At 43.5% G+C, this 45,816-nt stretch carries 33 protein-coding genes and 1 other RNA gene; 7 read left to right on the forward strand and 27 right to left on the reverse strand.

Going from position 1 to position 45,816, the window contains the following annotated elements; translation table 11 throughout:
* Window positions 1-242: 242 nt before the first annotated feature.
* From IH598_05400 to IH598_05505, 22 genes are all read right to left on the reverse strand, one after another.
* Window positions 243-1,496 carry a UDP-N-acetyl glucosamine 2-epimerase gene (locus IH598_05400; protein ID MBE0637934.1) on the reverse strand — a complete coding sequence of 418 codons (1,254 nt, stop codon included), beginning with the start codon at window positions 1,494-1,496 and terminating at the stop codon, window positions 243-245.
* Between the two features lie 96 nt (window positions 1,497-1,592).
* On the reverse strand, window positions 1,593-1,940 hold the full coding sequence (locus tag IH598_05405; protein MBE0637935.1) for a four helix bundle protein: 348 nt from the start codon (window positions 1,938-1,940) through the stop codon (window positions 1,593-1,595).
* A gap of 214 nt (window positions 1,941-2,154) precedes the next feature.
* Entirely contained in the window at window positions 2,155-3,291 is a 1,137-nt protein-coding gene (locus IH598_05410) for an NAD-dependent epimerase/dehydratase family protein (protein MBE0637936.1), read from the reverse strand.
* Between the two features lie 56 nt (window positions 3,292-3,347).
* The gene (locus IH598_05415) at window positions 3,348-4,388 is read right to left on the reverse strand and encodes a polysaccharide biosynthesis protein (protein ID MBE0637937.1); all 1,041 of its coding nucleotides are present in this window, start codon (window positions 4,386-4,388) and stop codon (window positions 3,348-3,350) included.
* A gap of 231 nt (window positions 4,389-4,619) precedes the next feature.
* Window positions 4,620-5,303, reverse strand: coding sequence for a winged helix-turn-helix transcriptional regulator (locus IH598_05420; protein ID MBE0637938.1), 684 nt, complete (start codon window positions 5,301-5,303; stop codon window positions 4,620-4,622).
* Window positions 5,304-5,330: 27 nt separating this feature from the next.
* On the reverse strand, window positions 5,331-5,921 hold the full coding sequence (locus IH598_05425) for a putative DNA binding domain-containing protein (protein ID MBE0637939.1): 591 nt from the start codon (window positions 5,919-5,921) through the stop codon (window positions 5,331-5,333).
* Window positions 5,922-6,182: 261 nt separating this feature from the next.
* A complete protein-coding gene (locus IH598_05430; GenBank protein MBE0637940.1) occupies window positions 6,183-6,557 on the reverse strand; it encodes a GxxExxY protein in 375 nt (124 codons plus the stop codon).
* A 422-nt stretch (window positions 6,558-6,979) separates the two neighbouring features.
* Window positions 6,980-8,332: a putative DNA binding domain-containing protein gene (locus IH598_05435; GenBank protein MBE0637941.1), complete on the reverse strand. Its 1,353-nt coding sequence runs from the start codon at window positions 8,330-8,332 to the stop codon at window positions 6,980-6,982.
* Between the two features lie 120 nt (window positions 8,333-8,452).
* Complete coding sequence (locus tag IH598_05440) at window positions 8,453-8,650, reverse strand: four helix bundle protein (GenBank protein MBE0637942.1); 198 nt, start codon at window positions 8,648-8,650, stop codon at window positions 8,453-8,455.
* A 90-nt stretch (window positions 8,651-8,740) separates the two neighbouring features.
* On the reverse strand, window positions 8,741-9,004 hold the full coding sequence (locus tag IH598_05445; GenBank protein MBE0637943.1) for a GIY-YIG nuclease family protein: 264 nt from the start codon (window positions 9,002-9,004) through the stop codon (window positions 8,741-8,743).
* Between the two features lie 23 nt (window positions 9,005-9,027).
* Window positions 9,028-9,186 (reverse strand): four helix bundle protein, encoded by a 159-nt coding sequence (locus IH598_05450; GenBank protein MBE0637944.1) that lies wholly within the window; start codon window positions 9,184-9,186, stop codon window positions 9,028-9,030.
* A gap of 245 nt (window positions 9,187-9,431) precedes the next feature.
* The gene (locus tag IH598_05455) at window positions 9,432-10,109 is read right to left on the reverse strand and encodes a nucleotidyl transferase AbiEii/AbiGii toxin family protein (GenBank protein MBE0637945.1); all 678 of its coding nucleotides are present in this window, start codon (window positions 10,107-10,109) and stop codon (window positions 9,432-9,434) included.
* Entirely contained in the window at window positions 10,063-10,389 is a 327-nt protein-coding gene (locus IH598_05460) for a hypothetical protein (protein ID MBE0637946.1), read from the reverse strand. The genes IH598_05455 and IH598_05460 overlap by 47 nt, the downstream gene beginning before the upstream one ends.
* 490 nt (window positions 10,390-10,879) lie before the next feature.
* Window positions 10,880-11,413: an ArsR family transcriptional regulator gene (locus tag IH598_05465; GenBank protein MBE0637947.1), complete on the reverse strand. Its 534-nt coding sequence runs from the start codon at window positions 11,411-11,413 to the stop codon at window positions 10,880-10,882.
* A gap of 243 nt (window positions 11,414-11,656) precedes the next feature.
* Window positions 11,657-13,561 carry a sulfate adenylyltransferase subunit CysN gene (gene cysN, locus IH598_05470; GenBank protein MBE0637948.1) on the reverse strand — a complete coding sequence of 635 codons (1,905 nt, stop codon included), beginning with the start codon at window positions 13,559-13,561 and terminating at the stop codon, window positions 11,657-11,659.
* A gap of 713 nt (window positions 13,562-14,274) precedes the next feature.
* Entirely contained in the window at window positions 14,275-14,643 is a 369-nt protein-coding gene (locus IH598_05475) for a four helix bundle protein (protein ID MBE0637949.1), read from the reverse strand.
* Between the two features lie 88 nt (window positions 14,644-14,731).
* On the reverse strand, window positions 14,732-15,640 hold the full coding sequence (gene cysD, locus IH598_05480) for a sulfate adenylyltransferase subunit CysD (GenBank protein MBE0637950.1): 909 nt from the start codon (window positions 15,638-15,640) through the stop codon (window positions 14,732-14,734).
* Window positions 15,637-16,242 (reverse strand): adenylyl-sulfate kinase, encoded by a 606-nt coding sequence (gene cysC, locus IH598_05485; protein ID MBE0637951.1) that lies wholly within the window; start codon window positions 16,240-16,242, stop codon window positions 15,637-15,639. The genes cysD and cysC overlap by 4 nt, the downstream gene beginning before the upstream one ends.
* 60 nt (window positions 16,243-16,302) lie before the next feature.
* On the reverse strand, window positions 16,303-18,123 hold the full coding sequence (locus IH598_05490) for an SLC13 family permease (protein ID MBE0637952.1): 1,821 nt from the start codon (window positions 18,121-18,123) through the stop codon (window positions 16,303-16,305).
* A gap of 11 nt (window positions 18,124-18,134) precedes the next feature.
* Entirely contained in the window at window positions 18,135-18,665 is a 531-nt protein-coding gene (locus IH598_05495; protein ID MBE0637953.1) for a UpxY family transcription antiterminator, read from the reverse strand.
* Between the two features lie 50 nt (window positions 18,666-18,715).
* Window positions 18,716-19,630 (reverse strand): Gfo/Idh/MocA family oxidoreductase, encoded by a 915-nt coding sequence (locus tag IH598_05500; GenBank protein MBE0637954.1) that lies wholly within the window; start codon window positions 19,628-19,630, stop codon window positions 18,716-18,718.
* A 186-nt stretch (window positions 19,631-19,816) separates the two neighbouring features.
* Window positions 19,817-20,563 carry a (Fe-S)-binding protein gene (locus IH598_05505; protein ID MBE0637955.1) on the reverse strand — a complete coding sequence of 249 codons (747 nt, stop codon included), beginning with the start codon at window positions 20,561-20,563 and terminating at the stop codon, window positions 19,817-19,819.
* A 766-nt stretch (window positions 20,564-21,329) separates the two neighbouring features.
* Here IH598_05505 and IH598_05510 point away from each other — a divergent pair.
* Window positions 21,330-33,728, forward strand: a complete 12,399-nt coding sequence (locus tag IH598_05510; protein MBE0637956.1) for a carboxypeptidase regulatory-like domain-containing protein — start codon at window positions 21,330-21,332, stop codon at window positions 33,726-33,728.
* 986 nt (window positions 33,729-34,714) lie between these two features.
* Here the strand turns inward: IH598_05510 and IH598_05515 are convergent.
* Window positions 34,715-35,269, reverse strand: coding sequence for an HD domain-containing protein (locus tag IH598_05515; GenBank protein ID MBE0637957.1), 555 nt, complete (start codon window positions 35,267-35,269; stop codon window positions 34,715-34,717).
* 88 nt (window positions 35,270-35,357) lie between these two features.
* On the opposite strand from IH598_05515, the gene IH598_05520 reads away from it, so the two are divergent.
* The 6 genes from IH598_05520 (at window position 35,358) to IH598_05545 (ending at window position 41,866) form a co-directional block, all read left to right on the forward strand.
* On the forward strand, window positions 35,358-35,876 hold the full coding sequence (locus tag IH598_05520; GenBank protein MBE0637958.1) for a hypothetical protein: 519 nt from the start codon (window positions 35,358-35,360) through the stop codon (window positions 35,874-35,876).
* Between the two features lie 145 nt (window positions 35,877-36,021).
* Window positions 36,022-37,161, forward strand: coding sequence for an acyl-CoA dehydrogenase family protein (locus IH598_05525; protein MBE0637959.1), 1,140 nt, complete (start codon window positions 36,022-36,024; stop codon window positions 37,159-37,161).
* Between the two features lie 188 nt (window positions 37,162-37,349).
* On the forward strand, window positions 37,350-37,721 hold the full coding sequence (locus IH598_05530) for a GxxExxY protein (GenBank protein MBE0637960.1): 372 nt from the start codon (window positions 37,350-37,352) through the stop codon (window positions 37,719-37,721).
* A gap of 121 nt (window positions 37,722-37,842) precedes the next feature.
* Window positions 37,843-38,592, forward strand: coding sequence for an electron transfer flavoprotein subunit beta/FixA family protein (locus IH598_05535; protein ID MBE0637961.1), 750 nt, complete (start codon window positions 37,843-37,845; stop codon window positions 38,590-38,592).
* 26 nt (window positions 38,593-38,618) lie between these two features.
* Window positions 38,619-39,596 carry an electron transfer flavoprotein subunit alpha/FixB family protein gene (locus tag IH598_05540; GenBank protein ID MBE0637962.1) on the forward strand — a complete coding sequence of 326 codons (978 nt, stop codon included), beginning with the start codon at window positions 38,619-38,621 and terminating at the stop codon, window positions 39,594-39,596.
* A gap of 146 nt (window positions 39,597-39,742) precedes the next feature.
* Window positions 39,743-41,866, forward strand: coding sequence for a histidine kinase (locus IH598_05545; protein MBE0637963.1), 2,124 nt, complete (start codon window positions 39,743-39,745; stop codon window positions 41,864-41,866).
* Between the two features lie 35 nt (window positions 41,867-41,901).
* Here IH598_05545 and buk read toward each other — a convergent pair whose 3' ends face one another.
* The 4 genes from buk to ssrA all read right to left on the reverse strand — a co-directional run.
* Entirely contained in the window at window positions 41,902-42,978 is a 1,077-nt protein-coding gene (buk, locus tag IH598_05550) for a butyrate kinase (GenBank protein MBE0637964.1), read from the reverse strand.
* A gap of 137 nt (window positions 42,979-43,115) precedes the next feature.
* Window positions 43,116-44,012: a bifunctional enoyl-CoA hydratase/phosphate acetyltransferase gene (locus IH598_05555; protein ID MBE0637965.1), complete on the reverse strand. Its 897-nt coding sequence runs from the start codon at window positions 44,010-44,012 to the stop codon at window positions 43,116-43,118.
* A 118-nt stretch (window positions 44,013-44,130) separates the two neighbouring features.
* Window positions 44,131-45,408 (reverse strand): peptidase M64, encoded by a 1,278-nt coding sequence (locus IH598_05560; GenBank protein ID MBE0637966.1) that lies wholly within the window; start codon window positions 45,406-45,408, stop codon window positions 44,131-44,133.
* A 326-nt stretch (window positions 45,409-45,734) separates the two neighbouring features.
* Window positions 45,735-45,816: a transfer-messenger RNA gene (ssrA, locus tag IH598_05565) on the reverse strand; the annotation flags it as partial.

The raw sequence follows: 45,816 nt of genomic DNA on the forward strand, positions 1-45,816 counted from the left end.
TAAACTGCCCCTCTTCTAACATCTTTACCTTTTCGATTTTGAAAGCTTCACTGAAATGCCTGATCTTTTTTTGCTCTTTCATGATGTTGACAATTTAATTATTAACATAACTTTGCGTCAACCTATTTCATGATAGGACAGTTCGTTGTGTGGGGTATTTAATCTGTGGTTATCCGTTGCATCTGTGCCATCCGTGTTCAAAATATATAGGTTGAAGGGTTGAGGTTAGGGTATGGTACTTCTTATTCACGCCAGACGGTTCGTTTGATGTAATCGGTGTAACTGAGGATGATTCTTACAACTTTGTTGCTTACATTTGGCATACTGTAATCCCCGACCGGCCGGAAGTTTCTTTCATCACCTGTTTTTTGGTATTGAAGTTGAAATAATCCCTGCAGTATTCTCTCGGGATTCAACCCTACCATCATTACGCTGGCTTCTTCCATAGCTTCGGGGCGTTCGTGGGCTTCGCGGATGTTGAGCGCGCGGAAGTTGAGGATGGAGGATTCTTCGTTGATTGTTCCACTATCCGAAAGTACTGCAAAAGCATTAATTTGTAAAGCATTGTAGTCGGAAAATCCGAGGGGTTTGTGGAAGCGGATGAGAGAGTTGAGGGGTTGAGGAGTTAAGGGGTTTAAAAGTTTAGAAGTTGAGAGGTTGAGTGGGTCAGGCTGCTTCGCTTCGCTCGCAGGGTCAGGTTGCTTCGCTTCGCTCGCAGGGGCATGACTTTGGATGTCATGTGTAAGTTGTTCGAGTTTTTTGCGGGTTCGGGGGTGTGTGCTGACGATGATTGGATAATTGTACTTCTCAGCAATTTGGTTCAATGCATCGATCAACCCATTGAAATTCTTTTGGCTGTTGATGTTTTCTTCGCGGTGTGCTGAGACGACGAAGTATTTTTCTTTTTCAAGCCCCAGGCGTGAGAGGACATCTGAGGACTGGATTTTTGGCAAATAGTGGTTCAGCACCTCAAACATTGGACTGCCAGTTTTGATGATGCGGTCGGGGGGCAGGCCTTCACGGAGGAGGTATTCGCGTGCGATGTCGCTGTAAGTGAGGTTGATATCTGATATATGGTCAACAATTTTCCGGTTGGTCTCTTCAGGTACGCGTTGGTCGAAGCAACGGTTTCCGGCTTCCATGTGGAAGATGGGGATGTGGCGCTTCTTGGCGGGTATGGCGCAGAGACATGAGTTGGTGTCGCCAAGAACCAGGAAGGCATCGGGTTTTTCTTTTTCGAGGATGGAGTCAATGTTGATGATGACCTGTCCGATGGTTTCTGCAGCGTTGGCGCCGGCGGCATTGAGGAAATAGTCCGGTTTACGGATTCCCAGATCTTCATAGAAGATTTCGTTGAGCTCGTAATCGTAGTTCTGGCCGGTGTGGACGGTGATGTGATCTATCGCTTCTGATTCATCGAGTTTCGCCATTACCCTGCTTAATCTTATGATCTCGGGGCGGGTGCCTACAACTGTTAAGACTTTGAGTTTTTTCATGTATTGTTAAATAAGAGCCAAGGAAAAAGGAAAAAGGCAAAAGTGAAAAGGCAATAGTAAAAAGGAAAAAGGGGAAAATTCCTTTGACTTGACTGATTATTGGTTTAATTTATTGATAATACTGGCTAAAATATTTTTAATTTCTATACTTTCTTTTACCAGAAAATCCAACTCATCACCTGGATTATCTTCAAGTGCATTTAAAACTCTTAGCCAATAATTGGATTCACGAGCTTCTTTCAGTGCTATCCTGACTTTATTTTTAAAATCTGCTTTTGAAGAACCAGCCTGGGATTCTTCATAATTAGCACCGACTGAGGTTGAAGATTTACCCAGTTGATATTTAATGATTGAATATTCGGAAGTATTGGGATAGGTTTTCAAATGCTTTAAGCATCGCACACCAAAGTTAAAAGTCCTATCCAGTAAATCATTCTCTTTCATAGAAATAAGAATTTTTCTCTTTACCCTTATCACCTGTTTCTTCCTTCTTCTGCTTTGTTCTTCCCACTTTTACCCTGACTCTTTTACCACGACTCTTTTTACTTGGCTCTTTTAATTTGGCTCTTTCTACTTGGCTCTTTCTACTTGGCTCTTTTTACTTGGCTCTTTTTACTTGGCTCTTAAAACTTTTGCCCTGGCTCTTTTTCCCCGGCTCTTAAACCTTTTCAAAATAAGTGTCGGGATCGTCAGGGTTGAAGTGTTCATTAATCCAGAAGATGGTATAGAGTTCCTCTTCTCCGATGTTGGTGATATTGTGGGTGTACCAGACGGGCATGTCCACAAATGAGGGCTGGCTTCCGTCGAGGTTGAAGGTGATCACTTTATCTGTTCCGATCCTCCGGAGTTCAATCCGGGCTTTTCCTTTGATGACGGCAAAGCGTTCTGCTTTGCGTGTGTGGAAATGGTTGCCGCGGGTGATTCCGGGCTTAGTGGTGGAGAAGGAGACCTGTCCGCCGCTGTTCAGTTTCATCGTTTCGACAAAACTACCCCTGCTGTCAGTGTTGAGCTTCAGGTGGAATGGGAAGAAGTTGCTGTGATCGAGATAGCAAAGGAAAGTGTTCCATAGGTTTCGGTCGAAGGAATTGTTGAGGTCCGGGATCATTCCGTTTTTGAAGTAGTTGGTTTTGTATTGTTCAAGTTTTGAGAGCAGGGAGGATACTTTGATGGTGGCGCTGTGATCTACAAATACGGTATCGGCAATGGCAGTATCTTCCTCCTCACTCATCATTTCGATGTGATCTATGATTTCACTGACAAGTTCTCCGACAAAGATCAGTTTGATTTCGCCGTCCACATCAATTTTTGGGGTTTCATTGTGTGTGAGTTGGTGGCAGAAGGTAGCCACCACAGAGTTATAATATGGATGTCCGAAAGGGCCAAAAACATTAGGTATGACAAATCCGGTAAATGGAGCGTTGTTGTTTAGCACCCATTGTTCGAATAGCTCACGCCCCTCTTTCTTGGATTTTCCGTACAGGTTGTCGCGGTCTTCCTGGGTTGAGGAGGAGAAGAGGATGTGGGGTGTTGATTTTGTTTCTTCGCAGGCAGCAAGGAGTTGTCTAACGAGTCCAATGTTGGTGTTGTAGATGACTTCGGGGTTGTTGTGCCGGTTCATTGCGGCGAGGTGGACGATGGTGTCGCATTGTTTAACGAATTCCCGTAGCCATGATGCTTCCTTGAAATACTCGTCACGGAAAGGAATGCGTTGGAATTTATCGGGAAATAACCCTAACGTGTTAAACAAATGTGTTCCTATAAAACCTGCCTGGCCGGTAATTCCTACTTTTAGCATCTGATGAAAAGGTTGAGGAGGTTGAAGGGTAAAGGTTGAGGTTGAGGTTAAAGGGTTTAGGGTTCGTAGATGTGGGTGATGTCCTGGCCGAGGATGTCTTTTCGGATGATGGGGAGCTTCATGAGGAGTTCTTTCATTGCTTCCACATCAATCCTTTCGGTGTTATGGGATGTGTAGTCCTGCACTTCCGAGACCCTGGCCTCGCCTTCGGTAAAATATTTTCCATAGTTGAGGTCGCGGTTGTCGGCAGGGATGCGGTAATATTGTCCCATGTCAACAGCTTTAGCCATTTCTTCCCTGTTGACCAGGGTTTCAAATAGTTTTTCGCCGTGGCGGGTACCGATAATATTGATCGGGTTGCCTGCATTGTAAAGATCCTTTAATGCAAGCGCCAGCACTTCAACGGTTGCGGCAGGTGCTTTTTGTACAAACATATCTCCATTAGCTGCATTGTTGAAGGCAAACCACACGAGCTCCACTGCATCATCGAGGGTCATCATAAAGCGGGTCATCTCAGGATCGGTAATGGTTACCGGCCTTCCAGCTTTTATTTGTTCGATGAAAAGCGGTATTACCGAGCCTCTGGATGCCATAACATTTCCATATCTCGTTCCGGAAAAAATTGTCCCGGTTCCATTTAACCCACGGCTTTTGGCCACCATGAGTTTTTCGCTTAACGCCTTGCTCATTCCCATTGCATTGATGGGGTAAACAGCCTTATCAGTGCTGAGTACCACCACATTTTTTACCTGATGCTGTATTGCGCTGTCAAGGACGTTTTCTGCTCCCATCACGTTTGTCCTGACGGCCTCCATGGGGAAGAACTCACAGGATGGTACCTGCTTGAGTGCAGCAGCCTGAAAGACATAGTCTACCCCAGCCATGGCTGTGTCAACCGAGCGTCTGTCGCGGGTATCTCCGATGTAGTATTTAATTTTGTTGTTGTGGTAAAACTGCCGCATGTCGTCCTGCTTTTTTTCGTCGCGGCTGAGTATTCTGATCTCGCTGAAAGTGTCGTCAGCAAGAAATCTTCTTAAAACAGCATTCCCGAAGGAGCCGGTTCCGCCGGTGATGAGAAGGGTGGTGTGGTTTGACATTGAGAATTGTTTAAGGTTGAAAAGTTTAAAGAAGATTTACAGATTGTAGAGTGCGGGTTTGTATTTTTTCAGGTTTTGTGTTTGGTGTTCAGTGTCCCGAATCGCTTTCCTTCCTGCTTGCCGCAGTCAGGGCTCTCGGGATTTCGCTTCGCTCAATTTGTTGTTGGTTGTTGGTTGTTGGGCGATGGTTTCGTTGCATCCGGCGAGGGCGGGGAAACCATGGGAGATGTCTTATTCTTTTTGCTTGTCAATTATTTGCCAGTGGCCGCCTTTAGCGGGGCCGATGCGTTTGAGAATGCCCATTTCTTTCAGCTTAGCCATATTTTCCTGCACCTTACGGTGTGAAATACCAATTTCTTTGGCAATCACGAAAGCAGTAATATACATATCTCTCCTAACTAATTCAATGATTTGCTTTTGGTTTTCGGAGAGGTTTTCTACGACCTTTTCTACGACCTTTTCTACGACCATATTGGTTGCTGATGCGGGAGTGGATTTATACAAGGTAACCATCAAGCCATTCCCTAACTCTTCGAAAAGCGGATTGGGTTTTCCTGCATTAAGAAAACCTTGTTTGATTTTATCAATGCCCCTTCCCCATGCTTCAATATAGCCTGCTTTAAAAAAAATGTCAGCTATATACCTGTTTCTGGGTATGGATGGATGCTTCTGAAAAAGTTTATCAATGGGTATTTCATCCGGCAACCTTCCGGGATTCCATAAGACGATTTTTTCATCATAGACGCTTAACTGTATGTGGACACCAGTGTAATCTTTGTGGATGATTGCGTTAAGAATGGCCTCCCTTAAAGCTTCTTCCGGATATTCCAGTTCTTCGATCCGTTGAAGACCTTCGTATCTGATAGGTGAAATCAGGTATTTTGCACGGAGGGTTTCGATGACTTTGTCAGGCATTTCAAAAATATTGCCTTCGATAACATCCTAAAACCTAAGATCATGATCATTAGCACCAAAACGTCCAATTCTGAAACTTACCGAATTGAAAAAACGGAGAGGGTCTTTGCCGAAAAGAAGTATTGCAGCATTTTTAAGCTCCCCATTATCGTTAATTAGCCTTAGGTTTGAAAGAATATTTTGCAGATTATCAGTATCTGATTCGGTTGCCAGGCGGTTGGCTGTGATGGCTTTTCGAAGAAATTTCCTGATTGGTTTTATGTCAATATCAACAGTACTGGTACCTGGTACTGATAAATCATCAAATGTGCGCCCCATTTTTTTCAGGATGAATTCCTGTAGTGCTGCACCTTTAAGTTCCTGTGTGGTACTGCCACTTCTTACATAATAGACTCCTTTTAGGGAGATGGGCACAGTGTTTGACTGCACTTTTATTTCAAGGTATTCAAGTTCGTCATTCTTATGCAAAACCAAATCGACATAAACTCCAAGTGAATGAAGGGTTTTATTGGGGATTTCCTCTAGCAACCTTTTACTATCATTTATACCAGCAACGCTTGCATCGTCCTTAACACCAACAAATAAACTACCACCCTGTGAATTGGCAAATGCACAAATATGCTTTAAGTACTCATCCTTCTAGATGAGCTTAAATTCTGTTTTTTGAGATTCCTTCACTTTTTACTGATTATTGCGGTTTTTTTATTTTATCAGGCTTCATGTGTTTATTCAGAGAGTTGTAGTGTAATTTAATCTGTATTACATTGTGCTACTTCACTCATTCCAGATGGTTCGTTCATTGTTTTGACGGAACTAATTCAAAGGATTTTCCACAAATTTTCACAAATGGGGGACACGAATTATCTCAAATTATTGAAGTCAAAGAATAACACGCTTATACTGAAGACTTCGGTTCCCAAAATTGATTAGCAAACCGATTTTTTTATTACAGGCCTTCAGGTAATTCAATACCTGTGCGATGTGCTCAGGATTTAATCCATCCATAGCTTTAAGTTCAACAATAACTTCGTTAAAGCAAAGAAAATCTGCAACATATTTTTTTTGAAGCATCTTTCCTTTATACCAAACATCAAGTATTTTTTCTTTAACAAAGGGTATCCCCGCCTCTTCAAATTCATTTGTAAGCGCTTCCTGATATACAGCTTCAAGAAATCCAGGACCAAGAGATTTATGTACCTCCATGCAACTCCCGATTATTTGATAACACTCGTATTTAAAAGGAAATTCTTCCATCGCGATTTTCAAGGCTTAATTTGCGCAAATTTGTGTTTAATTCGTGCGAATTTGTGGACCAAAATATCCCCTACGGAACTAACTGTAAGGATTTTCCACAAATTTTTGCAAATGGAGGACACGAATTATCTCAAATTAATGAAGTCAAAGGATAACTTTCATTTTTAAAAGGAAACTCTTTCATCCTGATTTTCAAGGCTTAACTTGTGCCAATTTGTGTTTAATTTGTGTGAATTTGTGGACAACATATCCCCTTACAAATTGTAAAGTTCGGGGTTTGTTATTTTCAGGTTTTGTGTTTGGTGTTCAGGGTTCGGTGTTTGGTGTTTGGCGTTTGGCGCTGGGCATTGGACGTTTGGCGTTGGGCGTTGGGCGATGGTTTTGTTGCATCCGGCGAGGGCGGGGAATCCGCGGGATGCGTGTTATTCCTTTTGCCTGTCAATTACTTGCCAGTGGCCGCCTTTAGCGGGGCCGATGCGTTTGAGAATACCGTTTTTTTTCAGCTTGTTGATATTGTCTAACACTTTTCGTTTTGATATACCAATATTCTCAGCCATTTCCGACATTGAAACGGTTTTGTTTTGTGCAACAAGTTTCAAGATCTTTTGTTGGTTTTCTGTCAGATTATCGGGGACCTTATCGGGGACCTTATCGGGGACCTTATTGCTGGCATTTTCATTTGAATGCATGGTTATCCAAAAGGCATCTGTAAAGCGAAAGTCAACTTTGTTTCCATTATCGGCACAGGCATCTTTAACTCGTTTAACACCAGTTCCTGCTTTCTCCATAAAATCGGTTCTTGCTAATAAATCAACGAGTAGTCGGTTTCTGGCCTCGCTTCGTTTTCCAAAATCTGATTCTGGGAAAAGAAGTTCGCCTTTGTTATTGATGATAATTTTACTTTTTAATTTCTCGATGGCAATAGTGTCGCCTAAAAAGTAGTCAAAATGGATAATAGCATTGACAATTGCTTCCCTGTAAGCCTCAACTGGATATTCAGGGAACTCTTTTCGTTTGATGTCCTTAATTTCATATCGAACAGGTATCAGCTCTCTAAGATAGTTTATCGCAAACTCTATGTTTCCAATGATGCCTCTGTCTACCTCTTTTTTATCAAGTATATCAATCCGTTCATCATCATTAAAATGTATGCATCTGATTTTAGAGCTGATCACATATTTGTATGGTTGTTTTGCAAAATAGAGTACACCGGCATTGGTCATGCCATCATTAGTCAGCACCCGCAGGTTTTGCAAAATTTCTTCTTTCGGCAGGTTGAATGAAATTCCGGCCAGTTTCAGGTAGTATGTAAATTTTTCATCATCAAAGTCTTTCCAGTCAAAATTGGGACAGATTTGTTCGTCGAATCTTACTTTTCCTGATTTGATAGCAAGGGATAAAATCTCATTCCTTGTCATTTTCTGGGAATTGGCGCCCATGCGCATGAAGAAGCCACTTGAGCAAGAATAGGGTTTGTTTTTGCCTTCGGGAACTTCGACTACCAGGATTTGATCTTTTTCAATCAGGTTAATGATTATTGACGGATCGCAATTGTAAGCAATGTCTTGTATTTGTGATTTTAACCTGTTCGAAATATCAAGCCCTTTGAGCATTCCTTTGTCAGTAATGCCCAAGTAAATAGCGCCTCCGGAAGCATTGGCAAAAGCAACAATTTCTTTTTGGAGACTTTTATCGAACGACTCTTTGAATTCGATGAATTGCCCTTCACCCAGTTCGGCGATTTTTTCTATGTTATGTAGGTTAAAGTCAGGCATATTTGGCTGAAAGGGTTGAGAGGTTTAGAGGAGATATACAATTTGTAAAGGCCGGGTTTTGCTTTTTCAGGGTTTCAGTTTTGAGTTGGACGTTGGGCGTTTGGCGTTGGACGTTTGGCGTTAATCGCTGAATCTTGGTCCTTTTAGGTTTGATTTTTTGAGGTATTGTATGAAGTTGCTGATTTTCTTTGAAATTTTATCGGTTTGCTCGAGTAGCTCATTCAGTTTATCATGGTTTATGTAATTGAAATCGAAAACTCTGTAAGATTGTGATCTTACCTCGTCATTTGAGCCTTTTGCAATGGAAAGAAAATTGATTCACCCTGTGAAATAATGCTTCGCATTAAAATCTCTGATTTTATTTTACAGGGTGAATTCCCGATTACCCCCTCTGCCAAAACCCTCGGTCTAACCTGTAAAATACGATTTGAGACGGTTTTTTAGAAACATTTTTCCATAATGAGTTTTGAAATATTTCTCTCTTTTTAAAGCGTCTGCCTGCGATAGGCATGCTTCAAAGTAAATAAGTTTAAGTGGTCTTCTATCTTTTGTTGATTCTACTAATCCTTTAACATGCTGCTCAAATCGTAAATTCAAATCTTTTGTATAGCCAGTATACTTGTTACCATCTTTTTCGCTTTCGAGAATGTATGTGAAATAAAAACTTTCCATAAGATTTGAATTTATTTTACAGGTCAAGTGTTGTCCATCACTGAGCCTGCTGCATCTCTTATCTGATCTCTAAATTTGTAATCTTTTGAAAATGGTTCAATACTCGTAATTTCATAAACCATTTTGGACAATGCCCTTGTTTCCTGCCAAATTTCCAACTCCTCAAATTTTTTGATCTTCATTCCACTTTCTCTGTTAATTCAATCCTTCTGAGCCAAAACATCTAACGCCCAACGTCAAACATTATATAAATCTGATTTGTAATTCTTTAGGTTTCCGGGTTTGGTGAACCAACCGATGGTTTCTTTTCATCTATGATGAAAGGTGTATCCAGGTGTCCAACCCGTTAATTCGTGTACCAGGGTCTTATCTCCTTTTAGGCGGAGTACTTCTGAGTCTTTTGGTCGGGATCTTTGGCCAATCAAAATTATTCTTTTAATGAATTCGTCTTACCTGTGATAATATCTCCAATAATGATTGCTAATCTCTCTGAAATCCATGCGCTGGCAGGAGGTGAGCCTATCCAGCTGATTTCATCAATTTTACTTATTGGGAATTGCTCCATCATCCGCGCTAATTCGACCTCGTTGGCCCAAATATCTTTTTGTTGTGCATCAGCCATGATTTTCTCCCAATAAAACGCATGAATACCACATATATAAATGATGTCGATGAGGTCTTTTGCAGCAGATCTTCCAAGCGCTGAAATTTTATTTGATAAAATGTTTTCGATATTATCGGTTCTAAGAAACAGATCGGTCGAAACTAAACTTCCACATCGGAAGGTAACATCATTTACAAAATCAAGTTTTAAAGTGGCAATGCCTTCATTAACCTGTAATCGTGCAAAACCTTCGTCAAGGGTTATCACTGAAAAATTCAATGCTGCATTTTTGAATCCTTCCAGGATATGATTCATTTGAATTTTAAACTCTTTGGAATCGTTAACAAAAAAATCGAGATCGTCAGAATAGCGATGATGCAGATAAACCCTGCTTAACACCGTTCCCCCTGTAAGATAAAAATCAACAGGTAAACCTGAAATGACGGATAATACCTTATCCTGGAGTGGATAAAGCGTATTTTGAAAGTAATCTTTTTGCATCGAGATAATATTTTCTTCGCTGTGGTGGAAAGAGTTTATTAATTGTGGTTTCGGTAATCAAATCATTGAGGTTTTGCTTTCCTAATAGATTAATTAAGTCATACCATGACAAACTGTTCATTGCTTTTAGAAAAAGTTGCTCGTTATTTTTGAATGTAACGAATGGGTTATCAATAATTTCGCGTGCAACAATATCTCTTTTTTCGGCAGGCAAATCCCAAAGCATTGCTTTTATTTTTTCATTTCCGGAAAGGGAGTAGGAGGGGTTTACTGGTTGCATTGATGGATGTTTAACAGTTTAAAAGAGATGTACAAATTGGAAAGTCCGGGTTTTGCTTTTTCAGGGTTTCAGTTTTGAGTTGGACGTTTGGCGTTGGACGTTGGTCGTTGGACGTTTGGCGTTGGACGTTTGACGTTTGGCGTTTGACGTTTGGCGTTGGGCGTTTGACCTATCATGATTCCGGTTGAGAAAAAACGCCTTACTTTTATGTTAACTGATTATAAATCAATTTGTTATTCTACTTCAGTTTATTGAAATTCATGACATCGGTATGGTTTGGGAAGACTAACCGGGGATTCATCCACTTCTCATTAACTTTAACTTCAATTAGTGGTGTTTCCTGGTGTCATTTTGGCAGCGATTTTCTGTTGTATCAGCCTGAAAATCAATGAAATGTTGCCTTCCGGCACAGCACAGCCCCGTCAGTCACAGAGGGTAAACTAACGAGGCGCCTTTACAGTAAAGGCTTTGAAGCGTGTTTAGCCGCTTTTTATTGAATTTTTTCCCAGAGCAAAAAAGCTTCGGGACATTCTGTCATATATCCTTCTTTTTCTTCAGGACTTACGATCACATAGCGAATCTTACGCTGGATGAACAGCTCGGCTTTTTCGATCAGGTGAAGCAGGTACACGCGGTCAATTCCATTGCCCACCATCAGGATGTCTATCACCGGGCTGTCGATGCCTTTGGCAAAAGCCCCGATGAGATAGGTCTCGGTCATCCCACCGATCTTGTTCACAATCCGCTCGATCACCTGGTCAATTCCGGTGTGCTTGAGCAACAGTTGGTGTATGTCGCCAAAAAGCGGGTGATTGGTGTTGGCACGGTACATCTTTTTGTTGCCCGAAACCATGGATGTCAGCATCCCGGCATCTTCGAGCCGCATTAGTTCGGAGCGGATGGCATTGGTTGATTCACCAAATTCTGACTCCATGTCGCGAAGCCAGGAAGTGGTGTTGCTGTTTAAGAAAAACTTGAGCAGCAGCCGCAAACGTGTTTTCGATGTAATCAGTGTTTGAAGCAAAATAGTTAGATATTGAGCACCAAAAGTACTCATTTTTTAAAAAAACAAAGAAAACATGAAAATATTTTAGGTTGGGAGCTGGATGGTTGTCATGGTTGTCGGGTTGTCATTGCAGGTTAACATAAATATTACGTACTGAAAAAATATTATTTTCGATTGATGACAGCTCAGGCGCAATGAGCAGAAAACAACGTCAGGATCTTTCCCGGAGAACCTTACACCATCTTTGCAATACAATTTTTTTTACTTCAGAGGGAAAATCTTCTTTTCTCTCAGGAAATTCAATATTGTGTCGCAGTTGGCCTCCTGGTCATAGGGTGTGAATATGAAAAGGGGTGATGCAGGGATTTCGTATTTGGCGTCGTATCCGGGGATGTTGAAGATCAGACCGGCATCTGCTTTTTCATAGAGGTCGGGGCGGAATTTACGGCTGTATTGGAGGTCAGCATTCATGTAGATGAGATGGAAACGCTCTTCTCCGATGATGCCGGCAATCTGGTTGCGTATTTGTTCGTCAGGTGAAATGAAAGAACAGATGACGATAATTCCCTGATCGTTGAGTATCCGTGCTACATGTGCTACACGGCGCAGGTGTTCGGTGCGGTCGGTGTCGGAGTGGTCAAGTTCGCGTGAAAGCCCTGACCTGACTGTGCTTCCGTCGAGAAGGACAACCGTAGCACCATCGTCGAAAAGCCGTTTCTCGAGGTGATAAGCAAGAACATTTTTGCCGGAACCATGCAGTCCTGTGATCCAGACAGTAACTCCCTTCTGATCGTAAAACTTTTCCCTGTCCTCCAGTGATATCAGACATTCTCCGCGTTCAATTTTTTTACGATCCAATTCAGTGATTCCGGTTGCGAGGTCTCCTTTTGCCAACTCATCAATGATCATCCCAACGGCACTTGTATTATTGGTCATCGGATCGATCAGGACAAAAGCTCCGGTACTGTGATTGCGCTGGTAACGGTCGAAAAACACAGGCTTATTGGTGGTCATTACAACGCGCCCGATGTCGTTCAGTGAAAACCGCTCGATGGATGATTTTTCGAGCGTGTTCACGTCAATCCTGTATCGGATATTGTCAATCCTGGCTTTTGTTGTGTTGGTGTTGATCTTAATGTAATATTGTGTCTCCGGCTTCATTGGCTTTTCGTCCATCCACACCAGCATGGCTTCGAAATGACGGTCGATTTTTGGCAGGTTATCCGGATGTACAAGCATATCTCCCCTCGAGATATCAATCTCATCCTCGAGTGTAATTGTAACAGATTGTGGTGGAAAGGCCAGGTCTTTTTCTCCGTAACTGGTGATGATCGAAGCAACTTTACTTTGCTGTCCCGAAGGTAACACTTTAATAACATCACCCTTACGTACGATTCCGGAGGCGATTCTTGCAGAGAACCCTCTGAAATCGAGTGAAGGCCTTAACACATATTGCACCGGGAAACGGAAATCGCTGAAATTGTGGTCGCTGCTTACATGCACATCTTCGAGAAATTCAAGCAGACTCTGACCGTGATACCATGGCATTTTATCGCTGATCCCGACGACATTATCTCCTTTGAGGGCTGAAAGTGGGATGAAATTCACATCCGGAATGTCAAGCCCTGTGATGAATTTCTTGTAATCGCTGCAGATGCGGTCAAATACCTCTTCGCTGTAACCCATCAGGTCCATCTTGTTCACGGCCAGCACCACATGCTTAATACCGAGGAGTGACACAATAAAAGTATGCCGTTTTGTTTGGGTGATGACCCCTTTACGGGCGTCAATAAGAATAATGGCGAGGTTGGCTGTGGATGCACCGGTGACCATGTTACGCGTGTATTGTTCATGACCGGGTGTGTCGGCGATAATGAATTTCCGCTTGTTGGTCGAAAAGTAGCGGTAAGCCACGTCGATGGTGATCCCCTGTTCACGTTCGGCTTTCAGCCCGTCGAGCAAAAGGGCGTAATCAATGCCATCGCCGGCGTGTCCGACACGCTTGCTGTCGCGTTCGAGGGCCTGTAAATGGTCTTCGTACAGCTTCTTGCTATCGAAGAGCAACCTTCCGATAAGTGTTGACTTGCCATCATCCACCGATCCTGCTGTGAGTAGGCGGAGGAGGTCTTTGTTTTGGTCCTGGTCGAGGAAAGATTTAATATCCATAGGTTTAGTTTAAATAACAAAATTCAAAAAACAAAAAACAAACAAATCCGAAAGTTAAAAATTCAATGATCGAAACGGATAAATGAGTTAAAGAAAGCTTCTTTAATGCATTAATTGACAAAATTCAAAAAACAAATAACAAACAAATCCGAAAGTTAAAAATTCAATGATCGAAACGGATAAATGAGTTAAAGAAAGCTTCTTTAATGCATTAATTGATAAAATTCAAAAAACAAAAAACAAACAAATCCGAAAGTCAAAAATTCAATGATCGAAACGGATAAATGAGTTAAAGAAAGCTTCTTTAATGTATTAATTGGCAAAATTCAAAAAACAAAGAACAAACAAATCTGAAAGTCAAAAATTCAATGATCGAAACGGATAAACGAGTTAAAGAAGGCTTCTTTAATGTATTAATTGGCAAAATTCAAAAAACAAAAAACAAACAAATCCGAAAGTCAAAAATTCAATGATCGAAACGGATAAATGAGTTAAAGAAAGCTTCTTTAATGTATTAATTGGCAAAATTCAAAAAACAAAAAACAAACAAATCTGAAAGTCAAAAATTCAATGATCGAAACGGATAAATGAGTTAAAGAAAGCTTCTTTTATGCATTAATTAACAAAATTCAAAAAACAAAAAACAAACAAATCCGAAAGTCAAAAATTCAATGATCGAAACGGATAAATGACTAAGTGAGACTGATATCGCTTTATTTTGATTTTTCAATAATAGCGGAGAAGATTTTTTTCAACTCAACGGCCTCTCTCAACAATCTTTTAACTTCCTGATCATTTTCCAATTGATTGGTTTCATCAATGAGCCTCAACCAATAAGATGATTCTTTAATTTCTTTTCTGCTGATTTTAACCCTAACAAGAAAATCTTTCTTGCTCAGCGATTCATTGGCTTCGATATAATTAGCACCTGCTGATCCGGATGATTTCACCAACTGTTTGATATCCTCAATGTTTGCTATTGTCTTAGGCAATGTTTTAATCATTAACCTCACGGCTTTTGCAAATTGAAATGTACGTTCTTCAAGATCGTAAACCGGTTTTTTACTTTCAGTACTTTCCATAGATTTTCATTACTGTTTCTAAAGTTTTGAATTTTAAGTATTTGTCATTTGGAAATTATTTGCTTTTTGTGTTTTGTACTTTGTGTTCTTAAAAATACCCTTCCCTCTTCTTCTGCTCCATGCTGCCGTCCTGGTCGAAATCAATGACACGGGTAGTGCGTTCAGATTTGGTGGCGGTCATCATCTCTTCCACGATTTTTTCGATGGTGTCGGCTTCGGATTCGATGGCGCCTGTGAGGGGGTAGCAGCCGAGTGTGCGGAATCTTACTTTTTTCATCACGGTTGTTTCGGCCAGTTCCGGAGGCATACGATCGTCGTCAACAAGGATCATGGCGCCGTTATATTCGACAATGGGACGTTCTTTGGCGAAGTAGAGAGGCACTATCGGGATGTTTTCGAGCCGGATATACTGCCAGATATCGAGTTCGGTCCAGTTGGAAAGCGGAAAGACCCTGATTGATTCCCCTTTGTGTACGCGGGCATTGTAGATGTTCCAGAGCTCGGGGCGCTGGTTTTTCGGGTCCCACTGGTGAAAGCGGTCGCGGAAGGAAAAGATGCGTTCTTTTGCCCTTGACTTTTCTTCGTCGCGCCGGGCGCCGCCAAAAGCAGCATCGAAACCATATCTGGTTAATCCTTCGAGCAGTGCCTGTGTTTTCATGATGTCGGTATGTACCTTGCTGCCATGCGTGAAAGGGCCAACGCCGCTCTCGAATCCTTCTTTGTTGTAATGTACGATGAGGTCCCAGCCTTTTTCTTTCGCATAGTTGTCGCGAAACTCCACCATTTCCCTGAATTTCCATTTGGAATCGATGTGCATCAGGGGGAAGGGCACTTTTCCGGGGTAGAAAGCTTTTTCGGCGAGACGCACCATCACGGAGGAGTCTTTCCCGATGGAGTAAAGCATTACCGGGTTTTCAAATTCGGCTGCCACCTCGCGGATGACGTGTATGGCTTCGGCTTCGAGTTCCTGCAGGTTGGTCAGATTGTATCCATTCATACCCAATAAGTTATTTTTGGTAAAACGATGTTTAAAATTTTGTCGATACACGAACTGATGCTTAATATTGAAGTATCTACTTCCACATCGGCATTTTTCGGAGGTTCGAAAGGTGAATCAAGGCCGGTAAAGTTAGTGATTGTACCTTCACGGGCTTTTTTATATAATCCTTTTGTGTCACGCTGCTCGCACACTTCAAAAGGTGTGCTGACATAGACTTCGATAAAATTGTCACTTCCGATGATATCCATGGCCATTTGCCTGATTTCATCCGTAGGGCTGATAAATGCGTTAATAGTGATTACTCCGCTATTGATTAATAACTTGGTGACTTCGGCAATACGCCGGATGTTTTCTTTGCGGTCTTCGTTGGTGAAACTCAGGTTGTTGTTGATGCCGCTTCGAATGTTGTCGCCGTCGAGCACCTGGGTAAGATACCCGTTTCTGTTCAACCTGAGCTCCAGTTCGCGGCCTAAAGTAGTTTTTCCTGAACCTGAAAGCCCGGTGAACCAGATTACTTTTGATCGCTGTCGCAACAGCCTTTCTTTATCCTCGCGGGTGAGGATCTGATCGAAAACGGGGTAAATGTTGTGTTGTTCCATTTAAGAGCTGACTTTATGCTGATGAATGATGTATGTATTGTTTATTGAATGAGTAACAAATTATTTAAATCCGGGGTAAATGGCCGGTAGTCCTGAGAATTGAAAGAAAAACATAAAATACATGATCAGGACCGCAACGAACATATAAATGACGGTAAGCGGGAGGCCAATCTTCAGAAAATCCCTGAAAGTGTACCCTCCGGGACCATAAACCATCAGGTTGGTTTGATAGCCAACCGGGGTCATAAAACTCGTTGCAGCACCAAAAGTCATGACCATAACCAGCGGGAACGGGTTGACTCCAAGTTTGGCCGCGATGCTCAAAACGATGGGGAAGAGCACGGCAACCACGGCTGCGTTGGTGATGAAAGAGGTAAGGACTGCGGCTACTATAAAAAGGCCGAATAAGAAGGTCAATGAACCCAGTGGCAGCAGCAGGTTAATGAACGCGCTCCCGATGTGTTCGGCTACTCCCGATTTGATCATCGCCAAACCTAAGGCGAGGGACATGGCAAGGATGATGGCCAGGTTAAAATCAACACTTTTCACCAGATCTTTTGGGTTCATCAGTTTAAGCAGCAGTGCTACGGTGACCAGGATGGCCAGTGAAGTGAACAAGGGAACAATTTTGAAACCTGCCAGGAAAATGGCAAGGATCAACCCGCCAATCACCAGGTAGGGTTCATAGAACTTTGGTTTTCGAAAGTCTTTGATGCGCGATATCAAATAAAAGTCCTGGGTATTTTTGCTCAGGTTGTTGAAATCCCTTCCGGTGATGACCAGTAAAACATCACCCGGTTTCAGCCTTACGTCCCCTATCTTTCCCGAAAGGCGCTCCCCGTTGCGGTGCACAGCAATTACTGCAGCATCAAATTTGCTCCGAAACATGGATTCTTTTACAGTTTGTCCTACAATTGATGCGTTGTAGGAGATCACAATTTCGATGGCTTCGGTGTATGACTTCCGGCTGTACATGCCAATTTCGGACAGTTCGAGCCCGGTATTGGAATTGACCAGGTCGGTGATCGTATTTGTTTCACCTGCAAAGACGAGGATGTCGTCGGAGTGCAATATTTCGTGAGGACTGACAGGGCGTATCTGATCTTGTCCGCGGATAATTTCAGCCAGGAAGAGCCCTTTGAGGTTTCTCAGGCTGGCATCCTTCACCGTCATTCCGGCAAGGGAAGAATTAGAACGGATGCGGGTCTGAACAAGATAACTCCGTGTATTCTGCACAAAATCCTTGTAAACATCCTGACGGTCGGGCAACAGCCGTTGAGCAAAGAAATACATGTAAAAGAATCCGATAAAGATCATCGGAACACCAATGTAAGCAAAATCAAACAGGTGAAAGGGTTTGAAATCCGGAATTACCGTTTGTGCCTGGATAAGTCCATTCACAATAAGGTTGGTCGATGTCCCTATCAATGTGGCACTGCCGCCGATGATAGCGGCATAGGAGAGGGGAATCAGCAGTTTTGACGGGCTGACATTGTTGCGCTTGGACCAGGCACTGACATAGGGCATCATCACTGCAACGAGTGGTGTGTTATTCAGCATCGAGGAGAGTAGTGAGATACTGATATATACCCGGCCAAGAAAGTTCTTATAGGTTGTGCTTCCCCGGAACACCCTGTTGAGGAAACCTTCCAGTACCCCTGTATTTCGGATCATCTGCCCTATGAGCAGCAGGAGGATGATGACCATGATCTGCTCGTTGGCGAAACCGCTTAAAATTTCATTGGGCGTTAATACACCCAGGATACCCAGCACCAGTATGCCTATGATGAAGGTAAACGCCGGTCCAATCAAATCAGCATACAGTGAAATGATGATGAACAGGATAACTACAAGAACTATGATACTGTCGTAATTGAGCATAATGTTAACTGTTATACCTGCAGCAAAGGTTTCTGTAACTGGCTTCTTGGTACTGTAGCCACAACCGATAACCCGATCTGTTCGATCCGGATCATCACCTTATTCTTATTCACCCTGATTACCTCCCCGCTCACCCCATTAAGCATTCCGGAAGAAACCTGCACTTTATCTCCTTTTTGAACCTTGATCCGGTAGCCTTGTGTTTGACGTAAAAACTCCCTGATGTTGTCAATCTCCCGCTGGCGCACGATAGCTGGTTGTTTGAGGTAATACACGAACCTCACCACACCGGCAACCCTGAGCACCGATGATAACTCTGTTTCTTTTAACCTGACAAAAATATAAGAATTAAACAAAGGTACTTCAACCATTTTTCGCCTGTCGCTCCACTGACGTTCGGTAACATAGGTTGGCATGTAACTCTCAATCAGCTCATCCAGCAAGCGGTCATAAACCTTCTTTTCCGAGCGTGGAGCTGTGTAAATCACATACCACTGGTATTCGGGTTTAACTATTTTGATTTCATCGAGCTGATTTTCCATTCCTGATTCAGGTTTTTAAAGATCACTGATCTAACGATGGCAGTGAGGAACTATTTAGTGAAGTTACGGATTTTGTGTACGATCTCAATACCGTGTCTTGCTTCTTCCAATCCGTAACCTTCGCCACTCAGGATTTTTTGATAAGTGACCGTGTGCAGATCATTGAACCCATCGCTGAATTCGATCTCTTCCCCTTCGATTTTAACCGAGCGGTAGGTTCGCTGACCACGCAGCAGCACTTCGGCAGGAATATCAGCCATATCAAGACTGAGCTGCCATCTTACCTTTGCCCGCTCCAACTCGAGGTAGCCGCTGGCTTTATCAGGTTGTGAAAGGGTGACCTGCAAATCTTTAATGCTTCCGAAAATCCATGTGAGCATGTCGAAGAAATGGACACCGATGTTAGTGGCCACCCCCCCTGATTTCTGCATGTCCCCTTTCCAGGAGATGTGATACCAGCGTCCCCGTGAGGTTAAATATGTCAGATCAATGTCATAGATTTTATCTATTGGTCCTTCTTCCACCCTTTTTTTAAGCGCCACGATCGAAGGGTGATAACGGAGTTGGAGGACGGTGTAGATTTTTTTTCCGCTCTCTTTTTCAATTTCCTGTAAAGCGTCCACATTCCATGGATTCAGTACGATCGGCTTTTCACAAATGGCGTGAGCTTCATTGCGCAGCGCAAGACGGATGTGGGCATCGTGAAGGTAGTTTGGTGAACAAATACTCACATAATGCACCTGCTCGCCGGTATTTTTCCTCCTCAATTTATCCAGGTGCCTGTCGAAACGCTCCGGTTCGGTAAAGAAATTACACTCAGGAAAGTAACTGTCGAGGATTCCGACGCTGTCGAACGGATCGAGCGCCGCAACCAGGTTGTTCCCGGTGTCGCGGATGGCTTTCAGATGACGCGGGGCGATGTATCCGGCAGCACCAATAAGTGCGAAATTGTATTTTTTATCCATTTGGTTTTGTGTTCAGTGTTTAGAGTTTAGTGTTCGGTGTTTTTTGTTAATTGTTTGACGTTTGGCGTTTGATGTTTGGCGTTTGACGTTTGGGGTTTGGGGTTCATTACATCTCAAACTCTGAACTATTAAACCTCCAACCTCGAACCTCGAACCTCGAACCTCGAACCTCCAACCTCCAACTTTTTAACTTTTTAACTTTTCAACTTCCAATCCCATCCCTTTTGCCAGTAAATCAATGATATGTATGGTTTTAATGTTCAGCTTCTGCTGTGCGATGTAGGATGAAAGATGTAACAGACAGGACTGATCGGTGGAGACAATGTATTGAGCACCGGTTTCGAGTGCATTTTCCACTTTTTGCTGCGCCATGGCTGTGGAAATCGGTTCATGCTTAATGGCAAATGTTCCTCCAAATCCGCAACAGGTTTCGGTGTCAGCCATTTCGACCAGTTCGAGTCCTTTAACTTTGCTCAGCAAAAGTCTTGGCTCATCTTTCAATCTGTATTCCCGCAAGGCTGCGCAGGAGTCATGATAAGTGACTTTGGCTTCGAACGTTGCACCCAGGTCATCCTTCTTTAACACATTGACCAGAAAATCGGTAATTTCAAAAAGGTTTGCCCGCAATTTCCTGTTTTCGAGATGCCATGGTGAATTGTAAAACAGTTTTTCGAAGTAATTCTGCACATATCCAAGGCAGGAAGCCGACAGTCCGACCACAGGTCTGCCAGTGTTGAAATCCTGGATGAATTTCACCCCCAGTTCACGTGCTTCATCCCAGAACCCGCTGTTAAAAGCCATTTGCCCGCAACAGGTCTGGTTGGGGTTGTAATGTACTTTCACACCGAGTTTTTCCAATACTTTAACCATGTTAAACCCCGTCTCAGGGTAGAGCTGATCAATAAAGCAGGGAATAAAGATGTCCACTTCCATCAGGTCAGGCGTTTTAAATTTCGGGCAAAAGTAAGGTTTTTTCGCTGTTGACCTGCAGGGTAACTGTTAATAGTTGGTGAACGCAAGAAAACTATTCATGTTGATCACTTCTTTCCTGAGAATGTCGGGAAGGACGGGGCACTCCTGATTTCCAACGGTTCTGGGTAAATCCAGACTTTTGGGTCAGCTTCATCTCAAAATTCATTGATTAAGAATATTTTCAATTTTAGTCGGACAATTTTGATTTCAAAACCTGTCTGATATTGCATCTTTTCTGATGAATGATGAGCCAGCAAGGGTGATGAAATTTATGTGTAAGAATTGGCTGACCGGTAAAAAATTCAAATTTAACACCCGGCCTTCAGGTTAAAAATTATTAATTTCATGGTTTTCCTGTCCTGGTTTTTTACTCATATGTCAAAAATCAGTAATGGAATATCCGGTTTCTTACATCCCAAAACAACCATACATTGAATAGATTACGATGATGGTGGTTTAAAAACCGGCTTTCTATTTAAATTGAATACAAATTAGGAGTTAAAAAACTATTTTTTTGGTAAAGGAAAAAAAATTTATATTTGCGGTATCAGAAAATTTAAAAAAAGGAGGCCGATGAACATTAGTTACAAACCATTTCCCACCAGACTATTTTCCTCCGGGCTTAAGCATTTTTCAGAGGCTTACTGCTACCAGAGGGTTTATTCATTTATCAATCAAGAAATTAGTTAAATTCAATTTTTTATTTATTAATTTAAACCTAACGTTTATGAGAAAAGTTACAAGTTTACTTTTATTGATGCTAATCGCCATTGCGATGAGCGTCAGTGGACAGCTAAGCGTGTATGAGTTCAGCCAGTCTTCTGGGACTTACACCCCTATCACTGGCGGAGCAGTACATGCAACAGACACATGGGATGACGCGATGATTCCCAGTATTGCGCTCGGTTTTACCTTTAATTATCTAGGTGTGGATTACACCCAGGTAACCATTTCCCCCAATGGTTATGTAATTTTTGGAGGAACTGCAACATTGGGGTATTCTCCTATTTCTTCCACTACTGCTGCTCCAGGATGTGCTGCGGCCATTGGTCGCGATCTGCAGGGGCGCACAGGAAGTGAAATCCGTTCTGAAACCATTGGCTCAGCCGGTGATTACATTTATGTAGTTCAGTGGACTGATGCCAAACGTTATGGTACGAGCTATCCAGACGAGTACCTGGATTTTCAGATCAGGTTATATGAGAATGGCAATAAGATCGAATTTGTTTATGGAGATTTTATTGGCTCAGCCTATGCCACTCCGGTTCATCCAGAAGTTGGACTCAGGGGTGCTACAAATGCCGATTACAAAAATCGTACTACTGCAACCGATTGGTTAGCTACCACATCAGGTGCTATCAACACCGCAACTTGTGCTATCACCAGCACTGTTATCCCTCCAGCCGGGTTGAGTTTTCTTTATTCACTTGCAAGCTGTCCGGCGCCTAACACTTTAGTTGCTAGTAATCTCACAACAACTACTGCTGATTTAGGATGGACACCTTTTGGCACTGAGGCATTATGGAATCTGGAATGGGGATCTGCTGGGTTTATCCCCGGAGCTGGTACGCTTGTACAAGGACTGACCTCCCCGTCCTACCAGTTAACAAATCTTACTCCGGTAACCAACTACGAATTTTATGTTCAGGCAGACTGCGGAACTGACGAAGTGAGTGAATGGGCTGGTCCCTATTCATTCTGGACAACAGCAGATCCTCTCTCCGGAAGCTACACGATCAACAGCACACTGCCTACGGGTGGAACCAATTTCAACAACTTTACCGATTTTGCCACTGCCATCAATCTTGGCGGGTTTGCAGGTCCAGTAATTGTTGATGTAGTTGCAGGAACAGGGCCATATACTGAGCAAATTATTCTTGGTCAGTTACCAAACAGTAGTGATGTTAACACACTTACGATCAATGGTAACGGAGAAACACTTCAGTATCTTTCTACCAATACCAACGAACGCGCAACGTTGAAGATGAACGGAACTGATTATGTTACAATTGATAACATGATCTTCAAATCGCTTGGTACTTTAACCACTGAATACGGTTTTACGGTGCAATTGATGAACAATGCCGATTATAACACTTTCACCAATTGCGAGTTTATCACCGATTTAACCACGACAAGTTCCAACTTTGCTGCTTTTGTCACAAGTAACAGCGCTACGGCAGCTACTTCAGCCGGGCTGGCAGCCAGTTATCTGACTGTTGATAATTGTACTGCTATTGGTGGTTATTATGGTCTCGTAGTAAATGGACCAACCGCTGCTCCATATTCAATGGACAATGTGATTACAAACAATACCATCAAGGATTTCCACCTCTATGGCTTGTACCTGCGTGGACAAAACAATGGTTTGTTTGCGAACAATGAAATCTCAAGACCGACAAGAACTACTACAGGAACTCTTTACATGCTCTATCTGACACAAAACATGTCCGGTTCATTGATCGATGGAAATCATGTTTTTGATCTATCACCCTCTGTTGTTTCAACAAGCACTGCCTATGGCTTTTATGGCACCACTGTATCGGCTGATGCCGGCAATGAATTGTTGATCTCTAACAACATTGTACATGGTTACGGAAATATGAATAGTATTCAATATGGTATTTACTTTAGCACATTGGCCAGTTCAGGGAATACCAGGATTTACCACAATACAATTGCCCTTGACTACATCAACCATAGTGGTTCATCTGTGATCAGGGGAATTTACCATACGGGTGCTACTGCTTTGGGAATTGATATCAAAAACAATATCATATCAATCCTGAGTAATTCAACAGGTGCAAAGCATTGTATTTATCTCTTTACAAATACTGCAGTGATTACATCAAATTACAATGTCTTTAACATTGGCGCCACTGCCGGAACCAACTATGTAGGATATTTTAATGCGATTAACTACAATTTAGCTGATTGGCAAACTGCAGGATATGATGTGAATAGTATTGAAGCAGATCCGCTTTACATTGATCTGTTTGGAGGCAACCTGATGCCACAGGCCGCAGCCATTGACAACTTTGGTACTGATCTTCTGGCTTTTGTACCCGAAGATTTTTATGGCGTAGCGCGTACAACCACTCCTGACCCAGGCGCCATTGAGTTCCTTCCTGCTGATTGTCTTGCACCATCAGGTCTGAACCTTGCCGGTGTAACTGCTGAATCAGCGACTATTGGCTGGACGGCAAATAATGGAGAAACGATGTGGAACCTCGAATGGGGAGCTGCCGGATACCCGTTCGGCACCGGAACACCGCTGACCGGCATTACTGCCAATCCATACCTGATTGAAGGGTTGACACCGGAAACAAGCTATGATGTTTACGTTCAGGCTGATTGCAGCACGGATGAAACTAGCGCATGGGTCGGACCGTTCACCTTTGCCACTCCTCCTTCCTGTCTGCCTCCGACTGATCTTGGCGTAATTGACCTGACAGCAACCACTGCAACTTTGATCTGGACTGCCGGAGGAGATGAAACGTTGTGGAACATTGAGTGGGGCGCAGAAGGTTTTGCACAGGGCTCAGGCACTGTGGTTACAGGTGTGAATGATACTTCATACGATTTAACAGGCCTTACTGCACAAACAGGTTACGACTTCTACGCGCAGGCTGATTGTGGATCTGAAGCTGTAAGCCCTTGGGCTGGTCCTTTTAACTTTGAAACCCCGTGCGCTGCATTTGAGCTGCCCTATGAGGAAGATTTCACAGGTGTTACTACTGGTACCATCCCGGCTTGCTGGGAGGTTCAGGGTTTAGGTCTCACTAACTGGGGAGCAACTGCAACCGCAAATGCAGGTGGTATATCACCCGAAATGAGATTATATTGGAGTCCGAGTTTCACAGGCTTATCCATGCTGGTATCGCCACCCATCAATACTACGGGTGAAACTTCGATGCTCATCGAGTTTAAGCATTTCTTTGATTATTATGCAATACCTTATACTATTGGTTTGATGACCACAGGTGATGGTGTAAACTGGAACACCGTCTGGTCGGTGGTTGACCCGACTGCTAACGTTGGACCGGAAAGCCAGAGTATTGTCGTGACCTCTGCTGAAGGTGTAGGCTCTGCCAACTTCAGGTTTGCCTTCTTTGGCGATGGGTATAGTTTTAACATTGACAATTGGTACATTGATGATGTAAAAGCTTTTGTTCCTACATTTGGAATTCTAAGCGGTTACGTAACAGAAGCTACCAGGGGTCCGGTTGAAAATGCAAGGGTTTTCAGCGGAGTATATGAAGGCTTTACAGATGCTACCGGTTTCTATCAGATAGAAAATGTACTGACCGGCCTCTATGATTTCACCTGCGAAGCCGAAGGTTACTTCTCTGTTGTAGCCGAAGGAGTTGAAATTCTTACTGATGTGACAACAACCCAGGACTTCACCTTAGGTTATGCTCAAATTGCTGTTGACCCTGAAATCATTCAGGAAACTTTACAGCCAGGCCAGGTGATGACAACGAACCTTACGATTTCCAATCCCATGGGAACGGAAACATTGACATGGAGTGCAGGTATCCAGCTATTAAGCGATGGCTTTGCAAGTAACCATAACCCCAAAATGGGTAATGTGAGTATGCCTGCATCTTTCAGTCCTGAGCAAGCTGATGTTGCTGAGGTAAATACCCAAACTATGCGCACAATTGAAAATCCGGTTAATCCGGTTACTTTTGTAACAGGTGATCCATCACGAGATTTACTCTGGGATAATGGTCCGTTTGTTACAAACCCGGGTGCAGGATCGGGTGGTTCTGACTATAGTAAGCTTCAGGATTTAAGCCTTGGCATGGCCACTTATGGTTCGGGAGCGCAAATATCAGCCGGTAATTCAATTGCTGACGATTTTGAAGTTACAGGAAATTGGACTGTGGAGACAATGTCATTCTTTACATACCAAACTGGATCTACAACGACTTCAACCATTAACGATGTGAGGGTTAAGATTTATAATGGAAACCCAATGAGTGGTGGAACACTTATTTTTGGTGACTTCACTACCAACAGGTTACTTTCGACACAATGGACAAATTGCTGGCGTGTACTGGAATCTGCTCCGGCTGAAAACAGACCGATTATGAAGGTAGTTGCAGATATGTCTGGATTATCACTTACATCTGGTATATATTGGGTAGAGGTAAGCATGGGTGGTACTTTAGCTTCTGGCCCCTGGATTCCTCCGATCACAATTTTAGGCCAGACAACTACCGGTAATTCAATCCAATATCAAACTGCCACATCAGCCTGGGCTGCACTTGTTGATATTGGACCACAAGGTATGCCTTTCCAGATCAATGGTACCGCGAGTGGTTTATGGATATCACTGGGTACTACTTCAGGTGTTGTAGGCCCCGGCGAATCGCAGGTGGTGGATGTTAACCTGGACGCAACAGGACTTACCGACACTACTTACTACGCCAACATCAACATCAACCACAACGGACAGGTAGCCGGAAAAGCTACACTTACCGTTCCGGTTGAGATGACTGTAGCTTCTACCTTACCGCCGGTTGCCGCTACATTGGTGTCACCACCAAACAATGCAACCCTTGTATCGTTACAGCCCTACTTCGAATGGGTTAACGGCGCAGGTACAGCGTTCAACAGGCTGGTAATTACCACCGGTACACCGCCGTTTACACAGTCAGTGTTTACTTCCGACTGGTTCCTTGGCGAATCCTTCGACCTTGCCACAACAGCACTTGTTCTTGACAAGAAGAAAGCCTACAACTGGCAGGTCAGGTCGAGAAATGCCGCCGGTACTGTGAATAGTCCGCTCTGGAAATTCACTACCATCGGTGCCGGAACAATCACCGGTTTGGTCACCGATGCCTATACTTTACTTCCAATTGAAGGGGTTACTATTACCGCTGAAGCATCAAGGTACGAAACTACCACTGCAGCTGATGGAACTTATACATTAAGCGATGTGCTTGAAGGTACGTATGAAGTCATGGCCAGTATCGAAGGGTACATCCCACAGTCGCAACCTGCTACGGTAAGCCACGGCGCAAACTACATAGCCAACTTCGAATTGAACATTATTGTTGACCCACCCACAGATTTAGTAGCTGTGGTGGAAAACTTTGTTAATGTGAACCTGACCTGGAATGAGCCGGGTTATGTTCCTCCCGTTGGTGGTGTTATCTTTGAAGATGATTTCGAAGCCTACACTGCAGGTCAACAGTTAGCCTGCCAGAACCCGACGGATTGGACTACCTGGTCAATTCTTCCGTGCAATGCGGTTGAAGACCCATATATTTCAAATCTTCAGGCGCACAGCGGAGCTAATTCAGTAGTGATCGTTCAAAATAATGACCTGGTCAAAGATTTTGGCGATCAAATTACTACCGGTAAATACAGCATCAGTTTCTATGCTTACATACCAACTGGAAAAACAGGATACTTCAATACTTTACAAGAGTTTACCGGCGGAACCTACGTATGGGGCATTGAAGTTTATTTCAACGCTGGCGGAGCTGGAAGTGTCAATCCAAACGGACCGCCAACAACCATTGGAACTTTTACCTGGCCTGTTGGTACCTGGTTTAAGGTTGAAAATATCGTCGACCTTGATCAGGATTTAACTGAACTCTGGGTTAACGGAAATCAGGTGATTACCTATCAATGGAGTCTTGGCGCTTATGCCCAAAATACAGGGCAGAATACACTTGAAGCCAACGACTTCTTTGGTGCGGCCGCTACCGATGAGATGTATGTGGATGATTATGTATTCAGGGATTTAGCCGGTGGAGCAGGAGAACTTTATGAATTGTCCTATCACCTCAATAATCCTCAAAATGGATACTATCAGTCATTCGATTATGGTTATGGTGTGGTTTACGATATCAGCGGTTTCACTAATGTAACAGTTGAAAAAGCTGATTTCCACCACGCATCATGGGGATTGTTGGGAACCTGGGATTACCAGTTGCATGTGGTTGACTGGAACACATTTACGCTGCTTTACTCAACGCCAGTGTTTCAGACGACCGGTAACGACCAGTGGGAGATTGACATTCCGCTGGGTTCTATCCCTGAAAATGGATTGGTTGGAATTTTCCTTGAACCACTTGGAAATATTGCAACGGATGCATACCCGGATTTGAGTTCTGATAATGAACTTACTACAACCAACTCCTATTACGGAGCGCTAAGCAGTTTCTCAGGTATGGGTCTGAGTACAATCGGTAATTTCCTGATGAATCTCTGGATTATGGCTGATCCGCTGGATGGTGGAGAACGTTTACTTGTACAGGCGCCTATTCTTAATGGAGCAACACCTGTTGCTCATACCAGCAGAATGGCCCCGGGAACCGGAACAGGACAGTTTGTTCCTAAAGAATATGTTGGAGCAGGCCGCGATTTACTTAGCTACAACATTTACAGGAATGAAGAATTCCTCGCCAATACCGCCGAAACGGAATATGATGACCTTGGCCTTGATGGCGGCACCTATTATTATACGGTTACCGCTGTTTATGACGAAGGCGAATCAGAACCCGTTGGACCTGCAGGTGTTGTTATTTTGGCGCCTCCGGTATTGCTCAGCGCTGAACCTGATTACTACGGCGTTGAACTCGTTTGGGAAGAAGGCTCGACTGTTCCTGAGACTTCTAACCTGACTGCAGGTATATCGGTTTCCGATACAGACCTCGAAGCTGCTGAAAAAATCAGCAATAAAGCTTCCTATCAATCATCACTTAACGAAGTAAAATCAATCGAACGACTGGGTGTAGTAACCAACACCTGTGAAACAGCCGCTACTGCATTGGTAGGATTGAATTCCGCACCAAACGCAGACTACTGGTATGAGTTCACCCCGACCGAAGATGCTGCCGTAACAATCTCTACATGCATCGATGGCCAGGAAGCTGATACCTATGTCGTTGTGTATGATGCCTGTGGTGGGATTGTGGTAGCCGAAAATGATGACCTCAATGCTGCCTGTTCATTTTTCCCCTATGCATCTGCTGTAACCTTTAATGCAACAGCAAATGTAAGCTACAAAATCTATTGGGATCCTTTCTGGGAAAGCCTTCCATTTGATTTCACCATCGAACTTGGCGAAATTTGTGTTGTTGAATGCCCGGTTGGTGGAGAACCCGAAGGGGAAGTTTGCCCTGGGAATGAATATGTGGATACTTTCAACGGCGGATGCAACTCTGATCCAGCCGTTTTCTCACCAATTACTGTTGATGTGCCGGTTTGCGGTACAGCAAGTAACTACACTTTAGCCGGAACCAGCCGCAGAGATACCGACTGGTATGAATTTGTTACCGACGAGCCTGTTGTAGCTACATTTACCGTCAACTCCGAGTTCCCTTCAGTATTTGGGTTCATTCAACAAATAGTACCGGGTGTTCCGGGATGTGCTAATATTTCCGGATCGATTTCACCTTATGCACTAGGCATCCCATGTGAACCAGCTTTCGTTACCGTTAATCTGTTACCGGGAACCTATTACTTCTTTGTAAGCATCAATGGTTTTACCGGTTATCCATGCGGAACGGCCAACAACTATGTTGCGACATTGACAACAGTGCCTTATTTTGCTGCATATTACAATGTTTTCCGTGATGGAGTGGATATCGCCGATGTTTACACCGGAATGACCTACTATGACGATGACATCGTAAACGGCGAAGAGTATTGCTACACCGTTACTCATGTTGTTGCTCCCGGCGTCGAAACCGGCGAATCCAATGAACTGTGCGCAATGGTTCCCTACCTCCCGGAAATCAGCACCAACCCGACATCTCTGTTCAAATCATTGTATGTTGGCGAAACTGGGACTGAGATGCTGAGTGTTATCAATAGCGGATTGGGCGAGGTTGATTTTGAAGTTGCTGTAGTCTTTGCCAAGAATCCGGCAGCTGATATCACTCAACCGGATCTTGTAGTTATGGATCCAAACTTTGTTCTGTCACCTGAAGCACGTGATGTTTGTACTGAAGTAGGAACTGTTAATCAGATAAATACTGCAGGATTTACACCACCATCAGACAATAGTAAAGATGAGTTGTACAGTAACGGACCACTCATTACAGGTCAATGCGCAACAACCCTTGCTCCTGAAAGCATGATCCAGGCTCCGGCAACGCTCTATGGATCCAACTTCAACCAGGTATTGGGCTACAGTGCTGCCGACGACTTTACCATTGCTGAAGGTACATGGACCATCGAATCCTTTGATATCTTTGGTTATCAAACCAGTTCGGGTGTTGTACCAACAATAACAGCTGCATATATTCGTATTTGGGATGGCAACCCGATGGCAGGTGGTACTGTGATTTGGGGAGATATGACCACGAACAGGATGAGTTCAGTGGTATTTTCCGGTATTTTCAGAATTTCAGCAACAGAAACCTGTGGTACAGCCCGGCCAATAATGAAGATTACTGCTGCTACACCTGGTCTTATGCTTGAAGCTGGTACTTATTGGGTTGAGATGGCTGCAGCCGGAAGTCTTGCTTCTGGTCCATGGATCCCGCCAGTATCTATCGTTGGTCCACAACCAGTCGGAAATGCTCTCCAGAATACTCCTACCGGCTGGACAATTGTTGAAAGTCCTGCAGGCTCCGGTAATATTCTGACATGGCCATTTATCATCAATGGTTCTTCAGAAAATCCATGGTTGGTTGTTGAACCGGAATTTGGCAATATCAATGGTGTTGGTCAGGTTGATCTGACGGCTACCTTCGATGCTACCAATCTTGCATTTGGAACTTACTATGCCAACATCTTGGTAACCTCCAACGATCCGGTTAATCCTGTATTGACCGTTCCAGTTGAATTTGAAGTACTCGAAGACCTTGGGATGTTATCAGGTTATGTAACCGATATCATTGCAAAAGGCCCGGTTAGCGGTGTTACCATTACTGCAGAAGAGTTGAGATACAGCACCGTTACCAATGAGTTGGGCTATTATGAAATGGCTTTACCTGTTGGTACCTACACTGTTACGGCAGCCAAAACCGGTTATGTTACCGAAACCGTGGCACCGGTCGAAATCCTGCTCGATCAGACCACCACACTTGACTTCCAGTTGGAGTTTGGTACACCAATTTTACTCTATGCAAATGGAGGAGTCGGTAGTATCAGCCTTGGATGGGAAGGAAATGCTGCGTACAGTAAAGATTATGCTGGCAGAATTTCTGCATCCAACATGGAAGAAAAAGGCGCCAGCTTCAATAAAGAGGCTGAATTACACGGTCCTACAGTGATTGTCCCTGAATCTACAGGTAGTCGCGCTGTAGGTGACGATTGCACCGATCCTATCATTGTGGGTGCTTTGCCTTACACCGATGTAAATACTACCTGCGGAAGAGGCAATTCGTATAGTGAAACCTGCCTTGGAAGCTATGATGGTGGTGAGGATATCATCTATCAAATCACACTTACTGAAGCCAAGACATTGTCAATCGCAATGACTACCACTACAACCTGGACCGGTATGTTGATCAGTGATGCATGTCCTCCAACTGCAACCTGCATTGCAACTGCAACAAATACGGGAGCAGGTGGGGTTACCATCAACGCTGAACTGGCTGCCGGCACCTATTACATCATGATTGATACCTGGCCTTCACCTGATTGTATTCCTGATTTCACACTGACTATCACCGAAACGGTAATTGGTCCTGGTGAAGCCTGCACTACTGCATTCGATTATGGCGATGTGGGTGATGACCCTGTAACGGGTTCTATCGTAGCAAACCAGGCTGTATGGTATAGCTTTACTGCCGATCAGAATTACAGCTCAGTTGACGTATCACTGTGTGGCTCCGATTTTGACACCAAACTGGAAGTTTGGGCAGCATGTGATGCCGGCGGTTATGCTTATTATAATGACGACAGTCCGGTTTGCGATACAAGAGCACTTCAATCACATATCACTACTGGTCCAATGACCCAGGGTACAACATGGTATGTAAAGGTTTATGGTTATGGATCTGCTTTTGGTAACTACATCCTTGGTATTACCGGAGCAGCACCTTGTGTTGTAACCTGTCCTCCGGGCGCATTAGCTGAAGGAGAGCCTTGTCCGGGAGATGAATATGTTGACCTGACCAATGGCGGCTGTAATTCAGATCCTGCAGTATTTACGCAAGTGAACTGCGGTGACGTTGTATGTGGAACTGCAAGTACCTATATGTTTGAAGGAACAAACCGCAGAGATACTGACTGGTACGAACTCACGATTACTGAACCAAAAGCTGTAACCTTTACTGTTACCGCCGAGTTTCCTGTAATTGGTGGTTTGATCGAACAAATAGTACCTGGTCAACCCGGGTGTGGCAATATCACCGGATATATAGCACCGTTCTTCTCTGGATTAGCTTGTGAAGAGATGATTATTGAAGTTGAACTGATTCCGGGTACTTATTACTTCTTCGTGGCTCCGGGTGTATTCAGCGGATATCCTTGTGGAATGAGTAACAATTATGTTGCTTCATGGGAATGTGCAGAAACTTTCATAACTTACTACAATGTAATTCGCGATGGTGAAACTATTGCACAGACTTATCAAAACACCTATGTCGATACAGAGGTAATGCCTGATGTTGAATACTGCTACACAGTAAGTCAGGAGATTATGCCTGGTGTTGTAACAGGAGAATCCAATGAATTGTGTGCTTCAGTGCTGTGCGCTACAGGCTGTGATTACACACTGAACTTTACTGACAGCTGGGGCGATGGTTGGAATGGTGCAAGTGTTTCTATCTATCAATCTGGCGCTTTAATCGGTACTTATACATTGGCTGGCGGTTCATTTGGAACGGCAATGGTTACTCTATGCGATGCAACCTTGACTTCACTGGTTTGGAGTGTTGGCGCCTATGATGAAGAATGCGGATTTGAAATGCTTGATCCTGAAGGAAACGTTGTAACCAGCTTTGCTGCAGGATTTGCACCTCTGGCTGGTGAATTCTTCAGCTTTACGACTGCTTGTCCGGTCATTCCTACCCAAGATATCCTATTGCCACAAGGCTGGAGCGCATGGTCATCCTACATCGATCCGATGATGGATGCTGCATTTGCTGATGTAATTGATCCTGTTGTTGACGACATGATCATCACGCAGTACTTCACCGATCTGTTCTATCCTGCTTATGGAATCAACACGATGGGTGACTTCAGCAATGCGCACGGTTACATTAGCAAGATGAATGCTGAAGCCGTGCTGACACTTGTTGGAGCTACTGTATCGCCAACGGTTGATCTTACCGCAGGCTGGAACCTCTTCCCGGTACTCGTACCTTGCAACTTAGATGCTGATGATGTGTTTGGTCAGATCCCTGGCCTCATTATTGCCTTCGAAGTAGCAGGTAATGGGATTTACTATCCGACAGCAGGTGTTTATACACTCGAAACAGTAGTACCTGGCAAAGCTTACTGGGTAAAAGTTGCCGGCGCTGCCAGCTTCACCTTCCCGGCTTGTGCCAAAGATGCTTCTTCAGGTTGGATTGCTCCATTGCGTCACAGCAATACTACCAACTGGAACGAAGTAACCTACACCGGACTGAGCCACATTGTTGCCTTTGACGAAAATGCAACATCAGGCCTCGTCGACGGTGATGTGATCGGCGCTTTCACCAGCAATGGTGTTTGTGCAGGTCTGACGGTTGTCAACGGAGAAACCGCTTCACTGGCACTCTTTGGTAATGACGTTACCACTGCCGCCAACGACGGTTTCACCGAAGGCGAACCACTAAGCTTCAGGGTATACCGCCAGTCCAACGAGACCGAGTACATCCTCGATGTGACCTACAGCACGCAGGCGCCCAACTACGACGGACTTTACGCTGTAAATGGCCTGTCGCTGGTTAAGGATATTGCGATGACTGCTACCGGAATCAGTGCACCTGAACTCAGCAATCTGACCATCTTCCCGAACCCGTCCACAGGTATCTTTAACGTGGCTGTTGATCATCTTTCAAAGAATATCAGCTACACTGTTACCGATGCCAAAGGACAGGCCATCACCGAAGGCAGACTGAACGAGTCGCAGGTCATTGATCTGAGCGACCAACCGAAAGGTGTCTATTTCATCAGGTTTACCGGCGAAAATGTTCTCCGCGTGGAGAAACTTGTTGTCAGGTAAGCATTGATGAATATCAATACAAAAGAGGCTGTCTCAAAACTGAGACAGCCTCTTTTTTTATCACTTTGATTCTGGAACAATTCGGCTGTTTTTCCTGTTTTGTGCGCGAGGTAAACGCTTTAAAAAGTCCCCATTGATATTCAATTGTTTATGATTATTTTTTGACAGATTTGGGTGCCCCGGTCATCTTTTCAATGTGAATTTACAGGTTAAATGGAGTTATTGCATGTTGGAAATAACTTCTTCTTTTGTCTTGACACAAAAGAAGCAAAAAGTCAATACTGAAAATTCTTTACGCGCAAAATCTACGGCAACAAACCTCTTGCGCGATCCAAGCCGGCAAGGCAAGCTATTGAATTTATTTTCCTTGCAGCGTATCTAAGTGCCTTGCCTTCCGGATCGCTCCGCAGGCCTGCGCACATGGTTCATTGCCTTGTTTTGCAGCGAAAAGAATTTAAGGTCGGTCCCAAAAGCCCACGTCATCAGCTCAGGGGATCGGCCTTATAAAAATTTCATACGTTTTCAAAGTGAGGATTCCAGCCTGGGGCATAGTAAGCAATACAGAAGCATGGGCAGGATTGTGCGGTGGAGCGGCTTGTATTGCGCGGGGAATCCGATCTGTAGAAAACAAGAAATTTTTATTAAGCCTTGATCTTTTGGTATCCCGCATGTGCGGGACCAAAAGTACGATTAAAAGGCAAGCATTCACTTTATTCGATGAAATTGAAATATGGGTGCCCCAACGCACAAAACAGGAGACAGCCTCTTTTTTTCTCTGATTGCTCCCGGAAGAATTCTGCTGTTTTTCACTTTGCCGCTATCTTTGTCGGAATTGTGCAAACATCACTCACTCCCCACCTTTTCATTCTTCAAAGTTGGGCAAGCCCACCTCCTCCTTCGTCAGATTTGCAAGCACCATTCCATCAATCCAATCCTCCATCAATCCATTCCTCCATCATTCCATGAATCCACCACCCCATTCACTTCTACATCCCCAACTCCTCACTGATCCCGCACATGGCATCAAGACTGATCTGGATGAACTCTTCGAGCGTCAAACCTGCCTGTTCACATTCCAATATATGCTCACGATTGACCGAGGCAGCAAAGGCTTTTTCTTTCATCCGTTTCTGAACGGATTTGGCTTTAACACTGGCCAGCTTTTTATCAGGATAAACCAATGCTGTGGCGGTGATCAGCCCTGTGATGGTTTCACCGGCAGCAAGGGTATGGTGAAAAACCGTCGTCCGCTTTTTATCGGTTGCATGTTCGTTGTGCAGCAGGATGGCTTCGATGATTTCCGGATCGATCCCTTTTCCGGATAAAATCCTGGCCGTCTCCTTGCCATGGATTTCGGGTGCTGCATTCACGAATTCAACGTCCAGATCATGAAGCAATCCGGCAAGACCCCATTTGTCCGGATCGTTGCCAAGCCTTTCGGCGAGCGCCCTCATCACCGCTTCTGAGGCATAACAATGCTTTCGCAGGTTGGGATTTTTGATATATGTGTGCAATAGTTCCAGCGCTTCTTTTCGTTGCATGACTTTTTTTTGCAAAAATAATTAAAGGCAGTGGATTTTGTAAGGGTAAAAAAACTACTTTTGACCAGCGTTCAAAATTAATCTGTTTATGCCCACAATTTATTTCGAAGAAGAGCAAAGATTTACACAGGGATGGATTTTTCTGCTCCTTATTGTCCCCGTTACAGTCATCGTTTGGGGGGTAATCCAGCAGGTGATCATGGGAATACAGTTTGGGAACAATCCTGCACCAGACTGGGTATTGATCCTGATTCTTGCATTCATGATGTTATTGGCCGCTTTCCCATTTATTCTGAAATTAAAGACATTGATAAACAAAGAGGGCATCAGCTACCGGTTTTTTCCGTTTCACCGGAGTTTTAAAACCATCACCTGGGATATGGTGGATAAGGTGTATGTCCGGAAATACAGTCCAATCGGTGAGTTTGGAGGTTGGGGATTCAGGTACGGTAAAAATGGTAAGGCGTTGAATACTTCCGGTAACAAAGGATTGCAAATCGAGTTCAGGAATGGAACAAAGCTACTGATTGGAACCCAACGGCCGGATGAGCTTCAGAAAACCCTTTACCAGCTTGGTGTTTCCTCCATTTCAGGGTTTTCAGGCTGAGATGGTATTATACAAGGAGCACTGCGATGCACGTTTTTTTAGCTTCTTTTTACTTTTTAGAGGTATTGACCCTGGAAGTATCGAAATCAATTGATTTTGAATTGAATTGTCGTTTCATTGTTGTTTAATCCTAATATTTTACCACATGATATTTGAATTTACCGAAGAGCAAAAGATGATTCGCCAGGCAGCAGGCGATTTTGCAAAGCGACTTGAGGCCGATGTGATCCACCGTGATACCCATGCAGAATTTCCGACTGAACATGTCAAAGCGCTTTGCGAACTTGGCTTTTTAGGGATGATCACCAAGCCCGAATATGGAGGAGGGGGTATGGACACGATTTCTTACCTGCTTGCTATGGAAGAAATTTCTAAGATAGACTCGTCGGTTGCAGTCATCATGTCGGTACACAATTCGCTGGTGCTGGCAGGCATGGAGAAATTCTGCAATGAAGAACAAAAGCGGAAGTATCTGCCAAAAATGGTCACCGGAGAGCACATCGGCGCCTTCCTGCTGTCGGAACCCGAGGCCGGCTCTGACGCCACTTCACAAAAAACCACCGCTGAAGACAAAGGAGAGTATTACCTGGTGAACGGAACAAAAAACTGGATTACCAATGCAGCTTGTGCTTCTGTTTACATCGTCATCGCACAAACCCATCCCGAGAAGAAACATCATGGCATCAACGCGCTGATTGTCGATGCCAAATCACCCGGCATTTCACTTGGCCAGCACGAGGACAAAATGGGCATGCGCAGCAGCGACACCCATTCGGTGATGTTCACCGATGTGATCGTCCCAAAAGAAAACAGGATAGGGGAGGACGGGTTCGGATTTAAATTTGCCATGCAGGCACTCGAAGGGGGCAGAATAAGCATTGCCGCCCAGGCCACAGGCATTGCGCAGGGTGCTTTCGAAAGGGCGTTGAAATACTCGAAAGAACGAAAAGCATTTGGAAAGTTGATCTCACAACACCAGGCCATTGCGTTTAAATTGGCCGACATGGCGCTCAAGATCGAGAATGCACGCAACCTTTACCTGAAAGCCGGTTGGCTGAAAGACCACGGAAAACCATTTGCTAAAGAAAGCGCTATGGCGAAACTCTACGCAGCCGATATCGCAATGGAAGTGACCACCGAAGCTGTTCAGATCCACGGCGGGTATGGCTATGTGAAAGAATACCATGTTGAACGTCTGATGCGTGAAGCCAAACTTACCCAGATTTACGAGGGCACATCCGAAATACAGAAGATCGTCATCTCGCGGTTGCTGCTTCAGGATTAAAGATTTTTCTTAATTTTACCCAAATATTAGTTTGGTGTGCTGAGGATTTTTCTATGGTTTCTGAAGTCATTATCTCTTGGTGCAACTCTGTGATCCTTTGTGTAACTTTGTGATATAGCTATTGCACAGAGAGCCAACAAGAAGACACGATCCCGTACGTACGGGACACAAAGAAAAAGATGAATATTATGAACGAAAATGAATTATCAAACAAGATTATTGGATGTGCCATTGAAGTACATAAACAATTAGGTCCCGGGTTATTGGAATCTGCATATCAGGAATGTTTGTTTTATGAGATCAAGCAGGCTGGCTTAAAGGTTCAAAAAGAAAAACCTATGCCAATTGTTTATAAAGAAGTTAAGCTTGATCACGGTTATAGGATCGATTTGCTAGTCGAAGAAAAGGTAGTAGTAGAAATAAAAACTGTTGAGGCATTTAGTGATGTGCATACTGCCCAGGTTCTTACTTATTTAAGATTAGGCAATTATAAACTTGGTTTGCTTCTAAATTTTCAGACTACCGTACTTAAAGATGGCATTAAAAGAGTCATAAATTAAGAACAGCACATCTTAATAATATTTAGCCTCATCTCGCATGCTGCTTCAGGATTGATCTTTTTTTCTATTTTTGCCTTTCATTTTTATTCAGCTCATTTTTGTTAAACATAAACTTCAAAACATGAAGATATTAATCTGTATCAGCAACGTGCCTGATACCACAACCAAAATCAAACCTACTGCCGATCAAAAAGCCATCGACCTGGCCAACGTACAGTGGATCATCAATCCATGGGACGAACTGGCACTAACCCGTGCCCTTGAGTTAAAAGAAGCTTCAGGTGGTAAAATTGAAAAAATTACGGTACTCACTGTCGGTGATAAGATAGCCGAACCCACCATCCGCAAGGCACTGGCCATTGGCGCTGATGACGCTATCAGGGTGAATGCAGACCCAAAAGACAATTATTACACTGCCTTCCAGATTGCTGAAGCATTGAAAAACAATCATTACGACATCATCATTTGTGGCATTGAATCATCTGACTACAACGGCTCAGCTTTGGGTGGAATGTTGGCTGAGTTTATGGACATGCCTGGCGTTTCATCGGTGTCAAAGCTTGACATTGAAGGCGATACGGTAAAGGTTAACCGCGAAATCCCCGGAGGATTTGAAGTGGTGGAAGTAGAAACCCCTTTTGTGGCAGTAGTGCAGAAGGGAATCGCTAAAGAACCGCGTATCCCCTCAATGCGTGGTATCATGATGGCACGCAGCAAGCCGCTTACAGTTGTCGAACCGGTCGCCGCAGAACCATTGACAACTTTCACGTCTTACAATACACCAAAGCCCAAAGCTGCATGCAGGATGGTGGATGCCGAACAGGTGGAGGAACTGGTGAGCCTGCTTCACAACGAAGCCAAAATAATTTGATTTGGTAACTTTTAAAACAAGACAACATGAATAAAGTAATCATATTCGCAGAGAATTTTGACGGAAAATTTAAAAAAGCCACTTTTGAAGCTGTTTCTTATGGAGCTGAGATTGCGGGGCAAATGGGTGGAGAAGCTATTGCCATTTCGATCGGCGATGTTGCCGCCGAAGAGCTGGCAATATTAGGTAATTACGGCGCTTCAAAGGTTTTGTCACTAAAAAATGAAGCATTGAAAACCCTTGATGCAAGAGCCTATGCAAGAGCCATTGCACAGGCAGTGGAGAAAGAAGCAGCCAGTGTGCTGATCTTTACCGGGTCCAATGCTTCAAAAGCCATTGCACCGCGCGTTGCCGTCAGACTGAAAGCCGGAATGGTGTTTGGCGCCAATGGCCTTCCCACAAGCCTGAGCCCTTTCACGGTCCCAAAAAAAGTGTTTCACGGGAAAGCCTTCGCTGATGTGGCTTTTAATTCCGACATCAAAGTAATCAGTTTAGCGCAAAACTCTTACGGTGTGATTGAAAATAAAAAGGCAGTTGCAATCGAGCATCTGGATGCTACTTTTGATGCTTCGATCATCAAAACTAAAGTAACCAGTGTGGAGAAGAGCACCGGCAAAATCCTGCTCAACGATGCAGAAGTCATTGTCTCTGGTGGTCGCGGCATGAAAAACCCCGATAACTGGAAACCGCTCGAAGAACTGGCCGACATCCTTGGGGCTGCGCTGGCCTGCTCACGTCCTGTTTCTGACGAAGGATGGAGGTCACACTCGGAACACGTTGGGCAAACCGGTAAAATCGTGGCGCCAAACCTCTACTTTGCATTTGGAATATCCGGCGCTATCCAGCATTTGGCCGGCGTCAGCTCTTCAAAAGTGATTGTAGCGGTGAATACAGATAAAGAGGCGCCGATTTTCTCGGCTGCCGACTACGGTATCATCGGCGATGTGCATGCTGTACTCCCCAGGCTAAATGCCGCATTGAAGAAGTTTAAGGCTGAGAATTAGTGACATTCAGTTTAAAAAAATTCGATGATGATTTTCTCCCCTGGCTGATAAATGATACCTGCCGGGGGATTTTTTTGTGATCGTTTAACGGCATAATCCTTTTATGTTTAACTTCGCAAGGACTTATTTAGCAAAACTATTTTACCTTGAAAAAGCTTACGAAAGGTTATCTCGTCCGGATATTAATTCACCCGCTGCTGGTTGCTTTGCCATTGACAATCATCGCTATCTTCATTTTTTCTGATCATTTCGCCAGGTACAAAGCTGAACGTATTGATGCAAAGGCAGTTTCTTATAAAAATGCTGTTGTTTGTTACGCAGACCTGGATGGAGATGGAAACAGCGACGAGGTCATTTTTTTCGAAAACTCAAAAAGGAAAGCTGCTGCTACAGCCATCCTTGGCAATGGAAAAGTTGTGGATCAATGGAGTATGAATGGGCAGTTCCTCACGATGAAAAGTGGAGAAACTGCTGATATTGATAAAGATGGCAAGGCAGAAATCATCATGCTTTACTTCAGGAATGACTCGGCGTTTCTCAGTGTTTTCAAACCTATGGATTTGCTAAAACCTGACCAGCAGGATATTTTTATTGACACCGCCAATTTTTCAGGATTTCCTGATGATTTTGCCTTTTCTCCGTTTATCCTCAACGATATCAATGGTGATTCTTTTCCTGAGATACTTTTTGCCATATCAGCAGGATTCGGCCTGTATCCAAGAAATCTTTACGCTTACGATGTTCAACATGATACTGTTTATCGGTCGCCTTACCTGGCAGTCCAGATTTCATTAACGGATAACCCTATTGTTGATGATCTTGATAATGATGGACAGATAGAAATTTTGGTTAATCACTTTGCTCCGGGGAATATGAAATCAACAGATCATGTGCCGGTTCATGACAATTCCTCGTGGATATTAATCCTCGATCATAACCTTCAATTCTGGATCCCGCCTGTCGAGTTCAAAGCCACTCCTTCTACAATCAATCATCAAATTATTAGTGTGAATGGAGAAAAGAAAGTATTGTTCCTGTTCAGCAACAATTCCAACATAGGAGAGCCCTCGACTATAGCGCTCTTTGACCCAATCGAAAGACAAGTAACCGGTAAGCTTTTTCTGGACAACATTACTCCCAAACAGTTTCTCCAGGCAAAATCAACGGATCAATCACTGGCCTTTGCGGATAACACTGGTAAAATCTATAGCGTTGATGCCGATCTCCAGATTGCATCTTCAGGCGCCCTCAGCAATTTTGTCGTAAAAAGTTCGGTCAGGGAAATGGACCTAGACGGATGCGGACAAAAAGAGATGTTGATGATCGATAGAGACTACCTTGGTGTGTATGTTTTTCGTAACGATAATAGTACTCCGGTTCATTTATCAATTACCGATGAACCTTTTCAGAAACTTAATAAAATAATGGTTTTGCTCAAAGATGGCATGCACGAAGGGTTTGCGTTGCACGTTAACGACTTTGTCTATCATTATTCATATACCAAAAACTCCTTGTATTTTCTGCAATGGCCTTTTTATTTTTTTATATTTTTCTTCCTTGCAGGTATTTATGATCTGATAATGAAGTTTTACACCAAACAGCTCCGGAAAATTTATCAAAAAGACCAACAAATCGCTGAATTAAAGCTAAAAGGTATCCGAAATCAACTTGACCCTCATTTTACCTTTAATGCCATCAATGCAGTATCTTCGGCACTTTACAATGAAGGCAACAAAACTGCCTATACTTATTTTACGAAATTCGCGAAACTGATCAGGTCTTCATTGCTCTATTCTGATCGAGTTACACGTTTGTTAAAAGATGAGCTGGACTATACTGTGCAATACCTTGAAATTGAAAAATTCAGGTTTGGTGACAAGTTTGACTATGAATTGTTGGTTGATGAAGATGTAGTGCTCACCACAGAGGTTCCGAGAACAATCATTCAAGCTTATGCTGAATCTGCAGTTTCGAACGGATTAATGCACAGAGATGTTGGGGGAATGCTGACAATTACTGTAAAAGAGCAGAACAACTATCTCGAAATACGAGTAATTGATAACGGTTGCGGTATGGAGAAATCTAAGCAGTTTAACAAGGATAAGGCCTTCAAAACAATCAAGATAATGGATGAATTTATCGGGTTAATCAATGATATGAACATCACTAAAATAGATGTCGAGACGTCTGATTTGAAAAAAAATGATGCTGTCGCAGGCACTCAATCGCTGATAAAAATCCCACTTAATCTCCGTTACCGGTTGTCCTGATGTTGGCGTTGAATAGACAGGAAATATACTAAATTCTAAGTGTAAATCTTGGCCTCTGTTTCTCCTGACAATACCCTCATTCCATTAAATGCCAGTGCTTTCATCTCGTCTTCACCGGGATAAACATGAACTGGGGCAATCCTGTGCACCCGTTCAATAATCTGATTTACGAACCATTTTGAATGGGCTACACCACCGGTGATGAGAATGCCATCCACCTGGCCTTTTAAGACCACACTCATAGCACCAATATCTTTAGCCACCTGGTAAGCCATGGCTTCATAAATCAACCCTGCTTTTTGATCGCCCTGAGCCATCATTTGCTCAACATCGTAAGCACTGTTGGTTCCTAAGTACCCGACAAGTCCTCCTTCACCCTTGATCATTTTCATGATTTCTTTCTGCGTGTATTTACCGGAAAAACACAGTCGCACGAGGTCGCCAATCGGTAAGGTTCCTGATCGCTCTGGAGAAAAAGGACCTTCTCCGTCGAGGCCATTGTTAACATCAACCACCCTGCCCATCTTATGCGCGCCAACAGTGATTCCACCACCTAGATGTGCCACAATGAGGTTCATTTCCTCATACTTACGCATCACTGCTTTGGCATGTGAACGGGCAACGGCTTTTTGATTTAGTGCGTGGAAAATAGATTTCCGGACAAAATTGGGATTACCGCTGATTCGGGCAATGTCGTCGAGTTCATCCACAACCACCGGATTGGCAATATATGCGTTTACTCCTTTCAGCTGTTGGGCAAAGGCATCGGCAATGAGTCCGCCAAGATTAGAGGCATGCTCACCCATGGGGCTGTTGCGCAAATCCTCCTTCATGCGCTCATTAACGAGATAAACGCCGGACTCTATGGGTTTAAGCAATCCGCCACGACCAACAATTGCTTTTACAATTTCCTCGGGTACGTTGGCATTGTTGAGTTGTCCGGCAATGATGTCTTTTCGGTACTGGAACTGGTCGGTGATTTTTTCAAACCTGGAGAGTTCCTGTGGATCATGTTGAATGTTCTTCAAAAAAATTGGATTCAGGTTCACAAACACCCCTATTTTTGTGGATGTTGAACCCGGATTGATCGCTAAAATTCCAATTTCATCCATTCAACTTTTACTTTTTATTCTTCACGGAAACAATAAGATTAATGACATTTTGCCGAATACATGCTGATCATCCTTTTGTAAGGTTGACCGTTTTTCTTTACTTCACCTGATGGCTCGTGGTCAATACCCTATACAAACTATCCAATATTGGCTGCAAGTGCAATCGAAAGGAATTTGCTCTTATCGCTGTCACTGCGGGAGGTCAGTACTATCGGGGCTTTTGCACCCATGATCACAGCACCGGCTACAGCGCCGCCAAGGAAATTCAGGGTCTTGTAAAGTATGTTGGCTCCGTCAATGTTGGGCGCCATAATGATATCTGTATCTCCGGCTACTTCGCTGGTAATATTTTTCAGCTCGGCAGATTTTTTTGAGATGGCATTGTCAATGGCCAGCGGACCATCAATTACGCACCCGGTAATCTGTTTGCGGTAGTTCATCATCGAAATGGTAGCGGCGTGCATTGTTGCCTCCATCCTTGGGTTTACTGTTTCAACCGACCCAACAATGGCAACTTTTGGTGTATGGACACCCAGTTTATGAAATACCTCAATGGCATTTAAAATGATCGCAATTTTTGTTTCCAGGTCAGGATTTACGTTCATTGCGGCATCGGTAACCCCGAGCAATTTGTGATAGTATGGCGATTCAAACACTGCCACATGACTCAGTGTGTCTCCTTTGCGAAGCCCCAATTCTTTGTCCAGTACAGCTTTCATCATGGTTCCCGTTCCAACTGCACCTTTCATCAGGATTTCAGCTTTTCCATCGCGGATCAGCTCAACTGCCTTCCGCGAAGCCAGGTATTTGTCCTCCTCGTGGTAGCTTTCATATCCGCTGATATCGAAATTTATGTTTTTTGCTATGATGTTAATGTTCAGCATATTGCCGACTAAAATTGGCTCAATAATGCCGTGGTTTACAGCATTTTTCACGGCCAGCAAAGCATCTTCATCACCAGCTGCAGCTACCACCAGTTTTCTTGTTCTTTTTTGTTTTGCTGCTTCCACCAGATCAATCAAATGTCGGATCATTGTTTAAATTTTTAAGAAAATAAATCTTGTTTGTTATTCAATTAACAGGCTGCAAAAATAATTATTTAAGCAGGACTGGCACTAATAACCTGAGAGTTTGTAAGAAAATATTTTGAGACTATTCCGAGTAGAAGTCGATCATTTGCTGGATGGCCTTATTACAAGGAGCGCAAAAGACATTTCCTTTAAAGGTATGCATCAGGCAGTCTATCGAAGGGCGATAAATACCTTTTGCAGCATATCCGCCTCCCTCATACACACCTGTAACGTTCATATATTCTTCAATTGCAGGAGTTGGGATGGGTGTTCCGGGGTCAATCATGTGTTTCCATTTACTGTCGAAGTCAACAAGGGTAGTGATGTTTGGTTCCCAGGGTTCTACATCGAGTGGGTAAAAGTCGCTGTATGCCACTTCACTGTCGTAATATTCATCGCCGAGCCCTGCAAAGCCATGTCCGAGCTCGTGAATAAAGATTTTTGCTGCCTGGCTGTTGCTGTTCACTGAAAGTGAATAATAGTTATAAATAGCGCCACCTCCATATTTTTCATGATTTACCAGGATGTAAATCTGGTCGTAGGGGGCGTTGGCAGCCATATCTCGAACACTTTTATTATCCGGAGTCATACAATACCGCTCACTGTCGAATGTATAAAAACTTGCATTGAGTAAAGTTTTGCGCCAGATCGTATCAGCCGGAATGTCGCAACCGGACTCCGGTGAAGGAGCCGATACACCGCGAATATTAAATTTGTTACTGTTTTCTGAGTAAGGCTCAAAACTAAAAAGATGCGCGGCAAAATCAAAGCAATCTTTTTTAAACAGATCCATTTCATCTTTTGTGTAGCCTTCGGGTAAAATCAGAACATCCACCATTTTTGCCGGATCGCCCGAAATGTGCACGTCAAATGAGGGATATTCAAGCCTGCGCTCTTTCCTGATGAAATAGCTGTCTATATCCACATTGTAAACAAACCGCTTCTCAAACTCACCTTTGGAATCCCGGCCGAAAAAATCAACCCTTACATCTTGTTTCGGAAAGGGGAAAACAACGGTCTCAGTAAAGGACTTCGTGGTTTTTTTTGCTTCTTCAGTGGTTTGCCATTCGCTGAAAAGTGAACCATACCCTCTGGAGTAGATCACCGAATCCGTCGCTAAATCAACCACTTCAAAAAAGTACTCACCATACTTTAGTGTATCAATCAGGTTTACCTTTGAGCCTCCCCAGTATGGCTCTTCGAGCAGCTCATCAAAATAATAGTCATCTGTTTCATGATTGCCGGCATGAACATAGTCAATCCGTAAGGTGCGGTCATGAAAGAAGCGGTCGAATTGAGCAGAGAGAGAATTCCAAATGAAAATGAAAACCAGCAAGGAAAAGATTTTTTTATTGTTCATATTTTTAGATTTGGATTTTTTAAATTTTGAATTTTTAGCCTTCTTTATTCATAAACTTAGTGAATCTTTGTGTCTTTGAGCCTTTGTGGCAACTTTTTCTTTTTGCCACTCACAAAGTGATGCCTGTGGCACAAGACACCAAGACTCTAAGAATCAAAAAATTAAAGAATTTCATAAATTTTCCAGGTTAGATCAGGTGCTTTAATTTGCTGCAAAAGTAAGCAGGAAAATTTTAGGAGGGATTTAATTTACGGTATTTTTCAAACGAAAAAACCAGGAAGAAAGCCTTTACTATTTATTTGGCTAATTCCCTGGTTTTATTGACGTTGTGGAGATGCCGGGAGTCGAACCCGGGTCCAAACAAGCAGCACTAATGCTTTCTACATGTTTAGTTCTTCATTGATTTTT

This window comes from Bacteroidales bacterium (genome assembly GCA_014860585.1).
Taxonomy (GTDB): domain Bacteria; phylum Bacteroidota; class Bacteroidia; order Bacteroidales; family 4484-276; genus RZYY01.

Excerpts from the sequence above, each read along its gene's own strand:
- IH598_05400 (MBE0637934.1), bottom strand. The coding sequence starts at position 1,496 with ATGAAAAAACTCAAAGTCTTAACAGTTGTAGGCACCCGCCCCGAGATC.
- IH598_05405 (MBE0637935.1), bottom strand. The coding sequence starts at position 1,940 with ATGAAAGAGAATGATTTACTGGATAGGACTTTTAACTTTGGTGTGCGA.
- IH598_05410 (MBE0637936.1), bottom strand. The coding sequence starts at position 3,291 with ATGCTAAAAGTAGGAATTACCGGCCAGGCAGGTTTTATAGGAACACAT.
- IH598_05415 (MBE0637937.1), bottom strand. The coding sequence starts at position 4,388 with ATGTCAAACCACACCACCCTTCTCATCACCGGCGGAACCGGCTCCTTC.
- IH598_05420 (MBE0637938.1), bottom strand. The coding sequence starts at position 5,303 with ATGCCTGACAAAGTCATCGAAACCCTCCGTGCAAAATACCTGATTTCA.
- IH598_05430 (MBE0637940.1), bottom strand. The coding sequence starts at position 6,557 with ATGGAAGAATTTCCTTTTAAATACGAGTGTTATCAAATAATCGGGAGT.
- IH598_05435 (MBE0637941.1), bottom strand. The coding sequence starts at position 8,332 with ATGCCTGACTTTAACCTACATAACATAGAAAAAATCGCCGAACTGGGT.
- IH598_05445 (MBE0637943.1), bottom strand. The coding sequence starts at position 9,004 with ATGGAAAGTTTTTATTTCACATACATTCTCGAAAGCGAAAAAGATGGT.
- IH598_05450 (MBE0637944.1), bottom strand. The coding sequence starts at position 9,186 with ATGAAGATCAAAAAATTTGAGGAGTTGGAAATTTGGCAGGAAACAAGG.
- IH598_05455 (MBE0637945.1), bottom strand. The coding sequence starts at position 10,109 with ATGCAAAAAGATTACTTTCAAAATACGCTTTATCCACTCCAGGATAAG.
- IH598_05460 (MBE0637946.1), bottom strand. The coding sequence starts at position 10,389 with ATGCAACCAGTAAACCCCTCCTACTCCCTTTCCGGAAATGAAAAAATA.
- cysN (MBE0637948.1), bottom strand. The coding sequence starts at position 13,561 with ATGGATATTAAATCTTTCCTCGACCAGGACCAAAACAAAGACCTCCTC.
- IH598_05475 (MBE0637949.1), bottom strand. The coding sequence starts at position 14,643 with ATGGAAAGTACTGAAAGTAAAAAACCGGTTTACGATCTTGAAGAACGT.
- cysD (MBE0637950.1), bottom strand. The coding sequence starts at position 15,640 with ATGAATGGATACAATCTGACCAACCTGCAGGAACTCGAAGCCGAAGCC.
- cysC (MBE0637951.1), bottom strand. The coding sequence starts at position 16,242 with ATGGAACAACACAACATTTACCCCGTTTTCGATCAGATCCTCACCCGC.
- IH598_05490 (MBE0637952.1), bottom strand. The coding sequence starts at position 18,123 with ATGCTCAATTACGACAGTATCATAGTTCTTGTAGTTATCCTGTTCATC.
- IH598_05495 (MBE0637953.1), bottom strand. The coding sequence starts at position 18,665 with ATGGAAAATCAGCTCGATGAAATCAAAATAGTTAAACCCGAATACCAG.
- IH598_05500 (MBE0637954.1), bottom strand. The coding sequence starts at position 19,630 with ATGGATAAAAAATACAATTTCGCACTTATTGGTGCTGCCGGATACATC.
- IH598_05505 (MBE0637955.1), bottom strand. The coding sequence starts at position 20,563 with ATGGAAGTGGACATCTTTATTCCCTGCTTTATTGATCAGCTCTACCCT.
- IH598_05510 (MBE0637956.1), top strand. The coding sequence starts at position 21,330 with ATGAGAAAAGTTACAAGTTTACTTTTATTGATGCTAATCGCCATTGCG.
- IH598_05515 (MBE0637957.1), bottom strand. The coding sequence starts at position 35,269 with ATGCAACGAAAAGAAGCGCTGGAACTATTGCACACATATATCAAAAAT.
- IH598_05520 (MBE0637958.1), top strand. The coding sequence starts at position 35,358 with ATGCCCACAATTTATTTCGAAGAAGAGCAAAGATTTACACAGGGATGG.
- IH598_05525 (MBE0637959.1), top strand. The coding sequence starts at position 36,022 with ATGATATTTGAATTTACCGAAGAGCAAAAGATGATTCGCCAGGCAGCA.
- IH598_05530 (MBE0637960.1), top strand. The coding sequence starts at position 37,350 with ATGAACGAAAATGAATTATCAAACAAGATTATTGGATGTGCCATTGAA.
- IH598_05535 (MBE0637961.1), top strand. The coding sequence starts at position 37,843 with ATGAAGATATTAATCTGTATCAGCAACGTGCCTGATACCACAACCAAA.
- IH598_05540 (MBE0637962.1), top strand. The coding sequence starts at position 38,619 with ATGAATAAAGTAATCATATTCGCAGAGAATTTTGACGGAAAATTTAAA.
- buk (MBE0637964.1), bottom strand. The coding sequence starts at position 42,978 with ATGGATGAAATTGGAATTTTAGCGATCAATCCGGGTTCAACATCCACA.
- IH598_05555 (MBE0637965.1), bottom strand. The coding sequence starts at position 44,012 with ATGATCCGACATTTGATTGATCTGGTGGAAGCAGCAAAACAAAAAAGA.
- IH598_05560 (MBE0637966.1), bottom strand. The coding sequence starts at position 45,408 with ATGAACAATAAAAAAATCTTTTCCTTGCTGGTTTTCATTTTCATTTGG.